The following is a 56,184-nucleotide window of genomic DNA, read 5'->3' on the forward strand; positions in this document are numbered from 1 at the left end:
GCAGGTTGATGATGTCTTCCCCCGCGCCCCCACCCCCTGCCGATGGTCGCGGACCGCGCGCGGCGCTGGTGTTTGCGCTCACCGCCGAGCGCCTGTCGATCTGGTACGAACACGGCCAGTGGCCGACCGAAGCCCAGGGCGCCAGTCTGGCGGCGGACTGGCTGTCGCGCACCAAGCGCAGCCTGCCTTTGGCCCAGCGCCGCCACCTGTCTGATCTCAGCGACCAGCTCGCCCGCCAGATCGCCGGCTCACTGTCGCGCGAGGCCGGACTTTACACAACGCACGAAATGATGGAAGCGCTCGATCCGAAGCATGAATCGGAGCTGACCCAGTCGCTGATGGCCGAATGCGAGCGCTTGCTCGATGCCGAGTCTGCTGCTGACGCCAGCCCCGACGCCGACGTCGCTCAGCCCGCGCGGTAGCGCTCCAGCCAGTGCGCATAGGGTGCGGGCAGCACCCAGGTCGGGCGCTCGACGTTCAGCGCGCGTGCGGCCTGCAGCGGCCAGTGCGGGTTGGCGAGGTGGGCGCGGCCGATCATGACGAGATCGAGCTGGCCGTTGGCGACCGTGCTGTCGGCGAGCTGGGGCGTGTCGATCCCCCATGCCGCGGCCACCGGCAGGCCCGCTTCCTGGCGCACGCGGGCGGCGATCGGCGCGAGAAAGGCCGGTGCCCAGGGCACCTTGGCCTGCAGCGTGGAGAAGCCGACGCTGACGCTCAGCAGGTCCAGCCCGCCGCGCTTGAAATTGCGCGTGAGTTCGATCGATTCGGCCAGTGTCTCTTCGTCTCGACCGTCGTATTCGATGACGCCGAAACGGGCGGTGAGCGGAAGGTGTTCCGGCCACACTTCGCGCACGGCAGCGAGCGTCTCGAGCAGGAAGCGGCTGCGATTGTCAAAACTGCCGCCGTAGGCGTCGTCGCGCTGGTTGGCGTGCACCGAGAAGAAGCTCTGGCCCAGATAGCCGTGAGCGAAGTGCAGCTCCAGCCACTCGAAACCGGCGTCGCGCGCACGCTTGGCGGCGGCGACAAAGTCGGCGCGAACGCGGGCGATGTCCTCGAGCGTCATGGCCTTGGGGACTTGCGGCAGGTTGGCGCCGAACGCGAGCGCCGAAGGCGCGATCGTGGCCCAGCCGCGCGCATCACTTTCGGCGATGTGGTCGTCGCCTTCCCATGGACGGTTGGCGCTGGCCTTGCGTCCGGCGTGGGCGAGCTGGATGCCGGGCACGGCACCCGCGGCCTTGATGGCTGCGGCGATGGGGGCGAGGGCCTCGGCCTGAGTGTCGTTCCACAGCCCGGTGCAGCCCGGGGTGATACGGCCTTCGGGCGAGACCGCGGTGGCTTCGACGATGAGCAGGCCGGCGCCGCCGCGCGCCAGCGCAGGGTAGTGCACCTGGTGCCAGTCATTGACCATGCCGTCGATGGCCATGTATTGGCACATGGGCGGGACGGCGATGCGGTTGCGAAGGCTGAGGTCCTTGAGTTTGAAGGGCTGGAAAAGCGCAGACATGTTTGGATTCCCTGTTCGTGTTGGTGCCGGGTCGTGTCGGTGAGTCGGATGGCCGGATGCGGGGGCGTGCGTGCAGGCAGGCTTACAGGCAGGCTTCAAGGATGCGACGGCTGGTGGCGAGATCGATGTCGCGATGCTCGCCGAGTCGGGTCCTGCCGTGGGCTTCGAGCTGGGCGACGATGCGGTCTACCGCCTCGGCGCCGATGCCATAGCCGGAGAAGCTGGTCTTGACGCCGAGGGACTCGAAGAAGGCGCGTGTTTGGGCGATGGCCGCATCGATGCGTTCGTCCTCGCTGCCGCTGTGCAGCTTCCACACGCGCGCTGCAAATTGCAACAACTTGGCGCGCTTGGCGTCACGGCGCAGGTGGAGCAGCTGGGGCAGCACGATGGCCAGGGTCTGTGCGTGGTCCAGCCCGTACAGCACGGTGATCTCATGGCCGATCATGTGGGTGGCCCAGTCCTGCGGCACGCCGGCGCCGATCAGGCCGTTGAGTGCCTGGGTCGCGCTCCACATCAGGTTGGCACGCACGTCGTAGTCTTCGGGCGTGGCCAGTGCCTGGGGCCCGACTTCGATCAGGGTCTGCAGCAGGCTTTCGGCGTAGCGATCCTGCACCGGGGCGTTGACCGGGTAGGTGAGGTATTGCTCGATCACGTGCACGAAGGCATCGACCGCGCCGTTGGCGATCTGGCGTGGGGGCAGGGTGAAGGTCTTGACCGGGTCGAGCACCGAGAACTGCGGGAACACCAGCGGGCTGGCGAAGCTGAGCTTGGCCTGCAGCGACTTGCGGGTGACCACCGCCAGACAGTTCATCTCCGAGCCGGTGGCGGGCAGCGTCAGCACGCAGCCCATCGGCAGCGCCTGGCTGACATGCTTGCCGCTGGTCTCGAGGATGTCCCAGGGCTCACCCGCGTAATTGACCGCGGCGGCGACGAACTTGGTGCCGTCAATCACCGAGCCCCCGCCCACGGCGAGCAGGAAGTCGAGCTTTTCGCGGCGCACTTGTTCGACCGCGCCCATCAGGGTCTCGTAGGATGGATTGGGTTCGATGCCGCCGAAGCGTTGCAGGGTGCGCGCACCCAGCGCGGCCTCGACTTCGGCCAGTGTGCCATTGCGCTCGGCGCTGCCGCCGCCGTAAAGGATCAGGACACGCGCATTGGCCGGAACGAGTTTGTCAATGCGGGCGATGCTGTCCTTGCCGAAGACGATGCGGGTGGGGTTGTAGTAGTCGAAATTCAACATGTCGTTTCCTGTGTTGATGTTGTTGTGTCGGATGTGGGGGGCGAGGCTTGAGACCGGATGTTCATCTCAAGCTATTGGACTGGTCGGCTAGTTAGTGGGCAAAAATGAATCGTGGGCAAAAATGATCAAGGCGCGAGCAGGCCTTGCGTGAGCACCCAGGCGTGCTCGAGCGGGCTTTCGTCCCGGTGCAACTTGGCCAGCAAGCTCGCGCCCAGCCACAGCTGGTAGAGCGTGCGCGCCATGGACAGCGGATCAAGCACAGGCAGGGGCCCAGGCGCGGACAGCGAGCCGTCGCGAACAGCGCTTGCGATGCAGTCGGCGAGGCGGGCGATGATGCGCTCGGTGCCGTCGCGCAGCGTCAGCCGCATGGCTTCGGACAGGTCCGCGACTTCGGCGCCGAGCTTGACCACCAGACACTTCTGCTCGTCGCAGCTTGCTTGCGACTGGGTGCTGCGCCAGTGCTCGAAGTAGCCCAGCACGCGCTCCCGTGCGTTCGGCTCGGCGCGGTCGAACTGGGAGCCCAGTTGCAGCAGATAGTTGTCGAAGTAGTCCTCGAGCAAGATCTGGCCGAAGGCTTCCTTGGACTTGAAGTAGTGATAGAAGGAGCCCTTGGGCACCTCGGACGCTTGCAGCAGTTCGGACAAGCCCACGCAGGAAAAACCCTTGGCCGCGATAATGCGCTTGCCGGTGTCGAGAATGTGCTGGCGGGTGTCGGTGTGGCGAGAATTCATGGCGCTATTGTAAGCGTCAAATAGACCGGTCGTCTAGTGCGGCGTCTTGATGACTGTTGAGCGCTGCTCCTGGCCTGCGCCGGAGTGGCGGGACGAGCGCTGCGTTACGCGCTACAGTTCGCCCCTGCATCGGAAAACAAGAAGCGGCTCATGAAGAAGAATCTGTGGTTACTGGCGATCGCCCAGGGCCTGTTCCTGTCGAACAACGTGGTCTTCATCGCCATCAATGGCCTGGTCGGGCTGACGCTGGCGCCTGCGGCGTGGATGGCGACCTTGCCGGTGATGGGCTATGTCGTGGGCGGGGCGCTATCCACCGGGCTGGTGGCGCGCACCCAGAAACGCTGGGGGCGCAAGACCTCCTTTCAACTCGGGCTGGTGGTGGCGCTGCTCACCGCGCTGCTGTGCGCCTTTGCGCTGACGACGCGCAGCTTCTGGCTGCTGGTGACGGGCACTTTGATAGCGGGTTACTACAGCGCCAACGGCCAGCTCTACCGTTTTGCCGCCGCTGAACTGGCGCCGCCATCCTTTCGCGAGAAAGCGGTGTCGCTGGTGTTGGCGGGCGGTCTGATCGGGGCGGTGGTCGGTCCCAATCTGGCGAACTACACGCGCGAGAGCATGAGCACGCCCTTTCTCGCGTCCTATCTGGCGCTGTCGGTGCTGGCCCTGGTGTCGATGGCGGTGATGGCGGGCATCCAGTTTGCGCCCGAGCCGGTGAAGGCGGGGGGTGCCAGCGCTGGCCGGCCACTGCGCGAGATCATGCGCCAGCCGGTGTTCATCGTGTCGACCGTGGGTGCGGCGATGGGCTATGGCGTGATGAACCTGCTCATGGCCGCAACCCCGCTGGCGATGGATGTGTGCGGCATGCCGTTTTCGGATGCCGCGCTGGTGCTCGAATGGCATGTGATCGGCATGTTCGCGCCGGGCTTCTTCACCGGTCACCTGATCAAGCGCTTTGGCGTGCTGCAGATCATGGCGGTGGGCGTGGTCCTCAACCTGGTGTGCATCGCGGTGGCGTTGTCCGGGCAGGATCTGCACCAGTTCCTGATCGCGCTTTTCCTGCTGGGTGTGGGCTGGAACTTCCTGTTCACCGGCAGCACCACGCTGGCGATGGAGGCCTATCGGCCTGAGGAGAAGGACAAGGCACAGGCCGCGATCAACTTTTTCGTGTTCGCGACCATGGCGGTGACCTCCTTTGCATCCGGCGCGCTGGTGACCACGCAGGGGTGGGCGCTGCTCAATATGGGCTCGCTGCTGCCGGTGGCGCTCACCGGCGCCGCGCTCGCCTGGCTGTGGGTGCGCCGGCGGCGTGAGGCTGCTGCTGCCCCCGCCGGGGTCTGAAGGCTGCAGAGCCAGCCCGGCCCTACATATTGCCGATGGTGCTGCGCAGGCGCTGAAGGGCGAGCCCGAAGAAGGCGGCGCCGATGAGCGCAACCATGAGGAACTCCGGCCACACCACCTCGATACCGGCGCCGCGGAAGAGCACGCCCTGACCCAGGCTGACGAAGTGCGTGGTTGGCGCCAGCGACATCAGCCAGCGCACCACCTCGGGCATGCTTTCGCGTGGGGTCAGCGCACCCGACAGGATCTGCAGCGGTAACAGCACGAGGATGGTCATCAAGCCGAACTGCGGCATGTTGCGTGCCAGCGTGCCCATGTAGATGCCGATCGAGGCAGCGGCAAACAGGTAGAGCAGGGTGGCCATCGCGAACAGCAGGATGGATCCCGGCACCACCACACCGAGTGCGCCCTTGACCACGAACTGCAATGAGAATGTGGACGCCAGCAGCACCACCACGCCCATCGACCAAACTTTGGAGAGCATGATTTCCAGTGGTGTCACCGGCATCACCAGCAGGTGCTCGATGGTGCCGTGCTCGCGTTCGCGGATCAGCGCCGCGCCAGTGAGCAGAATGCCGAGCATGGTGATGTTGTTGATGATGGCGGTGACCGCGGCAAACCAGCTCTGGTTGAGGTTGGGGTTGAACATCGCGCGCGTGACCAGATTGACCGGCTGCGCGGGCGCGGCGCGATAGCGCTGCATGAAGGCGCGGATCTCGTCGTTGACGATGTTCTGGATATAGCCGGTGCCGGTCTGCGCCTGGCTCTGGCGCGTGGCGTCGACGTTGAGCTGAACGGCCGGCGAGCGCCCGGCGAGCACGTCGCGCTGGAAGTTGGGCGGGATGTTGAGCACGAAGGTGTGCAGGCCGGCGTCCATGCTCTTGTCGATGTCGGCCAGCTCGACATGCTGGGGCGTGATGAACTGCGGTGGGCGCAAGGCATCGATGATGCGAGCCGAGAGCTGGGAACGGTCCTCGTCGGCCACGGCGATCGAGGCCCGGTGCAGGCTCTCTGGCTTGGCGCGGGCGTCGGCATAGACCGAGATCGTGAACATGAACACGATCAGGAACAGCATCGTCCAGTCGCCGAGCAGGCTGTGGAATTCCTTCATGCCCAGGTGCCAGGTGTTGTGCAGCAAGCCCTTGTTGGAACTCATTTGCGCTCTCCCATCAGCGTGCCTGCTTCTTGAGCAGCAGCACCGACGCCAGCGTCAGCACCGGAATTGCGATCAGCAGCGGAATGAAGGCGGCGCTCAGGTCGCCAAAGTCCAGCGCCTTGGAGAAAGTGCCGCGGCTGATGGTCAGAAAGTGGGTGGTCGGGTAGATCTGGCCGATGAATGCACCCACGCCTTCGAGCGAGGACACCGGGTCGAGCATGCCGGAGAACTGGATGGCCGGCAGCAAGGTGCCGATCGAGGTGCCGGCCATGGCCGCCACCTGGCTGTCGGTGAGGGTTGACATCAGCAGCCCGAGGCCGGTGGTGGCGGTGACGTAGATCAGCGCACCGACGAAGAACGCCAGCAGGCTGCCCTTGAAGGGCACGCCGAAGAGGGTGATCGCGATCACGAACATGAGCACGAAGTTGAGCATCGACAGCCCGATGTAGGGCAGCTGCTTGCCAAGCAGAAATTCCAGCTTGGTCACCGGCGTGGTGTAGACGTTGAGGATGGAGCCCAACTCCTTTTCGCGCACCACGCCCAGCGCGGTGAGCATGGAAGGGATGAACACCAGCAGCATCGGGATCACCGCCGGCACCATGGCGATGAGGCTGCGCATGTCCGGGTTGTAGCGGTAGCGCACGGCAATGTCGGCCGCAGGCACGGGCCTGGCGCCGGTGCTTGCGGTGATGGCTTCGCTCAGTGTCTGTGCATGCACACCCAGCACGTAGCTGCGGGCGACTTCGGCGCGCATCGGCATCGCACCGTCCAGCCACACGCCGATCTCGGGTCTCGCGCCGCGGGCGAGGTCGCGGCCAAAACCGGGCGGGATCTCCAGCGCCATCGCCAGTTCGCCCGCGCGCATGCGGTGGTCGATGTCGGCATGACTCTCAAGGGGTGCCTGCTCGAGGAAGTAGCGTGAGCCGGAAATATTGAGGGTGTAGCTGTCGCTCACCGTGCTGCGATCGAGGTCGAGCACCGCGTAGTTGAGGTCTTCCACGTCGGTGCTGATGCCGTAGCCCATCACCAGCATGAGCATGACGGTGCCCAGCAACGCGAGGGTGAGGCGGAAGGGGTCGCGTCGCAGCTCGGTGGCCTCGCGCATGCTGAAGCTGAGCAGGCGGGCGAAGCTGAAATGGGCGACGCGTGAACCCGAGGACGACGTCGCTGCATCGGCGCTGAGCAGCGCTGGGTCAGCATCAGGTATGGTGCTGCCTGAGTCCTGCGCGGGCTCATCGACGATCCCCAGCGTCACGCCGCTGGCTTCGGCCAGATAGTCGACAAACACATCTTCCAGCGTGCCGCTGCCGCGCGCTGCCACCATGGCCTCGGGCGTGTCGCTGGCCAGGATCTTGCCCGCGTGCATCAGCGAGATGCGGTCGCAGCGCTGGGCTTCGTTCATGAAGTGGGTGGTGATGAAGATCGTCACGCCGTCCTTGCGCGACAGGTCGATGATCAGCTCCCAGAAGTGGTCGCGCGCCACCGGGTCCACGCCCGAGGTGGGTTCGTCGAGGATCAGCACGTCGGGGCGGTGGAGGACGGCGACGGCCAGTTGCAGGCGCTGGCGTATGCCCAGCGGCAGCGCGTCGGGCAGCGCCTCCATCACCGGCACCAGATCGAAACGCTGGGCGAGTTCGGCAATGCGGGCGTCGCCCTCGTCGTGCGACAGGTTGAACAGGCGCGCGTGAAGCTGCAGGTTGCGCCGCACCGACAGTTCGCCATACAGGGAGAAAGCCTGGGACATGTAGCCCACGCGGCGGCGGGTGTCGATGTTGCGGGCGTCGAGCACTTCGCCCAGCAGGCGGGCCTCGCCACGGCTGGGTGGCAGCAGGCCGGTGAGCATCTTCATGGTGGTCGACTTGCCGCAGCCGTTGGAGCCGAGGAAGCCGAAAATCTCCCCGCGCCGAACCTGCAGATTGACGTCGTCCACGGCGATGAAATCGCCAAAGCGCATCTGCAGGTCGTGGGCTTCGATCACCACCTCGCCCGCAGTGAGCGGAGGGATGTGCAGCGGCGCGTGCTCGCCCCGGCGCTCGGGCGGCAGCAGGGCGAGAAAGGCTTCTTCCAGTGTCCTGGTGCCGGTGCGCTCGTGCAATTGCGCAGGCGTGCCAGTGGCCAGCACCTGGCCCGCGTCCACCGCGACCAGCCAGTCGTACTGCTCGGCTTCTTCCATGTAAGCCGTGGCAACGAGCACGCTCATGTCCTTGCGTCGGCTGCGGATGCGCTTGATGAGTTCCCAGAACTGGCGCCGTGACAGCGGATCGACGCCGGTGGTGGGCTCGTCGAGGATGAGCAGATCGGGGTCGTGAATGAGCGCGCAGCACAGGCCGAGCTTTTGCTTCATGCCGCCAGACAGCTTGTTGGCCGGACGGTCGGCGAAGTCGGTGAGGTCGGTGGAGGCGAGCAGATCAGCGATGCGGTGCGCACGCTCGGCGCGCGACTGGCCGAACAGGCGGCCGAAGAAGTCGATGTTCTCGAACACCGACAGCGTGGGGTAAAGATTCTTGCCCAAGCCTTGTGGCATGTAGGCGATGCGCGGGCACACTGCGCTGCGGTGACGCGCGCTCGCCATGTCGCCGCCGAGTACTTCAAGTCGGCCGCCTTGCAGCTTGCGTGCGCCGGCAATCAGACCCAGCCAGGTGGATTTGCCTACGCCGTCAGGCCCGATGAAGCCAACCATGCAGCCGGCCGGAACATCGAGGCTGACACGGTCGGCTGCGAGCGTGTCGCCATAGCGGTGCTCGAGCTCGACGAGGCGGGCGACAGGCTGGGCGGCAGAGCGGACGACGGGTGCCGCGCCCTGACCGGGGGTCACGGCAGCCTCACCTGCAAGGCCTCGGGCCAGGGCGTGCTCTGATCGAGACGCACATGGGCGATGCCCGGCAGGCCGGTCTTGACGTGCTCGGGGTATTTGGCGAGCAGCTCCGGATCGACGCGGGCCTTGACGCGGAACACCATCTTCTGGCGCTCACTCTGGGTTTCCACCGACTTCGGGGTGAATTGGGCGACGCTGGCCACGTAAGACACCTGCGCCGGGATCACGTAGTGCTGAGCGGCATCGAGCACAATGCGCGCCTCGGTGCCCATCCCCACCCGGCCCGCGGCCATCTCGGGCAGGAAGAAGGTCATGTACACGTCGCCGATGTCCACCAGGCTGAGGATCTTGCCGCCACCGGCCACCACTTCACCTGGCTGTACGACGCGGTACTGCACCCGGCCATTGCGTGGCGCACGCAAGGCACCGTCCTCGAGTTCGGTCTGCAGGCGGACCACCACTGCATTTGCCGCTTCGATGGCAGCGACGGATTGGTCGATCTCGGCTTCGGCCGCACGTACGGCGGCCTGGGCAGCGGTGATCTGGGCGCTGGCAACGTTGACGCTGGCCTCGCCGTTGCGCACGCGCGCGGCATTGTCGTCGGCGATCTGCTCGGAGATCGCGCGATCGGCACGCAGCGCCTGCGAGCGGGCACTGGTCTTGCGCGCGAGGTCGAGCTCCGAGCGGCGCTGCACCAGCACGGCTTCGGCCATCACGACATCGGCCTTGCGCTGCGCCAGCCGGGCACGCGCAGTCTCGCGGCCGCTGATGGTGTTGGCGACCTGGGCGCGGGCCTGGGCTAGCTGGGCTTCGGTGGACTTCATGTCCATCTGGGCGACGATGTCGCCCGCGTTCACGAAGTCGCCTTCGTTCGCCATGATGTCCTGCACGCGCCCGGGTGCCTTGGCGGCGACGTCGATCTCGGTGGCTTCGATGCGGCCATTGCCGGTGACGAAGTTGTTATTCTGTGCGGCGGGCTGCAGCCACTGCCAGGCTGCGCCTGCGCCAAGGGCAAGCACAGCGGCGACAATCCATACCATCTTGTTGGTGTTCTTGGTCTTCATGACAATTCCCGATGCAGTTGCCACGGCGTGCTGTCCGTTGGCGGGGCTGCCGCAAGCGTGCGGCGGCAGGCGTGTCCGGTGTGTTGAGCGGCGGTGCAGGAAATTGATGCTGCACTGCACTTGTATTCCAACATGTGTTAGATATCATTGTCAAGGCGATGTGCTGGGCGCGTCGCGCAAGGCCGTGAGTGTGCTCTCGGCCCGCACGGATAACACCATGGAATGAGAGATGGATGATGACAGACAATAGTGCGTCACGTCGTCGCGGCCGCGGCCGGCCCAAGGCACAGGCTATTGAGCAGGACAGGAATTGCCAGAAGCGTCTTCTGGATGTCGCGGTCCAGGCCTTTGCGGTGCGCAGCTACGATGGGGTCAGTCTGCGCGCGCTGGCGGCTGCGGCAGATTGCGATGTTTCAATGGTTGCGCATCACTTTGGTTCCAAGCAGGATCTGTGGCTCGCCACCGTGGAGCACATGCGTGCGCGGGCGCTGATGTACTGCGAAGAAGTTGCTGTGCTGCAGCAGTCGCCGCTGCCGATCGAGACCCGGTGCCTGCAGGCGATGGAACATCTTTGCGAGACAATGGCGGGCGAGGATGAGATGGTGAGGTTCATGATGCGCGAGCGGGCTGAGGGCTCGGAGCGCTTCGCGCATCTCCACGCCCGCGTCATCAGACTCCTGTTTGCCGCCTATCGCCCGATCTGGCAGGAGGCGATCGACGGTGGCGTGCTCAAGCTGAGCCCGCCCGCGCTCGTGCATACCCTGCTCTCCGGGGCGATCGCGTTCGCGCTGACATCGCCGCCGCTTGCGATGCAGGTGGAGGGCAAAGCGGACGAGGGCAGGGGCGAGAGCGCCGGAAGCGCAGGAGACGGTGTGCTGGCACGGGGGGAGGTGAAGCAGCTTGTACGTGGACTGTTTGCGCAACTGGGCGGCATTGGCTCACGCCCATTGGAACAAGGGGATTCATGAGCGGTTCAAGCGTGGGAAGCGCCGAATTGGCGAGCCTTGAAGGCGAAAACCGGCTGCAGCTCGGCGGTGACTGGACGCTCGCACATTACCGGGCGCTCGCCGCACGGGTGGCGGTGCTGGCACCGCGGCTCGATCCCGGCACGCGCGTCGAGGTCGATGGGCTGGGCGCGCTCGATACCGCTGGTGTCGCCTTGCTGTACGAGCTGCTCGGTCGCGAGCGCCTGGCCGAGCTGGCGGCACAAGGCAGTGCGCTGGGCGCAGAGCGCCGTGCGCTGCTGCAGGCGGTCAGCGCCGCCCTCGACACCGAAACGCCGGTGCCCGCCAAGCCGGGTCATGCACTGGGTGATGTGCTCGAGCACGTCGGCCAGACCACGCTGACTTTCGGTCGTCACATGCGCGGCATCGCCGGCTTCATCGGCATCACGCTGCAAACCGCGCTTGTCGTGATGCTGCAGCCCCGGCGCTGGCGCATGACTGCGCTCGTCGCCAATCTCGAGCGCACCGGGCTTGACGCCGTGCCCATCGTCGCCTTGCTGACCTTTCTCATCGGTGCGGTGGTGGCCTTTCTTGGCGCCACCGTGCTGGCGGAGTTCGGCGCCAGCATCTTCACCGTGGATCTGGTCGTCTATTCCTTTTTGCGCGAATTCGGCGTGCTGCTCACCGCCATCATCGTCGCCGGCCGCACCGCCAGTTCATTCACTGCGCAGATCGGCTCGATGCGGGCGAACGAGGAGGTCGACGCCATCCGCGTGCTCGGCCTCGATCCGGTTGAACTGCTCGTGCTGCCGCGCGTTGCGGCGCTGCTGCTGGCGCTGCCGATGCTGACTTTCGTGGCGATGATCTCCGGCATTGTCGGCGGCATGCTGGTGTGTGCGATCACGCTGGACATCTCGCCGACGATGTTCATTTCGGTGATGGAGAACAATGTCGGGCTCAGACACTTTGTCATCGGCATGGCCAAGGCGCCGATCTTCGCCTTCCTGATCGCGGTGATCGGGTGCATGGAAGGTTTTCGGGTCAGCGGCAGTGCACAGTCGGTGGGCGAGCACACGACCTCAGCGGTGGTGCAGTCGATCTTCGTCGTCATCGTGGTCGATGCGGTGGCGGCGCTGTTCTGTATGGAGATGGGCTGGTGACGGGGGGGCTGGTGACCCGGGGGCTGCTGAGCGCGGAAAAGGTGGAGGCGCACGCCGAGAACATCATCGAGGTGCGCGCGGTGCGCAACCAGTTTGGCAGCCAGGTGGTGCACGAGGCGCTGGACCTGGACGTGCGTCGGGGCGAGATCCTGAGCGTGGTCGGTGGCTCGGGAACAGGCAAGTCGGTGCTGCTGCGCACCATCGTCGGCCTGAATCGTCCCGCGCGCGGTGCCGTGAGCGTGTTTGGTGAGGACCTGCTCAGCCTGCCGGCGGCGCAGCGCAGTCGGGTCGAACGTCGTTTTGGCGTGCTGTTCCAGAAAGGCGCCTTGTTCTCCTCGCTGACCGTGATCGAGAACGTGGCCTTGCCGCTCATCGAGCACGCCGGCCTCGGTGCTGGCGATGCGGCGCGCCTGGCGCGGCTGAAGATCGCCTTGGCAGGTTTGCCCGCCAATGCGGGCGACAAATACCCGTCGGATCTGTCGGGCGGCATGGTCAAGCGTGCTGCGTTGGCACGTGCGCTGGCGCTCGACCCCGACATCCTGTTTCTGGACGAACCCACCGCCGGTCTCGATCCGATTGGCGCGGCCGCCTTCGATCAGCTCATCCTCACGCTGCGCGACGCGCTGGGACTGACGGTGTTCATCGTCACCCATGACCTTGACACCATTTACACCATTACCGACCGGGTGGCGGTGATCGGACAAAAGCGTGTCCTGATCAATGACACACTCGACGCCGTCGCCGCGGCTGACGACGAATGGATACGCGACTATTTCCACGGCCCGCGTGGCCGCGCCGCTGCCGCCGCGACGCTGGCGGTGCATGCGGCTGCGAGCTCCAAGCCCATCCCGAATCAAAATACCGAACCCAACCCGGAGCAAACCTGACATGGAAACACGTGCCCATCACGTGCTGATCGGCTTTTTCACCCTGCTGGTGGTGGGGGCGGCGCTGCTGTTTGCGCTGTGGCTTGGCAAGGTCGACAGCGACACCCAGTTCGACGCCTACGACATCGTGTTTCAGGAGGCGGTGAGCGGTCTGTCCAAGGGCAGCACAGTGGAGTTCAACGGCATCAAGATTGGTGACGTCACCAGCCTGCGGCTCGACCCGCAGAATCCGCAGCGCGTGATCGCCCGCGTGCGCGTGGACAGCACCGCGCCGATGCGCAGCGACACCGAGGCGCGCCTGGTGCCATCGGGCATCACCGGCTTGTCTATCATCCGCCTCAGCAGCGGCAACGACGCCAACAGCAGCGCGCTGACCCATGACGAGGATGAGGTTGCGGTCATCATTGCCACGCCATCGCCGCTGAGCAAGCTGCTGGCCGAGGGCGAGGATGTGGTGGTGAACGTCAATGAGATGCTGATCCAGGCGCGCGCGCTGTTCTCCGCCGACAACGTCGCCAGCATCAGCCGTACGCTGCAAAGTCTGGAGCACACCACCGGCGCGATCGCCGCCGAGCGCGAGGACATTGCGCTCGCCCTGCGTCAGGTTGCGCGCGCCAGCGAGCAGGCCAACCTGGCGCTGAGCGAAGCCGCCAAACTGGTCGGCACCACCAACCGCCTCATCGAGGGCCAGGGCACGCAGACGCTGCACAGTGCGCAGCGCTCGATGGCGGCTTTCGAGCGCGCCATGCTCACGGTCGACACCCTGATCACCGACAACCGCAGTGGGCTCGACAGCAGCGTGCGCAGCCTGGAAGAAGTCGGCCCCGCGCTGGCCGAGTTCCGCGACCTGCTGGCCTCGCTACGCCTCATCACCCGTCAGCTTGAGGAACGGCCGACCGAATATCTGCTCGGCCTCGAGCCGGTCAAGGAGTTCACCCCATGAAGTCTCAGCAGCCCGACACCTGCCGTCTGCTCCACGGCGCTACCCGCAGCGCCACCCGTCTTGTCACCCTGGGCGCGCTGCTGCTGCTCAGCGCGTGCACGGTGCTGCCACGCGCTGAGCCGGTCGACACCTATCTGTTGCCGCCGGCCAGTCTGAGCCGTGCGCCGGGGCAGACGACGCTGCCGTTGTCGCTGCGGGTATCGCGCCCGCTCGGCGGGGTGCAGTTGACCGGGCAGCGCATCGTCGTTTTGCCGGAAGGCAATCGGGTCAGCGTCTACAAGGGTGCGAACTGGAGCGATCCCGCGCCGGTTCTGGTGCGCGATCGCATTCTGGAGGCCTTTCGGGTGGATGCGCGCATTGCGGCGCTGAGCAGCGATGAGCAGCGTCTGCATGCCGACTTTGAGCTCGTCAGCGAGCTGCAGGCGTTTCAGAGCGAATATCGTGACGCTGCGCCCGAAGTGGTGGTTCGGCTCGATGCGCGCCTGATCCAGCGCAAGGATCGTCGCATCCTCGCCTCACGCGTGTTCGAGTCGCGTGTGCGCCCGACAGGCGCCGAGTTGACGCAGGTGGTGGCCGGTTTTGGCCAGGCGTCTACCGCGGTGGCCAGTGAAATGGTGGGCTGGGCGGTGGAGGTGCTGGCGCCGTGCACGGCAGCGACTTGCCCGCACTGAGACGGGCCGATGCCTGTGCAGAGGCTGTCATGGCGGCAGGTCGTTCAGTTCATGGCGGGTGCTGAGCCCGTTCGCATGCGCGTCTTGTTCGTCGCATGGGAGTGGGCTGCGCTTCGGGTCATCCTCAGTGAAAGTCCCTGCTCTGTGTCGCCAGCGCTCCCAGCAGCCCGGAGTGGTCCACCACCCGGCTCGCGATCAGGTGCACGACAGGTCCCTGGCGGCTGATCTGGCCGAACACGCCCATCAGCTGGGCGCCGAGCAGGATGCGGCGCTGTTGCTCGAAGAGCTCGGGGCGGACGATGACGTTGGTGAGGCCGGTTTCGTCTTCGAGGGTGATGAACAAGGTGCCCTTGGCCGTGCTGGGGCGCTGGCGACAGGTGACGATGCCGGCGCCGCGCGCGAGCATGCGGTCGGGCGCGGCGGCGATGTCGGTGGCGGTGATGAAGCGCAGCCTGGCGAGCGCGTCGCGCACGAAGGAGAGCGGATGGCGGCCGAGGGTGAAGCCGAGACGGGCGTAGTCGGCAAGGAGGTCTTCGCTTGCGGCTGGAGCGGCGATTGGGAGCGCATCCTCATGTGCCGCGGTGCCGGCCAGCAAGCCATGCAGGGGCTTGGCGCCGGCGGCCTGCCACAGGGCCTGGCGGCGGTGGCCGGCAAGGGTGGCGAGCGCACCGGCGGCGGCGAGCACGCGCAGCGTGCCGGCGTCCAGCTGGGCGCGGGCGGCGAGATCGGCGGTGTTCTTGAAGGCGTGCTGGCTGCGGGCGGCGATGATGCGCACAGCGGCATCCTGGCCGAGACCGCGCACCATGCGCAGGCCCAGGCGCACCGCCGGCTGGGTGGCGCGCTGCAAGTGGGGCTGCGAAGGAGCGTGTGAAGGGATGGGCGGGGCAGGTGCCGTGTCGGACTGCGCAGCGCCAGCTTCCAGCGTGCACTCCCAGTCGCTCACGGTGAGATCTGCCGCGCGCACCTCGACGCCGTGGCGGCGCGCATCCTGGATGAGTTGCGAGGGCGCGTAAAAGCCCATCGGCTGGCTGTTGAGCAGTGCGGCCAGAAAGGCGGCGGGCTCGAAGCACTTCAGCCACGCCGAGGCATACACCAGCAGCGCGAAGCTGGCGGCGTGTGACTCGGGAAAGCCGTAGCTGCCGAAACCTTCGATCTGCTGGCACAGGCGCTGGGCGAAGTCGGTGTCGTAGCCGTTGTCAGCGAGGCCTTGCAATAGTTGTGCACGGTAGCGATCGAGTTCGCCCTTGCGTCGCCACGCGGCCATTGCGCGGCGCAGCTGGTCGGCTTCACCGCCGCTGAAGCCGGCTGCGACCACGGCGAGCTGCATGACCTGCTCCTGAAAGATGGGCACGCCCAGCGTGCGTGCCAGCACGCCGCGAATTTCTGTGCGCAGACCCTGCATCGGGTCTTCACCGCGGGCGGCGCGATTGCGCGCCTGCAGGTAGGGATGGACCATGCCGCCCTGGATGGGGCCGGGGCGCACGATGGCGACTTCCACCACCAGATCGTAGAAACGGCGCGGCTTGAGGCGCGGCAGCATGCTCATCTGCGCGCGCGACTCGACCTGGAACACGCCCACCGAATCGGCGCGCGACAGCATGGCGTACACCTCGGGTTGCTCGCGGGGCACGCTCGCCAGCGTCAGCGCACGACCGCGCCACGCCGACACCATGGCCAGGCCGCGGCGCAGTGCCGACAGCATGCCCAGCGCGAGCACGTCGATCTTCATCAGGCCCACCGCGTCGAGATCGTCCTTGTCCCACTGGATGACGGTGCGCTCGGGCATGGCGGCGTTTTCCACCGGCACCAGCTCGTCGAGCCGGCCGCGGGCGATGACGAAGCCGCCGACGTGCTGTGACAGGTGGCGCGGAAAACCGATCAGCTCTTCAGTGAGCGCGACCAGGCGCCGGGTGACCGGGCTGGCGGGGTTGAGCCCGGCTTCGAGCAGGCGTTCGGGCAGGATGCGGCGGCCGTCGAACCAGTGCTGTGCGCGCGTCAAGCGTCCGATCTGCGCCTCGTCCAGACCCAGCGCACGGCCGACATCGCGCAGCGCGCTGCGGGCGCGGTAGCGGATGACGGTGGCGGCGAGCGCGGCGCGTTCACGACCGTATCTGGCGTAGATGTACTGGATGATTTCTTCGCGCCGATCGTGTTCGAAGTCGACGTCGATGTCGGGTGGCTCGTTGCGCTCGCGCGAGATGAAGCGTTCGACCAGCATGATGCCCAGCTGCGGGTCGACCTCGGTGATGCCAAGGGCCCAGCACACTACCGAATTCGCCGCCGAGCCGCGGCCCTGGCACAGGATGCCGGCCGCGCGTGCGAAGCGGACGATGTCGTGCACGGTGAGGAAGTAGGGCTCGTAGCGAAGCTCGGCGACGAGGGCGAGCTCGTGTTCGATCTGCTTGCGCACGCTGGGCGGGGCGGGGTCGTCCGCCGGGGCGGGGTAGGTGGCGCTGGGCGCGGGCTGGGCGACGCAGGCGGCGAGAGGGACGGCGCTGGATGCGCCGGCCGCGCTCGTGTCGGGCTGGCGGTAGCGCCACTTCAGCCCGCCTTCCACCAGCCGGCGCAGCCAGCTTGCCGGTGTTTCGTCGGTGGGGACGAGCTCGGCGGGGTATTCATAGCGCAGCTCGTCCAGGCTGAAGTGGCAACGCTCGGCCACGACCAGGGTTTCGGCGAGTAGGGCGGGGGGGTAGCGGCGCGCCAGCGTGGCGGGTTCGTGCAGTCGGCGCTCGGCGTTGGGCGCCAGGGCCAGCCCGGCCTCGGCCACGCTGCAGTGCAGGCGCAGCGCAGTCATCAGATCGGCGATCGGACGGCGGGCGGCACTGTGCATCAGTGCGCCGCTGGCGGCAAGCGCCGGGATGCCGGCGGCGCGGGCGATGCGGCGTAGACCTGTGATGCGCGCGCGGTCGTGGCCGTCCAGTCTGACTGTCACCGCCATCCAGGCGCGGGCAGGGAAAAGCTGCCCCAGCCAGAGGGCATCGGCTTCGAGCGAGAGGGCGCTGTGCTCGGCGCCAGTTTGCTGTGCAAAGTCAGGCGGTGGGATCAGCAGCGCGCAACAATCGGGGCAGGCGTCATCGAGCATCGCCCGCTCCAGCCGGTATCGACCCTTGTCGGCGGCGCGTCGGGCGCGGGTGATGAGCCGCGACAGCTGCGCATAGCCCTGGCGGTTGCTGGCCAGCAGCACGATGCAGGGGCCGTCGGCCAGCTGCAGTTCGCTGCCGATGATCAGCTTGGGTCGGCTTTTCTCAGGCAAGGCCTGCAGCGCGCGATGGGCGCGCACGATGCCGGCCAAGGAACACTCGTCGGTGAGGGCGATCGCCGCGTAGCCGAAGGCTGCCGCTTGCTCGACGAGTTCCTCGGGGTGGGAGGCGCCGCGCTGGAAGCTGAAATTGCTCAGGCAGTGGAGTTCGGCATATGGGGTGCTCATACAGATAACTGTAAAAAAATACAGCTGCAAGAGCAATTGAATTGTCGCTATCACGTCCTGGGGCGCGACATTCGGGCGTTGTCACATTTCAACGCTGCCGCAGTCGCCTAAATGGATGGCGCCGGGTACACTTTCACCCTTTGCCTCGCTCACTGCGGGGCGATCCTTGCTCAACACATCCGGTCGCAACGGCCATAGAGGAGTTCTGCATGCCCTTCATCAAGTCACACAAGCTTTTGTTCGGCGCGATGGCGCTGGCTTTCGCGATGGCTGCCCCGGTCCACGCGCAGCAGAAGTCGGTCGCCGTCACCGCGATCGTCGAGCATCCCGCTCTCGATGCGGTGCGTGACGGCGTCAAGGAAGGTCTTGCTGCGGAAGGCTTTGAAGAAGGCAGGAATCTGCAATGGCAGTACCAGAGCGCGCAAGGCAATACCGGCACGGCAGCGCAGATCGCGCGCAAGTTCATCGGCGACCAGGTCGATGTCATCGTCGCCATTGCCACGCCCTCGGCGCAGGCAGTGGCGGCAGCGACGCGCGATATCCCGCTGGTGTATTCGGCGGTGACCGATCCGGTGGCGGCCAAGCTGGTGCCGTCGATGGCGGCGTCGGGCAGCAACATCACCGGCGCCTCGGATGCGCTCGAACTCGACAAGCAGATCGATCTGATCAAGCGTGTCGCTCCCAATGCCAAGCGCGTGGGCATGGTCTACAACCCGGGCGAGGCCAACTCGGTGGTGGTGGTCGAGCAGCTGCGCACCTTGCTGCCCAAGTACGGCATGAGTCTGGTCGAAGCGGCCGCGCCGCGCTCGGTCGACGTGGGTTCGGCCGGGCGTAGCCTGATCGGCAAGGCGGATGTGTTCTACACCAACACCGACAACAACGTGGTGTCGGCCTATGAGGCGCTGGTCAAGGTCGGCATGGACGCCAAGATTCCGCTGGTGGCGGCCGATACCGACAGCGTGGCGCGGGGTGCGGTGGCCGCCTATGGCATGGACTACCGTGCGTTGGGCGTGCAGACCGGCAAGATGGTGGCGCGCATCCTCAACGGCGAGAAGCCGGGCACGATGGCTTCGCAGACCAGTGACAAGCTCGAACTGCATGTGAACCTGACTGCGGCCAAGAACCAGGGCGTCACCTTGTCCGATGAGCTGGTGAAGTCCGCCGCCAAGGTCGTCGAGTAATCAATACGCTTCATCCTGGCGCGGCGGCCGCTGTGCGGTCGCGCTGGGTGGGGCGCGCACGCAGTTTTGCCGCGCGGTCGCACCCCTTCGTCTTCACTTCACGGTAAGCCACCCATGTCGCTCTACACCCTGCTCGGGGCGCTCGAGATCGGGCTGATCTTCAGCCTCGTCGCCCTCGGCGTGTATATCTCCTTTCGCCTGTTGCGCTTTCCCGACCTCACCGTCGATGGCAGCTTTCCGCTCGGTGGCGCGGTCGCCGCCACGCTGATCGCAGCGGGCACCGATCCTTTCGTGGCCACCTTCGCGGCGATGATCGCCGGCGCCGGCGCCGGCCTGATCACCGGCTGGCTCAATGTGCGCCTGAAGATCATGGATCTGCTCGCCAGCATCCTGATGATGATCGCGCTGTATTCGATCAACTTGCGCGTCATGGGCAAGCCCAACGTGCCGCTGATCATGGAGCCGACGGTGTTCAACATCCTCCAGCCCGAGGCCTTGGCGGATTACGTCTTCCGCCCGCTCTTGCTGGTGTTCGTGGTGCTGGCGGTGAAGCTGTTGCTCGATGGCTTCTTCGCCACCCAGACCGGGCTGGCGATTCGCGCCACCGGTTCGAACGCACGCATGGCACGCGCGCAGGGCGTCAATACCGGCATGGCGGTGCTGGCCGGCATGGCGGTGTCGAATGCGCTGGTGGGCCTGGCGGGCGCATTGTTTGCGCAGACCCAGGGCGGCGCGGACATCTCGATGGGCGTGGGCACGATCGTGATCGGTCTGGCGGCGGTGATCGTGGGCGAAAGCCTGCTGCCTTCGCGCAAGCTCTACCTGGCAACGCTCGCGGTGATCGTGGGTGCCATCGTGTACCGCTTCTTCATCGCGGTCGCGCTCAATTCGGACTTCATCGGTCTGCAGGCGCAGGACCTGAACCTGGTCACCGCGCTGCTGGTGACGGTGGCCCTGGTGGTGCCCCGACTGCGTCAGCACTGGTCGGGCAAGAAGGGGGGGTGAGGTGAATACACGCGCGCTGTCACTCGTACATCAACTCGCCCACTCAATCTTTTTGCTGCAGGCCGACTGCGTCCCGCAGCGCCGGCAGGAGGCCTGAGATGCTCAAGGCACAGGATCTGCACCTCACTTTCAATCCCGGCACGCCCATCGAGACCCTTGCCCTGCGCGGCATGTCGCTCGAGATTCCGTCCGGACAGTTCGTTACCGTGATCGGCTCCAATGGTGCCGGCAAGTCGACCTTCCTCAATGCCGTATCGGGTGAGCAGACGGTGGACAGCGGCTGCATCGAGATCGACGGCATCGACATGACGCGCCTGCCGGTGTGGGCGCGCGCGCGTCAAGTGGCGCGCGTGTTCCAGGACCCGCTGGCGGGCACCTGCGAAGACCTGACGATCGAGGAGAACATGGCGCTGGCGAAGATGCGCGGTGAGCGTCGTGGTCTGTCGTTCGCGGTCAAGCCGGCGTTGCGTGAGGAGTTCCGTGCCCAGCTGTCGACCCTGGGCCTGGGGCTGGAGAACCGCCTCTCCGATCGCATCGGTTTGTTGTCCGGTGGTCAGCGTCAGGCGGTCAGCCTGCTGATGGCGGCGCTGCAGCCTTCGCGTCTGCTGCTGCTCGATGAGCACACCGCGGCGCTCGACCCGCGCACCGCCGCCTTCGTGCTCGCGCTCACGGTGCGTATCGTGAACGAACACAAGCTCACCACGATGATGGTCACCCACAGCATGCGCCAGGCGCTGGATGTGGGCGAGCGCACGGTGATGCTGCATCAGGGGCAGGTGGTGCTCGATGTGGCGGGCAAGGAGCGCGAGGGGCTCGATGTTCATCACCTGCTCGACATGTTCGAGAAGGTGCGCGGCGAGAAGATTGACGACGACAAGTTGCTGCTGAGCTGAGCGGCAAGCCTCATGCAGCCATTCTGGCTGCAGGGCGGAACTGGACTGAGGACGACCTTATGAAACCCATGCTCGCATCGGCGCTGACCCTGGCCGTGACCTTCACCGTATCGGCCGGCGCCCTGGCGCAAACGGCGTCGCCGCTGTCGGCGCAGGATTCCAATCCCGAGACAATGGGCTGGATGCAGGGCTTTCCACCGGCCGCCGACAAGACCATCCGCTTCACCGACCCCGACTTCTTCACCTTTCCCAAGCTGCGCTGGACGGTGTGCCACTTTCGCCAGCTCATGCCCAACGTGGGCGTGAGCAAGGGCAGCGCGGGCGCACGCCCATTGCCGCTTGCGCTCGACCCTGGGCTGGACAGCGTCCGTTTCACCCCGCTCGGTGCGGATACGACGATGACCTGGAACGAGGCCTTTGCCGCCAACTACACCGACGGCATCCTCGTGCTTCACCATGGCCGAGTGGTGTATGAGCGCTACGACGGCTGCCTGAAGCCGGACGGCTTGCATGCGGTGATGTCGGTGACCAAATCCATCGCCGGCCTGCTTGGCGAGATGCTGGTGGCCGAAGGCAAGCTGGATGATGCCGCACTCGTTGGCAGCATCATCCCCGAGTTGAAGGACAGCGCCTTTGGCGATGCGACGGTGCGGCAGGTCATGGACATGACCACCGCGCTGGCCTACTCGGAAGATGCCGACCTGCGCACCTACTCCATGGCCGGCAGCCCCTTGCCCAAGCCCAAGGACTACACCGGCCCGCGCAGCTACTTCGAGTATCTGCAGACGGTGAAGAAAGCTGGCACCCATGGCGAGGCCTTTGCTTACAAGACCATCAATGCCGACGCCCTGGGCTGGCTGATCGCGCGCAGCAGCGGTCAATCGGTGGCTGAACTCTTCTCCGAGCGCATCTGGAGCCGCATCGGCGCCGAGCGCGAAGCCTTCTTCACCGCTGACTCCATCGGCACGCCGTTTGCCGGCGGTGGTTTCAACGTCAGCTTGCGTGACCTGGCGCGCCTGGGCCAGCTGATGCTGGACGAGGGCCGCGTCGGCAGCGAACAGATCGTGCCGGCCGCTGCCATCGCCCGCATCCGCAACGGTGGTGAGGCCGCACTCTTTGCCAACGCCGGTTACACGCGCTTGCCGGGCTGGAGCTATGGCGGGCAGTGGTGGGTCAGCAACGACGAGCACGGCGCCTATGCGGCGCGCGGTGTGTATGGGCAGACGATCTGGGTCGATCCCAAGGCGGACATGGTGATCGTGCGCCTGGCGTCCTACCCGGTGGCGGCCAATGCCGCCAACGATCCGACTTCGCTGCCCGCCTATCGCGCGGTGGCCGAGTACTTGATGGCCAACGACGGCGCTCCACTGGCGCGCTGATCTCGATCACTGAAAGCCTTCAAGGCCCAGCCCAGCCCTGGCTGGGATGGCCTGGCGTCCGTTTGCGATCCTAGCCAGGGCTTTGTGCGGGCTGCAGCAATTGGCTACAGCAATCGAGCAGCCGGTGCAGCGCGTTTTCCTGGGTGAATTCCTGATGGTTGGCGGCATAAGCAGTCGCGCGTGCGCTGAAGTCCGCGTTTGTCAGCAGCTTGCTCAGCAGTTTTTCCAGCATCGCGGGCGGCTGCTCCAGGGTATAGCTCAGGCCGCAGCCGGCATTCTCCACCCGTTTGCTGGTCATGGTTTGCTCCATCTGCATCGGCAGCAGCAGCAAGGGTTTACCGGCGCTGAGCATGACGTCTACGGTGCCGCCGGCGTGGCAGACGGCAAGATCGCATTGCGCGCGCGCCGCGCTCATCAGCACCGGACTGCTGCTGAATGCCAGGTTGGCGCCCTGATAGCGCTGAACCTGCTGTCGGGCGACTCCCTGGGCAAAGATCAGGACGCTGGCATCGGTGCGCGACAATGCGCTCAACACCTGATCGAACTTGGCGTAATGGGCTTTCAGGTAGGCAAATATCCGGGTCTTGCGTGTGCCTGGCCATTGTGGCTCCTGGCCATGCGAGGTGTTGTTGATGGCGCCGACATAGTTCTCCTTGGGACGCGGGCCGTAGACATCCAGCTCTGGCACCCCGGTGATCAAGGTCGCTTCCGCCGCGTACAGATCCGCTACCTGACGCATCAAGGGCGCATCGAGCTGGCGCAACACCTTGTTGGCGTTTTCCAGCAGCCGGCTTTCCGTTTCTTCCAGGCGCGTGGCGGCTGGAGCTGCGTCCCACCAGCGATAGATCGGCAGTGGCCGGGTCTGCGGCGGTACGGCGAAGCTGTTGCCGGTGATCAGCCGTGGCAGGCCCAGGCCGCGCGCCGCCAGTAGTGCGGTCGGCGCATGATCGAAGATCAGCAGTTCCGGTTTGAGCAGGGCGAACAGCTGACGCCAGGCGCGGGTGATGGACAGCAGTCCGGCCGGACTGAGAAAGCCGAACAGAAACAGGCTCTCGGTAAAGTTGAGTGCGGCCGGCAAACCGCTCACCGGGGGCAACCAGAGGGGCGCTTGCAGATATTCCAGGCCGTAGGGAGTGAGCAACTCATCCGCGCGCGAGATGTCGCGCAGGATCATCACGGGCCGGTGGCCTTGCGCCCTCAGCGCTTGTGCGATGGGGAGAAAGCGGCCGATGTGGCCGTAGTCGGAACCAAGTTCCCAGATCAGAGCGATAGTAGCCATGTGATCAATAAAAAAATGGGAGCCAGAGGCCCCCATTGAACCTGCAAAAAAATCCGTAATCAGCGCTTGAAGGTCTTGCGGCTAAAGCCCAGCGCCGCGAAGCCAAGGCCGAGCAGCGCCAGCGTGCCGGGCAGCGGGACGGAATTGGAGCGCATGCTGGTGATGCTCACGGGCGGGTTTTGTTTGCCGTTTTCAGCGAAATCACCCGGATCCCCGAGCCCGGCGTAAGCCGAACCCGTGCAGCCGCCATAGCCGCCATAGCCGCTTGCGACCAAGGTCTGCGCAGTACCGCCATAAGTGCCATAGCCATTTTCACAGTTGCTGCTGTTGCTGAAAGCGAAATTGCCAAATGCCGTTGTGACCAGATCGAAGTCGATGCTCAGGCTCTCGCCGTCGGCGAGGGTTCCGAGGCTGAGCGTGACATCGGTGCCATTCCAGTAATAGTAGTTGCCGTTTTGGGTGGCACCATCAAGCTGAGTGCCGCTGATTTGCAGAGTGCCATCGGAATGAATCTTGGCCATGCTGGAAAACAGCGTGTCTGTCCCGTTCATCTTGATGCTCAGATCGTAGCTGCCCCAGCCAGTGCCGCTGACACCATTGGATTCGGCAGACATGCCGCCGTTGTAGATGAAGAAATTCAGACTGTAGTCGGTATCGTAGCCATTGTTGTTGCTCAGGTTAACCGTTCTGTGGAATTGGCCGAAACTGTTGAAAACCCCTTCGCCACTGGCACTGGCACGGTAGGTGCCATATTGGTTGCCCCAGGCATTGGCGTACGAGCTGCTGCCATCCGTGTCATCTGCGTAGCTGCTGTCCGTGACATAGGCCGAGTCGGAGGCTGGGCCAAAAATATTGGTAACGGTAGTTGCGCTGGCTTGGCCGTTGACTGTCAAGTTGTTCGTGATCAGCGTTGCGTGAGCCGGAAACGTCGTCAGAGCGCCCAGTCCCAGGACATGGATGGCGAGGATTTTGATGATGGGGGTGGATTTACGAGTCATTTTTTGGGTTTCCTTCGTGTTGATGGTGCTGGTGTGAGGCACTTTCAATGCCGTGAAACATGCGGCAATTTCTTTGCACGGCCATTTCGCATTGGGCGCCATAGGTGGCGATTTCAGCGTCAGCAAGCATCAGTCAATTCATCGAAAAGAGCGTGTGGAGGGTACTCAAGCAAGAAACACGCCAGATTTCATGTGAGCCATCACTGCCTTGACCTGGAACGGATCCTTCAGCGCCAGCACCTCACGGATTGGTCCTTCTGTAAAATATACCGACACTCTTAACGGGTGCTTGCGACGGCGGTGCAGGCAGGAGAGCGCCAGGCCATGGTTCGGAAAAGGGTGGCGCGTTGCCGATTTTTACGGCGCGTGTCGAAGCGCGCTCGGTTCGAATGCCGTTTTGCGTTCTACAGCATCCACTCGATCGGCAGCCATGACAGCACGCGCACCAGCGCGCGTGTCCACAGCGATGTCTGCGGCTCTACTTGATGGACTTGAGGCGGTGTGTTTCCCGGCTTTTTGTCCTGCCATTCGATGCGCCCCTCCGGGTCCAGATGCAGGGTGTAGGTCTCGGTTGCGAGCGTTTCCTGAAATGCATGCCGGATCTCGTGCGCCAGGCGCGGGCTGTCGATGACGAAGCCGGATTCGGTATTCAGTGCGGCTGAGCGCGGATCGAGGTTGAAGGAGCCGATGAATACGCGTTGACCATCCACGGCAAAGGTCTTGGCATGCAGGCTGGCGCCGGAGCTGCCCGCCAGCCCGTGGTCGGCGCGCGCAGAGCGTGCCGCGTGGGCGTCGGGTTTGAACTCGAACAGCTTTACCCCACCAGCGAGGAGAGCGTAGCGGCGCTTGGCGTATCCAGCGTGAACCGCAGGCACGTCGGTCGCCGCCAGCGAATTGGTCAGCACGCGCACGTCCACCCCGCGTGTGCTCAACTCGGTGAGTGCGCGCGTGCCGCTGGTGGTGGGCACGAAGTAGGGTGAGACGAGCAGCAAGTCCTCTTGCGGTGTGCCCAGCACCTCGACCAGGCGTTGTGGCAACAAGGCCTGCGCGCCCGCCTTGCCCAGGCCCTTGGCGGGATCGTCGCTGACCAGTCTTACTTCGGTCCACTCCAGTTCCAGCTCACCGGCAATCAGTTGCCGAACGAAGTCGGATCGGCCCAGGGCTTCACGATAGGGCGCGGCCGCGTCGGCCAGGCGCGCCAGTGCCGCCTTCGCTGACAGCCTCTCCAGCGCATGTGGGTCTGCCGGGGGTAGCAGCGCGGCCACCGGGTAGGCCGAGGCGCTCGCCCAGTAGCGGTCGAAATCGGCGGACACGCGTGGTACGACCGCGCCCACTGCCAGCACGTCGAGATCGACGAAACTGGTTTCCTGGCCAGCATCGAAGTACTCGTCACCGATGTTGCGCCCACCGACGATGGTGACCTGGTTGTCGGCGGTGAACGACTTGTTGTGCATGCGGCGGTTGAGGCGGCTGAAGTCAGTCAGATAGCCCAGCCAGCGCCAATTGCGTTGCATGAAGGGGTTGAACAGGCGCACCTCCACATTGGGGTGGCTGTCCAGTGCGGCCAGGGTGGCGTCCATGCCGGTGGTGTTGTTGTCGTCGAGCAGCAGGCGCACGCGTACGCCGCGCCCGGCGGCCTGGCCCAGGGCCTGCATGAGCAGGGTGCCGGTGAGGTCGCCGTGCCAGATGTAGTACTGCACATCCAGACTGCGCTCGGCCGCCTCGGCCAGCAACATGCGAGTGGCGAAGGCCTCGTAGCCCTCGGCCAGCGCCAGCACCCCGGACTGCCCTGGCTGCGTCTGCAGGTGTGCCGGCGGCAGGCTGGCGCGTCCCAGCTGCGTCGTGGCGGTGTCGTTGAAGGCGCGGCTGTTGCTGCGCCCCTCCAGCGTCGGCAAGGCGCTGCAGCCACCCAGGAGGGCGAACAATGCCAGCATCAGGGCGCGACGCGGCAGTGAAGACGAGGCGGATGCGCCACAGTGCGGGCGTGGGGGCATGAGTGGACCGCGGGCAGGATGAAGTTGAGGGATGACGCAGGGCTGAGGCGAAACGAGCTGCAAAGCATACCGCCTGTGCGGGCATCCACGCTGCCAGGCGCACGTGCGCCGGGGCGCTGCATCGACGTCGGCGCTGAGTCGCGGGTGAGGGCGTAGGCCGCAAGCTCGCGGCGATCGCTTAGAATCCGGCCTTTGCTCCGGCGCCCTGACCCCATCCTGCCATGTCCCAGTCTTCTGCTTCCAGCCCCGTCCGCACGCCTGTCCGCACCCGCTTTGCGCCCAGCCCGACCGGTTATCTTCACATTGGCGGGGCGCGTACGGCGCTGTTCTCGTGGGCTTTCGCCCGTCGCCACGGTGGCCAGTTCATCTTGCGCGTCGAGGACACCGACGTCGCCCGCTCCACGCCCGAGGCGGTCCAGGCCATCCTCGATGGCATGAACTGGCTGGGTCTGGAGCACGATGAGGGCCCGTTCTACCAGATGCAACGCATGGAGCGCTACAAGGAGGTCATCCAGCACATGCTGGCGGCCGGTAGCGCCTACCACTGCTACATGTCGACTGAGGAACTTGACCGCATTCGTGAACAACAGCGTGCGCGTGGCGAAAAACCGCGCTATGACGGGCGCTGGCGTCCGGCGCCGGGCAAGACCCTGCCGCAGCCGCCCGCAGGCGTGCAGCCGGTGGTGCGTTTCTGTAATCCGACTTCAGGCGTGGTGGCCTGGGACGATCTGGTCAAGGGCCACATCGAGATCGCCAACGCCGAGCTCGATGACTTCGTCATCGCTCGTGCGGACGGCACCCCCACCTATAACTTCTGCGTGGTGGTGGACGACTGGGACATGGGCATCACCCATGTCATTCGCGGCGACGATCATGTGAACAACACCCCGCGCCAGATCAACGTGTTGCGGGCGCTCGGTGCCGAAGTGCCGCTCTATGCCCATCTGTCGATGATCCTCGGCGACGACGGCAGCAAGCTGTCCAAGCGCCATGGCGCGGTGAGCGTGATGCAGTACGACGACGACGGCTACCTGCCGGAGGCGGTCATCAACTACCTTGCTCGCCTGGGCTGGAGCCATGGCGACGACGAGATCTTTGACCGTGCGCAGTTCGTCGAGTGGTTCGATCTTGACCACATCACGCCCTCGGCGGCGCAGTTCAACACCGAAAAGCTGAACTGGCTCAACGCCCACTACATCAAGAAAGCGGACGATGCCTTTCTCGCGGCCGAAGTTGCGAACCGTCTGGCGCGGCGCGCGGTGAATCCTGAAACCGGTGTCAGCCTGGAAGCGGTAATGGCGCTGTACAAGGACCGTGTCGCCAATCTCAACGAACTGGCCGATATGGCGGCGCTGTTCGTGGCCGACATTCATCCCGCGCCAGAGCTCATCGGGCAGCATCTGAGCCCGACGGTAAAGGCAGCGCTTGCCAGCCTGCGGCTGCGCTTGCTCGATGTGGTGTGGGAGAAGGCGGCGCTGAGCCAGGCGATCAAGGACACCATGGCCGAACATGGCCTGAAGATGCCGCAGTTGGCGATTCCCTTGCGCGTGCTGGTGCTGGGTGTGGCGCAGACGCCTGCCATCGATGCCGTGCTCGAAGTGCTGGGGCGCGAGCGCGTGCTGATGCGCCTGGAGCGCTATCTCTGAACGGAGCGCGCTGTTGTGCACGTGTGAACGGAGAAGGCCCCGCGTGCGGGGCCTTCTCCGTGGCGCTGAAGCGGCAGGACCGAATCAGCCGCCGGCGATCACGCCGCCTTGCGCTTTTCCTGCACGGGCGCGGCTGCCGAGAGCTTGGCCAGCGCGCTAGCCGGTGTCATCTTGGCGACCTCGCCGAACAGCGAGCTCATCGAGCTGCTGAGCTCGTTGAGATGGCGTGTGCTGATTTCGGCGACCTCAGCCTGCGCACGCAAGCAGACCTCGTTTACGTTGCGCAGATATTCGGACGTCTGCTCGAAGCCCTGGTTTTGCGTGTTGCCCTTGCCCGTGACGCGCTCACGCAGCTCTTCAGCATTGACCGGCAGTGTCTGGCTGGCGGCGAAGGCGCAGAACGAGCGCGCGGCATCGATATTGAGCGCGGTCAATTGCTCCGAGGCGCTCAGCATGATCTCGGCCAGCGACTGGAATGTTCTGAGGCCGGAGTTGGTGGTGTCGGCAAGTTGTTGCATGGACGGGTAGTTTGTCATGGTGGTCTCCTCAAGGTCGTAACGCACTGAAATTCAAGCCATTAACAATGCTAATGCGTTCCTGGCCCAGGAGAAATACCCGGTTTTAAGTGTTTCGGCATACCGGTTTACCGGTAGTTCGCGTTACCTCATGTAACGGCAGACCTGCTCTCAAGCACCGTCATCCACGACCGGGCTGATGCCGCTGTGAATGGCATAACGGGTGAGCTCGACCACGTTATGCAGGCCCAGTTTACGCATGATGTTGCGGCGATGCACTTCGACTGTGGACGCGGCGATGTGCAGCCGTTCGGCAATACGTGCCGAGGTGTGGCCCTCGGCGATGAGCTGCAGCACCTGACGCTCGCGTGCTGTCAGCGTATGTGAACTGGCGCGCAGATCGGTGTCAAAGCGCAGGGCGCTGGCGACCGCGCCGGAGACATCCGGGCACAGGTAGGTGCGACCTTGCTGCACGTGGTGGATGGCGCGCAGCAACTCCTCGCTGGCCTCGGCCTTGGTCACATAACCCAAGGCGCCGGCATTGAGCAGATCAATCACGAACTGGCGGTCGGAGTAGGCCGACAGGCCGATGACGCGGATCTCCGGGCGCAGCGCGAGCAGGCGCCGCGTGGCCTCGATGCCGTTCATGCCGGGCATGCCGATGTCGATGCAGACGATGTCCACGGCTTGTTCGCCGATGATGCGCAGCAAGGCTTCGCCGTCGGCCGCCTCGGCGACGATGTTCAGATGGGGTTCTTTTTCCAGCAGGGCGCGCAGTGCATGGCGGAACATCTGATGGTCGTCGGCGAGCACGATGTTCAGTTTCATGGCGAACTCCTCAACACTTGCAGGTCGGCGCAGGCAGGTCGACCTCGATCACGGTGCCGTTTCCCGGGGCAGAGCGCATCTGGAAATGACCGCCTGCGAGCTCGGCCCGCTCGCGCATGGTGATCAACCCCAGCCCGGGCGTGACGCCATCAACCTTGCCGAGTTGCGCCGGGTCGAAGCCACAGCCATCGTCGCACACCTGCAGTCTGATCTGCCCGGCCACACAGTGCAGGCTGACGCGCACCAGCGTCGCCGACGCATGCTTGGTGCAGTTGGTAAGGGCCTCCTGGGTGATGCGGAAGAGCAGGGTCTGCAGTTCGGGCGGCAGCGCTGCGGTGCGCTCGTCCAGATCCAGCTCCACCGCGGTGTGACTGTGGCGGGCGACTTGACTGGCATATTCGCGAATGGCGGGGGCGAGTCCGGCGTAGTCCAGCGTGGCGGGGCGCAAGGTGGCGCAGATCTCACGAATGCCCATGTCGGTGTCAGCGAGCAAGGCCTTGGCATCGTCGAGCAAGAGGCCGAGTTCATCGTCCATCGATGCCGGCAGGGCACGGCTTATGTTGGCGAAAATCAGCTTCAAGGCGGCCAGGTTGGGGCTGGAGCGGTCGTGCAATGCGGCGGCCAATTGCCGGCGTTCATGCTCACCGACCTCCATGAGCCGGCGCGACAGCTCGGCCACGCGCGCCATGTGCTGCATGCGCTCGGCCTCAATCGCCTTGCGCTCGGTGATGTCCTGCACGGTGCCGTAGAGCATGAACACGCGGCCATCGGCATCGGCGACCGGCACGATCACGGTGAGCTGATGGCGCCTCGCACCCGAGGGCAGGACGACTTCGTGCTCGAGTGTCAGCCGTTCGCCGCTGTCGATTGCATGCCAGAAGGTCTCGCGCGTGCGTTCAAGCGACTCCGAGCTGAGATAGGCCGAGATTTCGTTGACGTCCGGCGCACCCCATTCGAGCGGACGTTCGAACATGCGAAACAGCTCCGGCGACCAGGTCGTACGCGCGCTGTCCCGCTCCAGGGTCCAGTCACCAATACGCGCCAGCGCCTGGGTGGTGGCCAGACGGCGCTGCACATCTGCCAGTGCCGACTTGATGGCGCACGGCTGCGCGCTGAGATCACACAAGGCGGGCGGAGGCAGGTACTCGGGCATGTTCACCTCGTTCGGTGCAGAAGCCAGCAGCGGGCTTGAGTGTTTCGCTCCGGGATGCGTCATGTGTGCAAGTGCGGCTGAAGCCGCTGCCGATCGGGGTCTGGATGCGTGTGCTTACCCTGATTCTAGGCGCAATAGCCGGTGGCTGCCGAATACCGCAGCCGCTGCCGGGTTCAATCCTGCACTGCCGGGTTCAATCCTGAATACGCCCCGCAACGGGGGCGCGCAGCAGGAAGCGCGCGGGGTCAAGGGCCTCGCAGATGGCGCGTTCAAGCGGCAGGGGATCGCCTTCGAGCTGACTGGCGAGCAATTCGGCAGCGATCTGCGACCAGGCCAGGCCACGTGCGCCGTAGCCTGACAACACGTAGGCAGCGGCCTGGCGTGGGAGATCGGCAAGCGTGCCGGTGTGGCCCAGGGCCGCTTGCGCCGGCAGGGCGCCGACCATGGGCAGGCGATCGGGCGAGGCCGGGCGAAAACCGACCCGACCCGCAAGGGTGGCAGCCGAGAGGCCGGTGGCCATGCCGGGCAGCATGGCATCGAGCTTGGCGAGATTCTCCGCGTGGTCGGCCGTGCGCAGCGTCTCGTCGTCGTCATCGACCGCGAAAGTGGCACCGGCGCAGCGCTGGCCATCGACCTCGGGGCTGACGTAACCGTCACGGCAGACCACGACCTGTGGTGCGCTGTGCTTTGCGGCAGGCAGCAAGGAGACCTGACCGCGCGCGCTGACCACGGGCAGCAGGTCGTAAGCGATGAAGTCGCGCACGGCGATGCCCGCCGCGAGCACCATGATCGGCGCGCGCGCAATGAGCTCGCCGCGCGCGTCCATGGCCAGCCAGTGACTGCCATCGTGCTCCAGGCGGCTCACCTTGCGGCCAAAGCAGGCGTTGATGTGAGAAGCGTGGCGGGCGAGATTGGCGGCGCACAGGCTGGGCGGCTGCACCCAGCCGCTGTCGCCGAAGAACCAGCCGCCGATGGGCAGCTTCCAGGCGGCAATTGCCGAGGCTTCGACTGCGTCAACGTGGCGCAGGTGGGTGGGGGGCAGGGCAAGCGCCTCGACCGCTGCCCGCATCTTTCTGGCTTGGTCCTGGTCGCGTGCCAGGTGAAGCACGCCGCAGGCATCGGCGCGGACCGCGTGACCTGCAGCGCGCAGGCGGGCAATGTGGCGCCAGGCGTAGAGCGTGCCGGCGCGCGTCAGCTGGCTCATGCGGCTGTCGTCGATGTCGGGCAGCGGACGCAACACGCCGGCAAGATTGCCGGAGGCGCCGCTGGCGGGAGCCTCTTCGGCATCGATGAGGTCAATCCGCCAGCCGCGTGCGGCAAGGCGTTCGCTGAGGGCGCAGCCAGCCAGCCCGGCACCCACGATCAGCGCGTGGCGCGGCCGCGGAGGGGCGGCGCGGGTCCTTGCCGTTTCCGCACCGGGTTCGGGCGGCGGAACTGCGCGACCGTCGCGGCGCGCCAGAAGTCGGCCGCGCAGCATCTGCCGCTTGTCGCCAAAGCCTGGCGCCATGCGGGTTTCGAAACCAGCGTAGCGCAGATGATCGCGCACCGTGCTGGCCACCGACCAGGTTGCCAGCGTGGCGCCCGGCGCGCCGAGGCGGGCGAGCAGGTGGCAGACCTTGGGCGACCATAGCGCGGGGTTCTTCGCGGGGGAAAAGCCATCGAGGTAGAACGCGTCAACCTGGGCGACGATCTGCGCCAGACCTTCGCGCGCATCGCCGAAGTGCAGGGTCAGGCTCACGCGTTCATGGTCTAGATGCAGGCGATGCAGGCCAGGCGTGAGTGCCGGCCATTGCGCGCGTAGCTCTGCGCTCAGTTCGGCAAACTGCGGCCAGCGTCGATGCAGCTGGGTGAGGTCGGCGACGCTGAAAGGATGGAGCTCGCAGGAGATGAAGTGCAGACGCGCGCTGCGCTGCGGGTCGGCGCGCCAGGCCGCCCAGGTGGCGAGGAAGTTGAGCCCCAGGCCGAAGCCGATCTCCAGCACCACGAAGCGTTCGCGCTGCTGCCAGTGCTGCGGCAGGTCGTTACCAGCCAGAAAGACGTGCTCTGCCTCTTCGGCGCCACCCGCTGCCGAGTGATAGATGTCGTCGTAGAGCTCGGAGCGCGGCGTGCCGTCCGCGGTGACCATCAAGCGCGCGGGGATGATGGACACGGCTCAGTGCGCCACGGCCTTGCCCGGGAACAGGCGCTTGACCAGGCTGACGAGGAGCAACACCAGCGCCCCTACCACCAGGCCCACCACGCCGTCGAGCGCGCTGGGCAAGAGCGCGCCGGCAAAGCCGGTGAAGCCGGACGTCAGTGACTCGATCAGGTGATGGACCCAAGGCAATCCATGGCTGAGGATGCCGCCGCCCACCAGAAACATCGCCGCGGTGCCGATCACCGACAGCGATCGCATCAGCCATGGCACGGCCCAGAGAATGGCGCCGCCGACGCCATGCGCGATCGCATTGGCCCGACGGCACAGCCACAGGCCGAGGTCGTCGAGCTTGACGATGCCCGCCACCAATCCATACACGCCGATCGTCATCATGACCGCAATGCTCACCAGCACCGCGACCTGGGTGCTCAGCGCCAGGCCGCCGACCACGCCCAGCGCGATGACGATGATCTCGGCCGAGAGCACGAAGTCGGTGCGCACCGCGCCCTTGATCTTGTTCTTTTCGATGGCGACGAGATCGATCGTGGGGTCGGCCAGGGCCTCCATCACCTTGCTGCGGTGTGCGCCGTTCTTCTCGCCCGGCAGGTACTTGTGCGCCAGCTTCTCGAAGCCCTCGAAACACAGATAGGCTCCACCCAGCATCAGCAAGGGGCCGATCAACCATGGCGCGAGGGCGCTGATCGCCAGGGCCGCCGGCACCAGGATGAGCTTGTTGAGCATCGAGCCCTTGGCCACCGCCCACACCACCGGGAGCTCGCGTTCGGCGCGCACGCCGCTGACTTGCTCGGCGTTGAGGGCGAGGTCGTCACCGAGCACGCCCGCCGTCTTCCGCGTTGCGATCTTGGTCATGGTGGCGACATCGTCAAGCGTGCTGGCGATGTCGTCGAGCAGCAGGAACAGGCTGGTACCGGCCATGAGGGCTTTACTCCGCGCGCATCTGGGGGAAGAGGATGACGTCGCGGATCGAGGGCGAGTCGGTCAGCAGCATGACCAGACGGTCGATGCCGATGCCGCAGCCGCCGGTGGGCGGCAGGCCGTATTCGAGGGCGCGGATGTAGTCGGCGTCGAAGTACATGGCTTCTTCGTCGCCGGCCTCCTTGGCCTCGACCTGGGCGCGGAAGCGGGCGACCTGGTCTTCGGCGTCGTTGAGCTCGGAGAAGCCATTGGCGATCTCGCGGCCGACGATGAACAGCTCGAAGCGCTCGGTGATCTCGGGGTTGGAGTCGGAGGCGCGCGCGAGCGGCGAGACTTCGACCGGGTAGTCGATGATGAAGGTCGGCTCCCATAGTTCAGCTTCGGCACAGGCTTCGAAGAGCTGCAATTGCAGGCTGCCCAGTCCGCCCGGCTTCACCTTTTCGCCAAAGTCGACGATCTTGCCCTTGATCCAGTCGGCGTCCGCCAGCTGGGTCTCGTTGAAGCCGGGGTGGTACTTGCGGATCGCCTGCACGATGGTGAGGCGGTGGAAAGGCCGCGACAGATCGAGCTCGCGGCCCTGATAGACAAAGCTTTCGGTGCCCAGGGCCTCGCGCGCGGCGTGGCGGATCAGGCCCTCGGTGAAGTCCATCAGCGTGCGGTAGTTCGCGTACGCCTCGTAGAACTCCATCATGGTGAATTCGGGGTTGTGGCGCGGGCTGAGGCCTTCGTTGCGGAAGTTGCGATTGACCTCGAACACCTTCTCGAAGCCGCCCACGACCAGGCGCTTGAGGTAGAGCTCGGGCGCGATGCGCAGGAACAGCTCCATGTCGAGCGCATTGTGGTGGGTGGTGAAGGGCTTGGCCGTGGCGCCGCCGGGGATGGGGTGCATCATCGGTGTTTCCACTTCCAGGAAGCCGTGACCGATCATGTAGTTGCGGATCGACTGCACCATGCGGCTGCGGGCGACGAAGGTGAAGCGCGTCTGCTCGCTCATGATCAGGTCGACATAGCGCTGACGGTACTTCTGCTCGACGTCGGTGAGGCCGTGGAACTTGTCCGGCAGCGGGCGCAGGCTCTTGGTGAGCAGGCGGATCTCGCTGGCCTTGACCGTCAGTTCGCCGGTCTTGGTCTTGAACAGGGTGCCGACGCAGCCCACGATGTCGCCAATGTCCCAGGTCTTGAATTCGCCATAGACATCTTCACCCACCGCGTCGCGCATCACATAGAGCTGGATGCGGCCGGAGAGGTCCTGGATGGTGATGAAGCTGGCCTTGCCCATCACGCGCTTGAGCATGATGCGACCTGCGACCTTGACCTCGACCGGCATGGCTTCGAGGGCCTCGCCGTCCTTCTCGCCGTAGAGCTCGTCGAGCTTGCCCGCGGTGTTCTCGCGCGCGAAGTCGTTCGGGAAGGCGCGGCCGCTGGCGCGCCAGGCAGCCAGCTTTTCGCGGCGCTCGGCGATGAGGTGGTTCTCGTCCTGCTGCGGGGAATTTGTCTGCTCGGACATGATGTCAGTTCGATCCGGATGGTAATTCGTGGGCGCCGGCGCGATGGCGACGGCAAAGGGTGGGATTGTCGCAGGCGGAAGGGGGGCAGGGCAATTGCGTGCGCAGACCAATCGGTGCGGGCGAAGTGGCCGCAGTAAGGATGGCGGCGGTGTGTGCCTGACGTGCAGGGGAGGCAGCGGGGCAGCGTGCAGCGCTCAAGTGTTCGCCGTGGAGGCCGATAACCGGGCAGCGACTCTCCGCCGTATCTGGAACAAGCGCAATGAGCACACTGACGCGGCTGTACGAAACCATCGAAAAAACGTTCTGGAACTCACTGTCCAGGAAACTATCCAGTTTCTTGCTCCTGTGTGTGTTCAACCTGGCCTATCTCGGCGTGCAGGTGTGGCAGACGTCTGCCATCAAGCTTGCTCTCGCCGGGGGCGCACCTGAGCCCGAGCTGGTTGCAGGCATCATCGCGACCCTGCAAGACGGGCAGCGCGCGATGATCATCGTCAGCGTGCTGCTGTTGTTATTGACCGCCGCCCAGGTGGCCTATCTGCGGCACCTGATCGTGCGTCCGATTCGCGGCATCATCAACACCTTCAACGAGATTGGTCGTGGAGAAGCTGATTTTTCGCGCGACCTTCCACTTGTCACCCATGATGAATTCCGCGAGCTCGCAGGCAGTTACAATCGCTTTGCCGACAAGATGCGCCACATCATCGGCGAGGTGCGCACCTCCAGTGTCGGCATTGCCCGTGAAGCGGTGCAGGTGAGGGTGACGGTCGAGGCCACCGCCGAACATGCACGCGAGCAAGGGCGCATGACCACGACGGTGTTCGACGCCAGCAGCGCGTCGACCGCCGCCATCGACGATGTGTCGCGCAGTACCACGCAGATCACCACCTCAACCGACGATAACCTGCGCATTGCGCGTGCTTCGCTGGGCGAGATGCAGGACATCGCCGGCAGGATCAACGCGGTCAGCGACAAGCTGTTGCAGTTCAACCACACCGTCGACGATCTATCGCAGCGCTCGGAAAACGTGAAACAGGTTGCCGTGCTGATTCGCGAAATCGCCGATCAGACCAATCTCCTTGCCCTCAATGCCGCGATCGAGGCCGCGCGCGCGGGCGAGGCGGGGCGTGGCTTTGCCGTCGTTGCTGATGAGGTGCGCAAGCTCGCCGAGCGTGTCAATACCGCCACTGCGGAAATCGTCGGCAATATCAATGGCATGCTGGAGCTGGTGGCGGAGACGCGCAGCGAAAATGAAGTGATCAACGCTGACGTCATCCATGCGCGTGCGGTCGTCGACCGCTCGGCGCATCAGTTCGGGCACATGGTGGGCGAGTTCGAGGCGACCGGCGCGCAGCTGGCGCAGATTGCCACCGCGATGAGTTCGCTGTCGCACACCAATGCCAGCGTGCATGAGAAGGTGAGCGCCATCAATGCCTTGTCGCGCCAGGTGGCCGCTGAGATGGACGACAGCGAACAGCGAACCGCTCAACTCACCAAGGCGACCGAGGGCGTGCAGGAGCTGGTGTCGCGCTTCAAGACCGGGCGCGGTGCCTTCGATCTGGCGGTCGAGCAGGCGCGATGTTTCCGCGACCGGGTGCAGGAGCAGCTCGAGCACATGGCGCACAGCGGAGTTGACGTCTTCGATCGGCGCTATCAGCCCATCCCCAACACCAACCCGCCCAAGTTCCGGACCTCATGGGGCGATGAGTTCGCGCAGCGCTGCCAGGGCATTCTCGACGACACCCTGGCGACGACACGGGGTGCGGCCTTTGCCGTGGCGGTCAACGCCGACAGCTATCTGTCGGTGCACAACACCCGGTTTTCGCGCCCGCTTACCGGCGACTATGAGCAGGATCTGCTGGGCAACCGCACGTGCCGCAAGTTCGAGCGTCCGCCCGAGTTGCGCGCGGCGCGCAACACCGAGCCGCTGCTGCTGCAAACCTATTTGCGCGATACCGGCGAGATCCTGTGCGACATCGCCATGCCGTTGAACCTGGGCGGTCGCCACTGGGGCAATATTCGCATCGGTGTCCCGGTGGACGGACTGCTTGGCGATTGAGCTGCAGCGCCTGACGCTGAGCCTGTGGCCGTCGTTCACCTGTTCGTGGATGCACCACGGTACGCCCGCTTGGTGGGCACGCAACAGCTGAACCATGCCCATACCCTCCCCCGATCCCAAACGCTGGCTGGTGCTCATCGCCGTCATGCTGGCATTCCTGCCCGTCGTTCTGGACATGACCATCCTGCACGTCGCCGTGCCCAGGCTGACCCAGGCCCTGGGTGCGAGCAATACCCAGGTGCTGTGGATCATCGACATCTATCCGCTGCTGATGGCGGGCCTGCTCGTGCCCATGGGGACACTGGCCGATCGGGTTGGAAATCGGCGCATCCTGCTCACCGGCCTGGCGGTGTTCGGCACGGCATCCGGGCTGGCGGCCTTTGCGCCCAGCTCTGCGATGCTGATTGCTGCCCGCGTGCTGCTGGCGGTGGGCGGGGCGATGATCATGCCCTGTGTGCTGGGCATCATTCGCCGTACTTTCGAGGATGAGGCCGAGCGCGCGCTGGCGCTGGGTCTGTGGGGCATGGTGGGTGCCGCGGGCGCGGCGGTGGGGCCGCTGATCGGCGGTGCGCTGCTGGAGCATTTCTGGTGGGGGTCGGTGTTTCTGCTCAATGTGCCGGTGATGCTGGTGGTGGGCCCCGCCTGCTACCTGCTGCTGTCACGGGTCGAGCTCAGCACGCCCGGCGCCTGGCCCATCGGGCAGGCCATCTTGCTGATTCTGGGCATGATTTCAGTTGTATACGGCGCCAAGGCAGGCTTCGGTGCAACGCAAGCCCTGCCCATCGTCCTTGCCATTGTCGCCCTGGGTGTCGCCTTGCTGGTCCTGTTCGTGCGCAAGCAGTTGCGCTCGGCGACGCCGATGCTGGATCTGAGCCTGTTCTCGCATCCCGCCATCGTGGCGGGGATGATCATGGCCATGGTGACCATCGGCGCGCTGGCCGGGGTCGAGTTGACGCTGGCGCAGGAGCTGCAATACGTGCTGGACAAGACGCCGCTGCAGGCGGGCATCTTCATGATCCCGCTCATGGCCGCGGCGGCTGTCGGCGGCCCGATCGCGGGCAGGCTGTCCGGCCTTTTCGGGCTGCGCCTGGTGGCCAGCCTGGCGCTGTTCATCGCCGCAGGGGCGCTGGCCGGTCTTGCGCTCAGCGATTTTCACGATCCGGGCTTGTTCGTCCCTGCGCTGCTGGCGCTGCTCGGGTTGACGCTCAGCATCGGGCTGACAGCGTCCTCGATTGCGATCATGGGCTCGGTCGAGGCCAGCAAGGGCGGCGCTGCGGGCTCACTGGAGGCCACCAGCTACGAATTGGGCACCGGGATTGGCATCACCTTGTTCGGCGTCTTCATGTCCAGCGCCTTTGGCCGGGCGCTGCAGCCGCCACCCGAGCTGTCGCCTGATCTGGCCCGGCAGGCGGCGCGATCCATCGGCGACACCTACCTGGTCGCGGCACGCTTGCCCGCTGAGCAGGGGGCAGCGCTGATTGCGGCAGGCAAGGCCGCGTTCACCACGACGCACACGGTGCTGCTGTCGACCTCGGCAGCGATGATCGGTGTGCTGGCCATCGTCGTGTTCTTGCTTCTGGCCAGCTATCGGGACAGCAGCGCTACTGACGCAGCATGACCCTTGAGTCAATTTTCAGCCCTGAACGGCTCACACGCCCAGCCATTCGAGCAGCTTGCGCAGCCGCTCCTCGCCCTTGTCGGTGAAGCCGCTGATGCCCAGATTGCGCAGGAATTCACGCCCGGCTGGGTCTTGCGGCAGCTCGAGCAACACCTTGCGCGCCTTGGCTAACTGTGCGGCGGACAGCGTGGGGGCCGCCACCACCGGCATGTAGGGCTGGCCCACGGATTGATGCAGTACGCGCTGATCCTTGTCGCGCCACTGGCGGAAGGCTCCGGAGTACGAGGCCATGCCGCCAACGTCGGCGATGCCATTTTCCAGGCCGAAGGGAATGGCGCCTTGCTCGCGCACGTAGAAGACGCTCTCTTGCGCCAGGTCGATGCCCTTGTCGCGCAGCTCGGCGCGGCAAAAGCGCGCCATGTAGGCCACTTCCTCAGGCATCACGAAAGTCTTGCCACGCAACTGCTCAAGCGACTGGACGGGAGAGTCCGCCCTCACCGCCAGCATGCATTGACCGTCAGGTTCGGCGTTGGCGACGTACTGATAATGATGATCGCGCAGGCCACGCGCGGGATAATCCGAGGGGCGAGCGACGACAAAGTCGTAGCGTCCATCCTTCATGCCTTGTTCGAGCGCGGCAAATTCACGTACGAACACCACCTCCACGCTGTCGCCCAGCGCCTGTTCAAGACGCTGTGCAAGAGGGGCGTATTTCCTGCGCGCGGTGGCGGCGTCGATGCCGCCTGAGGTGCCCTCGCTGACGGCAAGGCTCAACACGCGCGGGCTCTGTGCGGCGGCGGGCAGGGCCTGTGCGCCGAGGCTTGCGAGTGCAGCAAGGATCAGGAGGTGTGGGTGGGGAAGCCGTGTGGTCATGATCACTTGCCTGGATTGAGAGCCAATGAAAGAGAATCCAAGGTGGACGGTTCCGGTTCAAGCCGGAATCCGCCCCAGTCGTGTCCTGCGTCACATGGGCGTGAGTCCGCCTGCAGGGCGGACGCCCGATGCGATCGTGTGCTTCAGACGCCTTGCTTGAGGCTGGCGGCGATGAAGTCGTCCAGATCGCCGTCCAGCACGCCCTGGGTGTTGCCCACCTCGTAGTTGGTGCGCAGGTCCTTGATGCGCGACTGGTCCAGCACATAGCTGCGGATCTGATGGCCCCAGCCGATGTCGGCCTTGCTGTCTTCGAGCTTTTGCTGCTCGCTCTGACGCTTGCGCAGTTCGGCCTCGTACAGGCGGGCCTTCATCATCGACATTGCCTCAGCGCGGTTCTTGTGCTGCGAGCGGTCGTTCTGGCACTGCACCACGATGCCGGTCGGCTCGTGCGTGATGCGCACCGCTGAGTCGGTCTTGTTGATGTGCTGACCGCCGGCGCCCGAGGCACGGTAGGTGTCGACGCGCAGGTCAGCCGGGTTGATCTCGATCTCGATCGAGTCGTCGACCTCCGGATACACGAATACCGAGGTGAAGCTGGTGTGACGACGGGCGTTGGAGTCGAAGGGCGACTTGCGCACCAGACGATGGATGCCGGTTTCGCTGCGCAGGAAGCCGTAAGCGTAGTCACCACTCATCTTGATGGTGCAGTTCTTGATGCCGGCGATGTCGCCTTCGGTCTGTTCCAGCAGTTCGACGCTGAAGCCCTTTTTTTCGCCATAGCGCAGGTACATGCGCTCGAGCATGCCCGCCCAGTCCTGGGCCTCGGTGCCACCGGCGCCGGCCTGGATTTCGATGAAGCAGTTGTTCGGATCCATGGGGTTGCTGAACATGCGACGGAACTCAAGCTTCTCGACTTCGGCCTGCAACTCATTGAGCTCGGCTTCGACCGCCTCGAAGGTGTCGTCGTCGTCCTCGGCTTCGGCCAGCTCGTAAAGCTCCTTCAGGTCGCGCGACTGGGTACCGATGTTCTGCAGGGTGACGACGATGCCCTCGAGCTGGTGCTTTTCCTTGCCCAACTCCTGCGCACGCTCGGCGTTGTTCCACACCGCCGGGTCTTCCAGCGCACGATTGACCTCTTCGAGCTTCGATGCCTTCACATCGTAGTCAAAGATACCTCCGTAGTTCGCGGCCGCGCGCGGCGAGGTCAGCGAGTTTTTCGGCAATGTCGTTCTGGCGTTCGGCTTCCATGACTGAGGCTCCGGCTGATTCTGGAAAACCGTAAATTATACCGTTAGCCGCTGCGTACGCCGCGTTACATCGTCAGCCGCTTCGGTCCGCTGTGGACGCGTGTGCTCAGACGGGCGCCCGTGCAAGCTTGGGTGCCGTGGTGGTCGTCAGCCAGGCTGTCGTGTCCTCGGCGTTGCGCGGCTTGCAGAAGAGATAGCCTTGCCCCTCCTGGCAGCCGAGCACGCCGAGAGTGACGTTCTGTTCGGTGTGCTCGATGCCTTCGGCGACCGTACGCAGGCCGATGCAGTGTGCCATGTTCAGGATCGCCTCGACGATGGCGATGTCCTGGCGGTTGGCGGGCAGCTCGGAGACGAAGCTGCGGTCGATCTTCAGCGCCGAGATCGGTAGCCTGCGCAGCAGCGTGAGCGAGGAATAGCCGACGCCGAAGTCGTCGATCGCGATCGATACGCCCATGTCGCGCAAGGCCTGGAGCAGACCATTGACCGCCGGCCCGTCCGCGGTCAGCGCGCTCTCGGTGAGCTCGACCTCGAGGCAGGCGGCGGGCACGTCGTGCTGCGCCAGGATCTGGGCGATCTCGTCGACCAGCTCGGAGCGCAGCTGCATCGGCGACACGTTCACCGCCACACGTGGCACTGACAGGCCCAGCGCACGCCACGCGGCGATTTGCGCGACCGCCATTTCCATCACTTTCAGCCCCAGTGCGCAGATCAGTCCGCTGTCCTCGGCGAGCGCGATGAAGCGTGCAGGCAACAGCAGGCCGAGCCGCGGATGGTTCCAGCGCACCAGCGCCTCCATGCCGGAGAGGGTGTGGTCGGTGAGCCCCAACTGCGGCTGGTAGTGCAGCACGAGCTGGTCCTCCTCGAGCGCCACGCGCAGCTCGGACTCGAGCGTCATGCGTTCCATGGCGCGCACGTTCATGTGCTCGGAGAAGACCTGGTACTGGTTTCCGCCCGACTCCTTGGCGTGGTACATGGCGAGGTCGGCGTGGCGCAGCAGCGAGTCTTCGTTGTGGCCTTGCTGCGGAAAGACGGCAACGCCGATGCTGCCACCCACGTGCAGGGTGCGTCCGCGCAGGGTGAGCGGCTGCAGCACGGCGGTGATGATCTTGGCGGCGATCACCTCCGCATCCTCAGCCCGGCGCAGGGCGGGCAGCACGACGGCGAATTCGTCGCCGCCGAGCCGGGCTACGGTGTCGGAGTCGCGCACCGTTGCGTTCAGGCGCTGCGCCATCTCCTGCAGCATGGCGTCGCCGACGTCGTGACCGAGGGTGTCGTTGATCCACTTGAAGCGATCGAGGTCGAGGAAGAGCACGCCCAGCTGCGTACCGGTGCGTTGGGCCGCGCGTATGCCCTGGTGCAGACGATCCATGAGTGCAGCGCGATTGGGCAGACTGGTGAGGGCGTCGCGCGTGGCCATGCGCATGACACGGGCTTCGGCGTCCTGACGACGGCTGACTTCGCGCTCGAGTTGGTGCACGCGCTCGCGCAGCTCGAGCTCGACGATCACGCTGCGGGCGAGCACGCGTAGGGCCTGGCGCTGGCCGTCGTCGAGCTGGCGTGGGTGGTGGTCGATGACGCACAGCGCGCCGATGACTTCACCGCCGGGCATCACCAGCGGCATGCCTGCGTAGAAGCGCACACCGGGTGCGCCGCGCACCAGCGGGCTGTCGGCAAAGCGTGGATCCTGAGTCGCATCCTCGATCTCGAGCAAGTCGTAGGTCAGCAGGGCGTGGGCGCAGAAGCTCACCGAGCGCGAGGTCTCGCTGGCCTCGAGGCCGACACGCGCCTTGAACCACTGCCGATCTGCGTCGACCAGGCTGATGAGGCCGATCGGCGCCTGTGTGATCGCCGCGGCGATGCGGGCGATGGCGTCGAAGGATTCCTCGGCGGGGGTGTCGAGCACTTGCAGGCGGGTGAGTCGGTTCAGGCGCTCAAGCTCGTTTGGCGGCAGCGGTGGCATCCAGCTCGCCAGCTGCGCGAGCAGGCCCGAAAGCTCGCCGCATTTGTCGAAGAAGGCATCGGCGCCGCCGTCGCGGCACAGTGCCTTATAGGGGTCGGCGGGCTGGTTGCTCAGGATCACCACGCGCGGTGCGAGCCCTGCGGTGGCACGCAGTTTGCGCAACAGGCTCATTCCACTGCCCGGGCTCAGGGCGAGGTCGAGCAGGACAGTGTCGGGACGGGTGCGGGTGATGAGCTGGTAGGCTTCGTCCTCGCCGGCCGCGGTGCCGATCACGGCGAGGGAAGGATGGCCTGCCAGCAGGGCGAGCAGGTTGTCCCGCACGAGGGCGGAGTCTTCGACGATGACGATGCGCATGGCGACCATTCCGGAGAGCGTTGAACTGTCATCCATGATCGCGGCTGGGGCTTGTTTCACCCATCGGCGCTGAGCGCATCGTGGTGTGGCGGAAGCGCTGATTCAGGTGTAGGGCGTCACCCTACACGGCCCCTGCCCGCGGCATGCGCGTCAGTCGCTGTCCACCAGGTCGTTGGCCACGCAGTAGCGTGCGATCTCGGCGGTGCCGGCCAGCCCGGTCTTGTCGATGATGCGGCTGCGGTAGGTGCCCACCGTCTTCACCGACAGGTGCATGGTCTTGGCAATCTCGCTTGCGCTGAGCCCGGCGGCGATCAGCAGCATGACGCGGTATTCCTGTGCGGAAAGCGTTTCGTGCAGTCTGCGTGCGGGCGCTTCGGCGCTGAGCAGGTCGGCGAGGCGTACGGCGAGGTCGGCGCTGATGTAGCGCTGGTCATTGAGCACGCGCTCGATGGCGACCACCAGTTCCTTGATCGCATGCTCCTTGGTCAGATACCCGGCGGCACCGAGCTGCAGCGCGCGCGCGGCATAGGCGGCTTCGTCGTGCATGCTCAGCATGAGCACGCGCGTCGTCGGTGCGGCACGGCGCAGCTGCACCAGGCCCTCGACGCCACTCGTATCCGGCAGCGACAGGTCGAGCACGGCAAGGTCCCACGGGCTGGCCCGCACTTGCTCGAGCGCCTCGGCCAGGCTGGCGGCCTCGGCGATCGTGGCCTGCGGCCAGTGCCGTTCGATGAGCTGGCGCACGCCGAAGCGCATCACCGGATGATCGTCCACGATCAGGATGCGCATGTCGCGTCCTCCTTGTTGCCCGCCAAGGGCAGGTTAACTTCCACACGCACGCCGCCGTCGCGACCGCTGCCGACCTGCAGGCTGCCACCGGCGAGCGAGGCACGCTCGCGCATGCTCACCAGCCCGAGTGAGGTGGTGATCGGAGGTGTGCCTGCTTGCGCCATGCCGCAGCCGTCGTCCTCGATCGCAAGGCGGTAGATGCCGCTTTGTGCTTCGCGCGCCACCTCGCCCGCGATCCACACTCGCTGCGCACCCGCATGGCGGGCGATGTTGGTCAGTGCCTCCTGGGTGATGCGGTAGAGCTGGGTGGTCTGCTCCGGGTTGAGACAGTCGGTGTCGTCGACCTTCACCGTGCAGTTGACGCCTGCGTGCTCGCCGAACTGCCGTCCGGCCAGCGTCAGCGCGGGGCTGAGTCCCAGATCGTCGAGCAGCGGCGGACGCAGGGCGGCGGCGATGCGGCGCACGGTGGCGATGCCCTCGGCCACCAGCGCATCGATCTGGCGGAGCGTCTCGGTGCCGCGCTCAACTCCGTCGAGCGTGCGATGCGCGCTCATCTTCAAGGAGGTGAGCACCTGCCCCAGCTGGTCATGCACCTCGCGCGCCAGCCGACGGCGCTCGGTCTCGATGCTGCGGTCGAGCTCATGCGCGAAGGACTTGATCTCGGCGCGGGCGCGCTCGAGCGCAGCGGTGCGTGCGGCGACGGTGTCCTCGAGGTGGGTGTTGGCGTCGACCAGTGCGGCCTCGGCACGTCGGCGGCGCGCCTGCTCGCGCTGCAGCAGGAGGTAGGCGATGACGATCAGCACCACGCCGCTGGCCGTCAGCACCACCGCCCACATTACCGCGTTGCGCTTCAGCTCGAGCAGGTGCTTGTCGCGGTGTACGATTTCCTCACGCAAACCGGCGTCGACCTCATCGAAGCGCGTGCGGATCTCGTCCATCACGGTGCGACCTTGGTCCAGCAGTGCCCGAAAGCGTGCGGTGTAGGCCCCTTCCGTGCGGCGCGCGTCGATATTGCGCTGGGCCAGCTCCATGCGGCCGAGCACCAGTGCCCACAAGGCGTCGAGGTCGGTGGCATGCGAGGGTGTGGCGACCGCGCGCAGCGCGCTGAAGGCGGGCTCAAGGGCGTCGCGGCCCGCCAGAAACGGACCCAGATAATGTTCGTCGCCGGTCAGGACATAGCCGCGCTGCCCGGTTTCGATATCCTTCAGCGCCGACAATACGGTGCCTGCATGCAGCAGGCCGATGCTGGCGCGTGACCGCATCAGGGTCTCGTGTTCCACCGTCTGCAGGCTGCGATAGCCGGAATAGGCGAGCAGGATGAACAGCAGCAAACCGCCGGCGAGCAGCAGGCCGGCGGTGAGCGCCGGACGGCGCATGGCGGGGCGGGAGGTGGTCAGGTCGGCATGCTGCATGTGGCGGCTGAGAGAACGGAGCTGATCAAGGTTGGGGTGCATTCGGGGCGCATCCGGGGAGATGACGCTCATCCATGGTGGGCGCCCGAGCCGAATGCGCTGATGACGATTGTATGCGCTTGGCGGCGCGTCGTCCGCGTCGGGCGCCCGTCGTTTCACCGTGAGCGCTGGCGGCCACGGCGGATACGGACCGAGCGTGTTCGGAACAGCTCTTGCAAGCGTTACACTTTTGCACTGAAACCCCTCGCCGGGCAGCGCACACACGCAGTGTCAGCGCTTTTTTCGCGGGCGCACCGCAAAGGATTTCGACGATATGAACCAATGGCAACACCGCCAGAACGAAGACCAGCTGTTCCCGCGCACCCCGCTGCTGGCGGGTACCCAGGTCGAGGCCAAGCGTCAGGAATTGCTCGATTACTTTCATGCCACCTGCGACCGCTATGAGTCGCTGTTCGAAGTGCTGAGCTGCGATGAGGCCTATTACGAGAAGCCAATCAGCCTGCGCCACCCGCTGATCTTCTATTACGGTCACACCGCGACCTTCTTCATCAACAAGTTCCTGCTCGCAGGCCTGATCGAGCAGCGCATCGATCCGCGCCTGGAGTCGATGTTTGCGGTGGGTGTGGATGAGATGAGCTGGGATGATCTCGATGACACCCGTTACGACTGGCCGAGCGTGGCCGAGGTGGCCGATTACCGCAAAAAGATGCGGGCGGTGGTCGACAAGGTGATTCGTACCACAGCCTTCAGCCTGCCGATCGGCTGGAAGGACCCGATGTGGGCGGTGCTGATGGGGATAGAGCACGAGCGCATCCATCTCGAGACCTCGTCGGTGCTGATGCGCCAGCACGCGCTCAAATACGTACAGCCCCATCCCGCCTGGCGGCCGTGCACCGAGCACGCCGAGCCGGCGCCAAACACCCTGGTCGACATCCCCGCCGGCACGGTGATGCTGGGGCGCAGCTTTGATGAACCGATCTATGGCTGGGACAACGAATACGGCGAACACCGCGCTGAGGTGGCCGCCTTTCGCGCCGCGCGCACGCTGGTGACGAACCGCGAATATCTTGATTTCGTCGACGCGGGCGGCTACGCCGACGATGGTGTGTGGGACGAGGAGGGCCTGAACTGGCGGCGCTACGCGCGCGCTGAACATCCCAGCTTCTGGGTTGCGTCAAGCGAGGGCTGGCGACTGCGCCTGCTCAGCGAGGAAGTGCCCATGCCCTGGGACTGGCCGGTGGAGGTCAATTGCCTCGAGGCCCGTGCATTTTGCGTGTGGAAGGCGCGCGCAAGCGGGCTGTCGGTACGCCTGCCGAGCGAAGACGAGTGGAAGCGGCTGTACGATCACGTCGGTCTGAGCGATGTGCCCCCTGACGCACCCGCCAACGCCAACCTGCACCTCGACCACTGGGCCTCGAGCTGCCCGGTGACGCGTTTCGCCCACGGCGAGCTGTTCGATGTGGTCGGCAATGTCTGGCAGTGGTGCGAGACGCCGACCTATCCGTTCGACGGCTTCGACGTGCATCCGATCTACGACGACTTCACCGCGCCGACCTTCGACGATCGCCACAACATCATCAAGGGCGGCAGCTGGATCTCGACCGGCAATGAATCGCGCCACGCCTCGCGCTACGCCTTTCGCCGCCATTTCTTTCAGCATGCGGGCTTTCGCTACATCGTCAGTGAGGCACCGGTGATCAATCCGGCCTCGTCCTATGAGAGTGACGCGCTGCTGTCGCAGTACGCCGAGTTCCATTACGGCGATGAACACTTCGGTGTGCCCAACTTTCCGCGGGCGCTCGCCGACATCGCCATCGACGCCCAGCGTCGGTTGGGCAATGGCCAGTTCAGGCGTGCACTCGATCTGGGCTGCGCCACCGGACGGGCGAGCTTCGAGCTGGCGCGCGCGTTTGAGCGCGTGGTGGGCATCGACTTCTCGGCGCGCTTCATCCAGGCTGGCGTCAAACTCGCCGAAACCGGCGTGCTGCGTTACACCTTGCCTGACGAGGGTGAGCTGGTGAGCTACCACGAGCGCCGCCTCGATGCGCTGGGCCTGGCCGGAACGGCTGAGCGCGTCGAGTTCTGGCAGGGCGATGCGTGCAATCTGAAGGACGTGTTCGTCGGCTTCGATCTGATCCTCGCCGCCAACCTGATCGACCGCCTCTACAGCCCGCGCCGCTTCCTGGCTGACGTCACCCATCGCCTCAATCCGGGCGGCCTGCTGCTGCTGGCCTCACCCTACACCTGGCTGGAAGAGCACACCAAGCGCGAGGAGTGGATCGGTGGCTTCAAGAAGGACGGCGAGTCCTACACCACGCTCGACGGCCTGAAAGATCTGCTCAGCGCCGACTATGAGCTGGTGCAGGGGCCGCAGGCCGTGCCTTTCGTGATTCGCGAGACACGGCGCAAGCATCAGCACACGCTGTCTGAACTGACGATCTGGCGGCGACGCTCATGAAGTCTGGAGGCGCTGCGCGGACGGGCGAAGCCGACTTCAGTCCGCCAGCGCCAGCGCCTCCAGGCGCTTGAAGTCTTCATCCAGGGGCAGGGCAAGACGAGCACGCTTCAAGGCCAGTTGCGACTGTTTTCGCGCGGCCGCCCTGAAGGCCGGATGCCCCAGGCGGTGCATCGACTGCAGGGTCTTCTGTAGCCGAATGCCCACGGCAAGGTCGCCAGCGCCTGATTGCGAAATGGGCGAGAAGGCATCCTCGAACAAATCTTCCACGGCCATCGGTGGCACGAACACATGCGGATAGTCGATTTCGCTGTCTTGTTCGCGTGGCTCGGCGAGGATGGCGAGCACCCGATTCAGGGTCGACAGGGTTGTGATCGCGGTGCCGGCGTCGTTGATGCCGGGAGAGAGCGCCTTGATCGCGATCTCCGCCAGCACCACCACGCCAAAGCGCGGGTCCTGGTCGAAGGAGCGCGTGGCGCCGATATCGAAAGCGCCACGCACGCGGCGCAGGGCCGCTTCGTCCGGCGCGAAGTTGAGCCATGCCAGGGGTACGGTGTTGTCTACAAAATTGCCCGGCATCACCTCCACGTGCACCTCGCCGTCATTTTCTGCCGCCAATTGCTCCAGCGCCGCGAGGTCGATGTGCTGCACGTAGCCGATCCGCTTGCCGATCACGCTGGCTGCGCGCGGGGGAGGGCCGATGCGCATGCGTGCGCCGTAACAGGGCTGCTCCCACAGCGCGCGCAGGCTGCTTGAAGCGACCGCTTCCACCCGTGCGATGGCGTCGCCCACTCGGCCGAAGCGCGCCAGCAGATCGATCCAGCGCAGCAGGGTGAGGACGATGAGCACGATCACCGCGATCGTGCTCAGCATCAGCACGATTCGCCCGCCCTCGCCGTACACCCCCGCATTGAGCGCAATGATGCCCACCAGGCTGAAGAGGAAGCTGCCGACGAAGGTCGCGACCGCGTTCTGCGCGCTGTTGTCGCGAATCAACAGTTCAGTGACCCGCGGCGTGGTCGCGTTCGACGCCCCGGCGTAGGCCGACACCATCGTTGTCAGTGAAAACGTTGCCACCGCCAGCATGCTCGAGGCCATGATGTGCAACACATTGCCAACCGATTCGGCACCGATGCGCAGCGACCATTCACCCGGGATCCAGGGCTCGAGCACGATGCCCGCGACCGCGCTGAAGATGCCGGCCACAGCAAACAAAGTGGATCGCACCCACAGGCGGCGAGTGAGATCGATGATGAGCCAGCGTAGTCGCGTCATTGATTGTTCCGGTGAGGGTTGCCCACGCTTGCGGGCAAGACCAGGCCCGTCGATCGCCGTCCGCTCAGCGCACGGGGCAAGCATGGGCAAGCAGCACGGCGTGCCCTTGAGCGCCGGGCAAGGGTCCGTATTGTATGCGCTCCGGCCCAGTGCCTCGTGCCGCGCACGCTGCGTGGATGCACGCCCGGCTCATCACCACCGCTTTGTTAATGGCATTAGCACAGGCGGTGCTGGCATTAACCAAACAAGTCCATGGGTTAACAGTGGGAGCCTATGATGCAAGTATGGTTATAGGGCGGCGAGGCGACGCGCCCTGATTCAAGGCGCAAGGGCCGGAATCGGAGCTCGTCGCGCCAGGTGAAATTTCGCGATCCTTTGCGACTCTTCGAATGCGGAGACTGAGAAATGAAGACTCAACACAGTGCGGCTGCGGTCATGTCAAACGAAGCCACGGGTGGCAGCAGGAGCGATTGGCGCAATTTCCTGTTGCTCGCCTTTGTCGGCTTGCCGGTGGTGATGGTGGGCGCAATCGCCGCTTACGGATTCGTCGTCTGGTTCTTGCAACTGGCTTTTTTCGGCCCGCCGTCCTGAGCCTTGCGCAGACGACCGACTTAGTCATCTTCACTGCCGCGTCCGCAGCGCCGGACACCACGCTGGAGCAACATCATGAGAAAGCTATTCAGATTCATCGCTGACCTCTTCCTCCGACCCTCGGTCAGGATAGGGCTTGGAGTGCTTGTCACCGGTGGCTTCATCGCCGGCGTGCTGTCCTGGCAGGGCTTCAATACCGCGATGGAAGCGACCAATAAGGAAGAGTTCTGCATCAGCTGTCACACCATGCACGACAACCTGCTGCCGGAACTGCAAAAGACCGTGCACTGGAACAACCGCAGCGGCGTGCGTGCGCGCTGCCCGGACTGCCACGTGCCGCACAACTTCACCGACAAGGTTGCGCGCAAGATGCAGGCCAGCCGTGAGGTTTGGGGACATCTGGTGGGCACCATCGGTACGCGCGAGAAGTTCAAGGAACACCGCCTCGTGCTGGCGCAGCGCGAGTGGGCGCGTTTCTCGGCCAACGGTTCGAAGGAATGCCGCGCTTGCCATGACTACAAGGACATGGACTTCGACAAGATGCGTCCGTCCTCGCAGGTGGCCATGCGCAGCGCTGCTGCGCGTGATCAAAGCTGTGTGGACTGCCACAAGGGTGTTGCCCACCAGCTGCCCGAGATGAAGGGTGCGCGTAACCCCGCGTTTGACACCCTGGTGTCGAATGCATCGGGGCAGAGCGTCAGTGCGGGCAATGAGTATTACCTGGTTGTGCCGCAGGATCTGTTTGCCGACGAAGCGCTCACCCAGCGTATCGGTTCGGTCGAGGTGGCAACCCAGGTCAAGGTGCTCGAGACCAAGGGTGATGCGCAGCGCATCGAGCTGGCCTTGTGGCGCAAGAACAAGGGCTACGGTCGAGTGTGGTACAGCAACTTCGGCCTCAACATCACGAGCGCGATCCTGGACAAGGAGATGGCGCGGGACGCCGGCTTGGTCAATGTGCTCGCCAGCCAGGAAGACCCGATGACCGGCCTCGAATGGCAGCAGGTCAAGGCCTCGGCGTGGATGCGCAAGGGCAGCCTGATCGACAGTGTCGAGCCGATCTGGACCATCGCCCGTGCCAGCTACAACACCAGTTGCAGTGTCTGCCACCGTCAGCCCGACGAGGCTCACTTCGACACCAACACCTGGCCAGGCCTGTTTGCCGGCATGGTGGGCTTCACAAGCATCGATCAGGACACGGCACGGGTAGTGCTCAAGTACCTGCAATCGCATTCTTCCGATTTCAGCACGTCGCAGCATGGCGCCGGGTCTCCCGAAGGCGCGTTGCAGACAGCTCGTCCTTGATCAGGAGTGAATAACATGAACTATTCTCGGCGTGGTTTTCTGAAGGCGATGGGCGTGATGTCGGGCACTGCACTGCTCGCCCCTGGCTTGCTCACCGCCCGCCCCGCATTTGCTGCGGATGAAGCCCCCGGCGTTTCCGAGGACATCACGACCTGGCGCATCAGCGGCTCGCACTTTGGCGCGATCCGCGCCAAAGTGGTCGGCGACCGGGTGGTGGATGTCCGCCCCTTCGAATACGACAAATACCCCACGGAGATGATCCAGGGCATCGTCGGCCTGATCTACAGCTCCTCACGTGTGCGTTACCCGATGGTGCGCCTGGACTGGTATCGCAAGCGGCACCTGAGCGATACCACCCAGCGCGGCGACAACCGTTTCGTGCGGGTGAGCTGGGACGAGGCGCTCGACATGTTCTACGAAGAGCTCGAGCGCATCCAGAAGGATCACGGGCCGTGGGCGCTGCACACCGGCGGCGTGGGCTGGCGCTCGGTGGGCCAGATGCACAGCTGTGGCAACCACATGGTGCGCGGCGTGGGCATGCACGGGCGCAGCGTGGGCACGGCCGGCGACTATTCGACCGGCGCCGGACAGGTCATCCTGCCCTACATCCTGGGCTCGACCGAGGTGTACTCGCAGGGCACGTCGTGGGAGGTGATCCTGCGCGAGAGCAAGCTCATCGTGTTCTGGGCCAACGACCCGATCAAGAACCTGCAGGTGGGCTGGAACACCGAGACCCACGAGGCCTACGCGTATTACGAGCAGCTCAAGGAAAAGGTCGCCGACAAATCGATACAGGTGATCTGTCTCGATCCGGTCAGGAGCAAGACGCAGAACTATCTCGCGGCTGAACACCAGTACGTCAATCCGATGACCGATGTGCCCCTGATGCTTGCCATCGCGCACACCCTGGTCAAGGAAGACCTGTACGACAAGACCTTCCTCGACACCTACACTCTGGGCTTCGACCGCTTCCTGCCTTATCTTGAGGGCAAGACCGAGGATCAGGTCGAGAAGACACCGGAGTGGGCGGCTGCCATCTGCGGCGTCCCGGCCGAGCGCATTCGCGAACTTGCGCGCCTGATGGCCAAGCATCGCACCCAGCTCATCTTTGGCTGGGCGGTGCAGCGTCAGCAGCACGGCGAGCAACCCTACTGGATGGGCGCGGTGCTGGCGGCAATGCTCGGCCAGATCGGCCTGCCCGGTGGCGGCATCAGCTATTCCCACCACTACAGTTCGGTGGGGGTGTCGTCATCGGGTGCGGCGATGCCGGGCGCTTATCCGCTCAACGTCGATGCCGGACGCAAGCCCAAGCATGACAACACCGACTTCAAGGGCTACAGCTCGGTCGTGCCCATCGCGCGCGTCATCGATGCCTTGCTCGAGCCGGGCAAGGAAATCGACTTCAACGGCGCCAAGGTCAAGCTGCCGCCCTACAAGATGGCCATCTTCAGCGGCTGCAACCAGTGGCACCGTCAGCAGCAGCGCAACCGCATGAAGGAAGCCTGGCAAAAGCTCGAGACCGTGGTGGCGATCGACTACAACTGGACCGCTACCTGCCGCTTCGCCGACATCGTGCTGCCTGCGTGCACGCCTTTTGAGCGCAACGACATCGACGCCTATGGCTCATACAGCAACCGCGGCGTGATCGCGATGCAAAAGCTCATCGACCCCCTCTACCACTCGCGCTCGGACTTCGACATCTTTCGCGGCCTTACCCGGCGCTTCGACCGTGATGCCGAATACACCCGCGGCATGGATGAGATGCAGTGGGTGGAAAAGCTGTACGAGGATTGCCGCGCTGAAAACGGCCTCAAGGACATCGCCATGCCGCCGTTTGCCGAATTCTGGAAGAAGGGCTATGTGCTCTTCCCTGAAGGCAAGAGCTGGGTGCGGCATGCGGACTTCCGTGACGATGCCGAACTCAATGCGCTGGGTACCCCCTCGGGCTTCATCGAGATCTTCAGCCGCAAGATCGAGCGCTACGGCTACGCCGACTGCAAGGGACATCCAGTGTGGATGGAAAAGACCGAGCGCTCGCACGGTGGCCCCGGCTCCGACCGTCATCCGCTGTGGCTGCAGTCGGTACACCCCGACAAGCGCCTGCACTCGCAACTGTGCGAATCCGAGCCGCTGCGCTCCACCTACGCCATCCAGGGCCGCGAGCCGGTGTTCATCGGCCCGCAGGACGCGGCCGCGCGCGGCATCAAGCATGGTGATCTGGTGCGGGTGTTCAACGACCGCGGGCAGCTGCTGGCTGGCGCCCACGTCTCGGACAACTTCCCGACGGGCGTCGTGCGCATTCAGGAAGGCGCCTGGTACGGCCCGACCGGACCCGAGATCGGTGCGCTCGACACCTATGGCGACCCCAACACGGTCACGCTCGATATCGGCTCCTCCAGCCTTGCCCAGGCCACCAGCGCCAACACCTGTCTGGTGGAGATCGAGAAGTTCATTGGTGTGGCCCCGGCCGTGACCGCCTTTGGCGGACCGACCGAGGTCGACCCCGATGGCCGCAAGGTGATGGCGCCATGAGTACTGTCGAACAGATTGCTCTGGGTGCGGTGCAATGGCGCCTGGCAAACCGGCAACGGGCGCAGCTCTACGGCTGGTTTGCCACCCTGTATGCCGCAGAAGTCTCGGAGGTGGCCCTGGAGGGCTACCTTGGCGACGGCTACCAGCCGCTCTACACGGGGCTCGCCGATCTGGGGCTGGGGGCGGAGGTGGCGAGATTGCAGGCCGCGATCGAGACGCTGCGCAGCCTGCCGCTGGCCCGGCTTGAGCTGGCGGCGGATTTCGCCCAACTGTTTCTGCTCGACGCCAGGACTGGCGCCTTGCCTTATGCCTCCGTCTATGAGGACGAGGGCAAGGGCAAGGGCAGTGTCCTGTATGGCGCGGCAGAGGAGCGCATGCGCAGCTTCCTGGCCGAATCCGGTCTGGCCATCCAGGCTGATTTTCGTGAGCCGGCAGACCACCTCGCGGTGTATCTGGCGCTGATGGCGAAGCTCGCCGAGCAGGATGCGGAGCAGGGCATTGACAGCACGGACTTCGCCAGCGCCGCGTTCGAGCAGCTGAGCTTCCTGCAGTCTGGCCTGCTGGGCTGGCTGGAAGCGTTTGTGCAGCGCTGCCAGCAGGCCAGGCCGCGCTTCGATTTCTATCCTGCGCTGGCGGCCTTGCTGTACGGCTTCGTGGGTGAGGATGTGCTGTTTCTGGACGACGTGGCAGCGGCTCGGAAGGCCGCCGGGTCCTGAGTGTGGGAGACGGTCTGCAGCGCCACGCGCTCAGGCCGTCTCGAAGTGCTCCAGCATGAGTTGTACGCTGCACACGCCCTTGTATTCATTGACGCTGAGGCGGTAGGCGGCGTGGATCTGAGCGCCGGCGCCGTCGGCGTGATTGAACTGGATGGCCTCGTATCGCGCTCCGCCGCGTGACAGCTCCAGCTTGAGATGCTTGTCCTTGAGCACGCGCTGGCGCTCGACGCGGAACACATCATCGAAGACGGGTGCGGGAAAGCCCTGGCCCCAGATCTCGTTGTCCAGCATGCGCACCGCGTCCAGGGTGAAGTAGCCGGGCTCGAGCTGGCCGTCGGTTTCGATGCGGCGTTCGAGTTGCGCAGGCTCGAGCAGCTCGCTCACCACCTCCTCGAAGGCCTCGTCGAAGCGGCGCAGATCGGATTCCCGAATGGTCAGGCCGGCGGCCATGGCGTGACCGCCAAAGCGCACGATCAGATCAGGATGACGCTTGGTGACCAGATCAAGTGCGTCACGCAGGTGCAGGCCAGCAATCGAGCGCCCCGAACCTTTCAGCTCACCCTCGGCCGAGCGCGCAAAGGCGATCGTGGGCCGGTGCAGTCTTTCCTTGATGCGGCCGGCGACGATGCCGATCACGCCCTGATGCCAGTCGGGCTCGAAGAGCGCGATGGTGGCGCGATTGCCAGCGCTCACCTCGCCATCCAGGCGGGCGAGCCGGTTCAGGGCGTCTTCCTGCATGTCGGCTTCGATGCTGCGGCGTTCGCGGTTGAGCTTGTCGAGTTCCTGGGCGATGTGCAGCGCTCGGCCGGCGTCGTCGGTGATCAGGCACTCGATGCCCAGGCTCATGTCGGCCAGGCGGCCGGCGGCGTTCAGGCGCGGGCCAATCATGAAGCCCAGATCAGTGGTGCTGGCGCGTGCCGGGTCGCGGCCCGCGATGCCGAACAGCGCACGCACGCCCGGCTGCAGGCGGCCTGCGCGCATGCGCGCGAGCCCCTGGGCGACGAGGATGCGATTGTTGCGGTCGAGCTTGACCACGTCGGCCACCGTGCCCAGCGCGACCAGATCGAGCAGATCGGCCAGATTGGGCTCCTTGGTGGCGCTGAAAGCACCTCGTTCGCGCAACTCGGCACGCAGCGCGAGCATGGTGTAGAACATCACGCCCACTCCGGCCAGCGCCTTGCTGGGAAAGTCGCAGCACGGCTGATTGGGGTTCACGATGACGTCGGCGTCGGGCAGCTCGGCGCCCGGCAGGTGGTGATCGGTGATGAGCGTGGCCATGCCATGGGCGCGGGCCGCGGCCACGCCCTCGACGCTGGCGATGCCGTTGTCGACGGTGATGAGCACGTCGGGCTCGAGGCGGGCGGCGATGTCCACCATGGCGGGAGTCAGCCCATAGCCCAGGGTGACGCGGTCGGGCACCAGATAGTGCACATCGGCGCCAAAGGCGCGCAGCGCACGCACGCCCACCGCGCACGCGGTGGCGCCGTCGCAGTCGTAGTCGGCGACGATGACCAGGCGCGCGCCGGCCTCGATGGCGTCGGCGAGCAGCTGTGCGGCGGCCTGCGTGCCGGCGAGCGCTGCGGGCGGCAGCAGGTGTTTGAGGCTGGTGTCGAGCTCGTCGGCGCGGCTGATGCCGCGCCCCGCATAGAGGCGGGCGAGCAGCGGGTGCAGG

The 56,184-nt window shown here is 65.3% G+C and carries 42 protein-coding genes; 19 read left to right on the plus strand and 23 right to left on the minus strand.

The window, feature by feature from the left end; genetic code table 11:
* The first annotated feature begins 8 nt into the window (after positions 1-8).
* On the plus strand, positions 9-422 hold the full coding sequence (locus tag M622_RS36680) for a hypothetical protein (protein WP_021250720.1): 414 nt from the start codon (positions 9-11) through the stop codon (positions 420-422).
* Here the strand turns inward: M622_RS36680 and M622_RS36685 are convergent.
* The 3 genes from M622_RS36685 to M622_RS36695 all read right to left on the minus strand — a co-directional run bounded on the left by M622_RS36685 (position 407) and on the right by M622_RS36695 (position 3,475).
* Positions 407-1,504, minus strand: coding sequence for an NADH:flavin oxidoreductase/NADH oxidase (locus tag M622_RS36685; RefSeq protein WP_021250721.1), 1,098 nt, complete (start codon positions 1,502-1,504; stop codon positions 407-409). The genes M622_RS36680 and M622_RS36685 overlap by 16 nt on opposite strands.
* Before the next feature lie 82 nt (positions 1,505-1,586).
* The gene (locus M622_RS36690; protein ID WP_021250722.1) at positions 1,587-2,744 is read right to left on the minus strand and encodes an iron-containing alcohol dehydrogenase; all 1,158 of its coding nucleotides are present in this window, start codon (positions 2,742-2,744) and stop codon (positions 1,587-1,589) included.
* A 125-nt stretch (positions 2,745-2,869) separates the two neighbouring features.
* Positions 2,870-3,475: a TetR/AcrR family transcriptional regulator gene (locus M622_RS36695; RefSeq protein ID WP_021250723.1), complete on the minus strand. Its 606-nt coding sequence runs from the start codon at positions 3,473-3,475 to the stop codon at positions 2,870-2,872.
* A 150-nt stretch (positions 3,476-3,625) separates the two neighbouring features.
* Between M622_RS36695 and M622_RS36700 the strand changes: the two genes are divergently transcribed.
* Entirely contained in the window at positions 3,626-4,813 is a 1,188-nt protein-coding gene (locus M622_RS36700; RefSeq protein ID WP_031347474.1) for an MFS transporter, read from the plus strand.
* Positions 4,814-4,835: 22 nt separating this feature from the next.
* Here the strand turns inward: M622_RS36700 and M622_RS36705 are convergent, their stop codons facing one another.
* From M622_RS36705 to M622_RS36715, 3 genes are read right to left on the minus strand one after another with little or no spacing between them, the layout of a single operon-like run.
* Positions 4,836-5,969: an ABC transporter permease gene (locus M622_RS36705; protein WP_021250725.1), complete on the minus strand. Its 1,134-nt coding sequence runs from the start codon at positions 5,967-5,969 to the stop codon at positions 4,836-4,838.
* Positions 5,970-5,982: 13 nt separating this feature from the next.
* On the minus strand, positions 5,983-8,784 hold the full coding sequence (gene rbbA, locus M622_RS36710) for a ribosome-associated ATPase/putative transporter RbbA (protein ID WP_021250726.1): 2,802 nt from the start codon (positions 8,782-8,784) through the stop codon (positions 5,983-5,985).
* The gene (locus M622_RS36715; RefSeq protein WP_021250727.1) at positions 8,781-9,848 is read right to left on the minus strand and encodes an HlyD family secretion protein; all 1,068 of its coding nucleotides are present in this window, start codon (positions 9,846-9,848) and stop codon (positions 8,781-8,783) included. The genes rbbA and M622_RS36715 overlap by 4 nt, the downstream gene beginning before the upstream one ends.
* 233 nt (positions 9,849-10,081) lie before the next feature.
* On the opposite strand from M622_RS36715, the gene M622_RS36720 reads away from it, so the two are divergent.
* The 5 genes from M622_RS36720 to M622_RS36740 are packed head-to-tail and all read left to right on the plus strand — an operon-like array spanning position 10,082 to position 14,453.
* Complete coding sequence (locus M622_RS36720; RefSeq protein WP_021250728.1) at positions 10,082-10,816, plus strand: TetR/AcrR family transcriptional regulator; 735 nt, start codon at positions 10,082-10,084, stop codon at positions 10,814-10,816.
* Positions 10,813-11,952 carry an MlaE family ABC transporter permease gene (locus tag M622_RS36725; RefSeq protein WP_031347476.1) on the plus strand — a complete coding sequence of 380 codons (1,140 nt, stop codon included), beginning with the start codon at positions 10,813-10,815 and terminating at the stop codon, positions 11,950-11,952. The genes M622_RS36720 and M622_RS36725 overlap by 4 nt, the downstream gene beginning before the upstream one ends.
* Before the next feature lie 11 nt (positions 11,953-11,963).
* Positions 11,964-12,839, plus strand: a complete 876-nt coding sequence (locus M622_RS36730) for an ABC transporter ATP-binding protein (RefSeq protein WP_031347477.1) — start codon at positions 11,964-11,966, stop codon at positions 12,837-12,839.
* A gap of 1 nt (position 12,840) precedes the next feature.
* Complete coding sequence (locus M622_RS36735; protein ID WP_021250731.1) at positions 12,841-13,782, plus strand: MlaD family protein; 942 nt, start codon at positions 12,841-12,843, stop codon at positions 13,780-13,782.
* Positions 13,779-14,453: an ABC-type transport auxiliary lipoprotein family protein gene (locus M622_RS36740; protein ID WP_021250732.1), complete on the plus strand. Its 675-nt coding sequence runs from the start codon at positions 13,779-13,781 to the stop codon at positions 14,451-14,453. The genes M622_RS36735 and M622_RS36740 overlap by 4 nt, the downstream gene beginning before the upstream one ends.
* A 124-nt stretch (positions 14,454-14,577) precedes the next feature.
* Here the strand turns inward: M622_RS36740 and M622_RS36745 are convergent, their stop codons facing one another.
* Complete coding sequence (locus tag M622_RS36745) at positions 14,578-17,880, minus strand: error-prone DNA polymerase (RefSeq protein WP_021250733.1); 3,303 nt, start codon at positions 17,878-17,880, stop codon at positions 14,578-14,580.
* A gap of 209 nt (positions 17,881-18,089) precedes the next feature.
* Here M622_RS36745 and M622_RS36750 point away from each other — a divergent pair, with 209 nt between their 5' ends.
* The 4 genes from M622_RS36750 (at position 18,090) to M622_RS36765 (ending at position 22,338) form a co-directional block, all read left to right on the plus strand.
* On the plus strand, positions 18,090-19,061 hold the full coding sequence (locus tag M622_RS36750) for an ABC transporter substrate-binding protein (RefSeq protein ID WP_021250734.1): 972 nt from the start codon (positions 18,090-18,092) through the stop codon (positions 19,059-19,061).
* A 114-nt stretch (positions 19,062-19,175) separates the two neighbouring features.
* Positions 19,176-20,066: an ABC transporter permease gene (locus M622_RS36755; RefSeq protein ID WP_021250735.1), complete on the plus strand. Its 891-nt coding sequence runs from the start codon at positions 19,176-19,178 to the stop codon at positions 20,064-20,066.
* A gap of 98 nt (positions 20,067-20,164) precedes the next feature.
* Positions 20,165-20,959 carry an ABC transporter ATP-binding protein gene (locus M622_RS36760; RefSeq protein WP_021250736.1) on the plus strand — a complete coding sequence of 265 codons (795 nt, stop codon included), beginning with the start codon at positions 20,165-20,167 and terminating at the stop codon, positions 20,957-20,959.
* A gap of 59 nt (positions 20,960-21,018) precedes the next feature.
* Positions 21,019-22,338 (plus strand): serine hydrolase domain-containing protein, encoded by a 1,320-nt coding sequence (locus M622_RS36765; RefSeq protein ID WP_021250737.1) that lies wholly within the window; start codon positions 21,019-21,021, stop codon positions 22,336-22,338.
* Between the two features lie 70 nt (positions 22,339-22,408).
* Here the strand turns inward: M622_RS36765 and M622_RS36770 are convergent, their stop codons facing one another.
* The 3 genes from M622_RS36770 to M622_RS36780 all read right to left on the minus strand — a co-directional run bounded on the left by M622_RS36770 (position 22,409) and on the right by M622_RS36780 (position 26,609).
* A complete protein-coding gene (locus M622_RS36770) occupies positions 22,409-23,617 on the minus strand; it encodes a glycosyltransferase (RefSeq protein ID WP_021250738.1) in 1,209 nt (402 codons plus the stop codon).
* Between the two features lie 59 nt (positions 23,618-23,676).
* Positions 23,677-24,741 (minus strand): PEP-CTERM sorting domain-containing protein, encoded by a 1,065-nt coding sequence (locus tag M622_RS36775; protein WP_157282130.1) that lies wholly within the window; start codon positions 24,739-24,741, stop codon positions 23,677-23,679.
* Positions 24,742-25,019: 278 nt separating this feature from the next.
* On the minus strand, positions 25,020-26,609 hold the full coding sequence (locus M622_RS36780) for a phospholipase D family protein (protein WP_245543103.1): 1,590 nt from the start codon (positions 26,607-26,609) through the stop codon (positions 25,020-25,022).
* A 221-nt stretch (positions 26,610-26,830) separates the two neighbouring features.
* Between M622_RS36780 and gltX the strand changes: the two genes are divergently transcribed.
* Positions 26,831-28,255 carry a glutamate--tRNA ligase gene (gene gltX / locus M622_RS36785; protein ID WP_021250741.1) on the plus strand — a complete coding sequence of 475 codons (1,425 nt, stop codon included), beginning with the start codon at positions 26,831-26,833 and terminating at the stop codon, positions 28,253-28,255.
* Between the two features lie 98 nt (positions 28,256-28,353).
* On the opposite strand, the gene M622_RS36790 is transcribed toward gltX, so the two are convergent.
* From M622_RS36790 to lysS, 6 genes are all read right to left on the minus strand, one after another.
* The gene (locus M622_RS36790; protein WP_031347481.1) at positions 28,354-28,791 is read right to left on the minus strand and encodes a phasin family protein; all 438 of its coding nucleotides are present in this window, start codon (positions 28,789-28,791) and stop codon (positions 28,354-28,356) included.
* Between the two features lie 150 nt (positions 28,792-28,941).
* Positions 28,942-29,598 (minus strand): response regulator, encoded by a 657-nt coding sequence (locus tag M622_RS36795; RefSeq protein WP_021250743.1) that lies wholly within the window; start codon positions 29,596-29,598, stop codon positions 28,942-28,944.
* Positions 29,599-29,608: 10 nt separating this feature from the next.
* Positions 29,609-30,751 carry a PAS domain-containing sensor histidine kinase gene (locus tag M622_RS36800; protein WP_021250744.1) on the minus strand — a complete coding sequence of 381 codons (1,143 nt, stop codon included), beginning with the start codon at positions 30,749-30,751 and terminating at the stop codon, positions 29,609-29,611.
* 193 nt (positions 30,752-30,944) lie between these two features.
* Positions 30,945-32,900, minus strand: coding sequence for a bifunctional tRNA (5-methylaminomethyl-2-thiouridine)(34)-methyltransferase MnmC2/FAD-dependent 5-carboxymethylaminomethyl-2-thiouridine(34) oxidoreductase MnmC1 (gene mnmC / locus M622_RS36805; protein WP_021250745.1), 1,956 nt, complete (start codon positions 32,898-32,900; stop codon positions 30,945-30,947).
* A 3-nt stretch (positions 32,901-32,903) separates the two neighbouring features.
* On the minus strand, positions 32,904-33,824 hold the full coding sequence (locus M622_RS36810; protein ID WP_021250746.1) for a DUF808 domain-containing protein: 921 nt from the start codon (positions 33,822-33,824) through the stop codon (positions 32,904-32,906).
* A 7-nt stretch (positions 33,825-33,831) separates the two neighbouring features.
* Positions 33,832-35,331: a lysine--tRNA ligase gene (gene lysS, locus M622_RS36815; protein WP_021250747.1), complete on the minus strand. Its 1,500-nt coding sequence runs from the start codon at positions 35,329-35,331 to the stop codon at positions 33,832-33,834.
* A 260-nt stretch (positions 35,332-35,591) separates the two neighbouring features.
* Here lysS and M622_RS36820 point away from each other — a divergent pair, with 260 nt between their 5' ends.
* Complete coding sequence (locus tag M622_RS36820; protein WP_021250748.1) at positions 35,592-37,388, plus strand: methyl-accepting chemotaxis protein; 1,797 nt, start codon at positions 35,592-35,594, stop codon at positions 37,386-37,388.
* 94 nt (positions 37,389-37,482) lie between these two features.
* A complete protein-coding gene (locus M622_RS36825) occupies positions 37,483-39,006 on the plus strand; it encodes an MFS transporter (RefSeq protein WP_021250749.1) in 1,524 nt (507 codons plus the stop codon).
* A gap of 30 nt (positions 39,007-39,036) precedes the next feature.
* Here the strand turns inward: M622_RS36825 and M622_RS36830 are convergent, their stop codons facing one another.
* From M622_RS36830 to M622_RS39900, 5 genes are all read right to left on the minus strand, one after another.
* A complete protein-coding gene (locus M622_RS36830; protein WP_021250750.1) occupies positions 39,037-39,879 on the minus strand; it encodes a phosphate/phosphite/phosphonate ABC transporter substrate-binding protein in 843 nt (280 codons plus the stop codon).
* 143 nt (positions 39,880-40,022) lie between these two features.
* Positions 40,023-41,127, minus strand: a protein-coding gene (gene prfB / locus M622_RS0120655) for a peptide chain release factor 2 (protein WP_157282133.1) whose coding sequence is annotated in 2 segments (ribosomal slippage) — positions 40,023-41,045 and positions 41,047-41,127 — 1,104 coding nt in all. Because the reading frame shifts where the segments join, the coding sequence is not laid out codon by codon here.
* Between the two features lie 105 nt (positions 41,128-41,232).
* Positions 41,233-43,476 carry an EAL domain-containing protein gene (locus tag M622_RS36835; RefSeq protein WP_245543104.1) on the minus strand — a complete coding sequence of 748 codons (2,244 nt, stop codon included), beginning with the start codon at positions 43,474-43,476 and terminating at the stop codon, positions 41,233-41,235.
* A gap of 114 nt (positions 43,477-43,590) precedes the next feature.
* On the minus strand, positions 43,591-44,229 hold the full coding sequence (locus M622_RS36840) for a response regulator (protein WP_021250753.1): 639 nt from the start codon (positions 44,227-44,229) through the stop codon (positions 43,591-43,593).
* On the minus strand, positions 44,217-45,683 hold the full coding sequence (locus tag M622_RS39900; RefSeq protein WP_021250754.1) for a CHASE3 domain-containing protein: 1,467 nt from the start codon (positions 45,681-45,683) through the stop codon (positions 44,217-44,219). The genes M622_RS36840 and M622_RS39900 overlap by 13 nt, the downstream gene beginning before the upstream one ends.
* Positions 45,684-45,954: 271 nt before the next feature.
* On the opposite strand from M622_RS39900, the gene ovoA reads away from it, so the two are divergent.
* Complete coding sequence (ovoA, locus tag M622_RS36845; protein ID WP_021250755.1) at positions 45,955-48,099, plus strand: 5-histidylcysteine sulfoxide synthase; 2,145 nt, start codon at positions 45,955-45,957, stop codon at positions 48,097-48,099.
* 36 nt (positions 48,100-48,135) lie between these two features.
* Here ovoA and M622_RS36850 read toward each other — a convergent pair whose 3' ends face one another.
* The gene (locus M622_RS36850; protein WP_021250756.1) at positions 48,136-49,371 is read right to left on the minus strand and encodes a DUF2254 domain-containing protein; all 1,236 of its coding nucleotides are present in this window, start codon (positions 49,369-49,371) and stop codon (positions 48,136-48,138) included.
* Positions 49,372-49,776: 405 nt separating this feature from the next.
* Here M622_RS36850 and M622_RS39905 point away from each other — a divergent pair, with 405 nt between their 5' ends.
* The 4 genes from M622_RS39905 to torD all read left to right on the plus strand — a co-directional run bounded on the left by M622_RS39905 (position 49,777) and on the right by torD (position 54,512).
* Positions 49,777-49,962, plus strand: coding sequence for a periplasmic nitrate reductase, NapE protein (locus M622_RS39905; RefSeq protein ID WP_088178606.1), 186 nt, complete (start codon positions 49,777-49,779; stop codon positions 49,960-49,962).
* A 75-nt stretch (positions 49,963-50,037) separates the two neighbouring features.
* Positions 50,038-51,264: a pentaheme c-type cytochrome TorC gene (gene torC / locus M622_RS36855; protein WP_031347487.1), complete on the plus strand. Its 1,227-nt coding sequence runs from the start codon at positions 50,038-50,040 to the stop codon at positions 51,262-51,264.
* 15 nt (positions 51,265-51,279) lie between these two features.
* Positions 51,280-53,796 carry a trimethylamine-N-oxide reductase TorA gene (gene torA, locus M622_RS36860; RefSeq protein WP_021250759.1) on the plus strand — a complete coding sequence of 839 codons (2,517 nt, stop codon included), beginning with the start codon at positions 51,280-51,282 and terminating at the stop codon, positions 53,794-53,796.
* Positions 53,793-54,512 carry a molecular chaperone TorD gene (torD, locus tag M622_RS36865; RefSeq protein WP_021250760.1) on the plus strand — a complete coding sequence of 240 codons (720 nt, stop codon included), beginning with the start codon at positions 53,793-53,795 and terminating at the stop codon, positions 54,510-54,512. The genes torA and torD overlap by 4 nt, the downstream gene beginning before the upstream one ends.
* A 30-nt stretch (positions 54,513-54,542) precedes the next feature.
* Here torD and recJ read toward each other — a convergent pair whose 3' ends face one another.
* Positions 54,543-56,183 carry a single-stranded-DNA-specific exonuclease RecJ gene (recJ, locus tag M622_RS36870; RefSeq protein ID WP_084520802.1) on the minus strand — a complete coding sequence of 547 codons (1,641 nt, stop codon included), beginning with the start codon at positions 56,181-56,183 and terminating at the stop codon, positions 54,543-54,545.
* Position 56,184 lies beyond the last annotated feature (1 nt).

The sequence above is a fragment of the Thauera terpenica 58Eu genome, from assembly GCF_000443165.1.
In the GTDB taxonomy this organism is placed as follows: Bacteria; Pseudomonadota; Gammaproteobacteria; order Burkholderiales; family Rhodocyclaceae; genus Thauera; species Thauera terpenica.

Coding starts and splice junctions, on each gene's coding strand:
- M622_RS36790 (WP_031347481.1), bottom strand. CDS start 28,791: ATGACAAACTACCCGTCCATGCAACAACTTGCCGACACCACCAACTCC.
- M622_RS36835 (WP_245543104.1), bottom strand. CDS start 43,476: ATGGATGACAGTTCAACGCTCTCCGGAATGGTCGCCATGCGCATCGTC.
- M622_RS36740 (WP_021250732.1), top strand. CDS start 13,779: ATGAAGTCTCAGCAGCCCGACACCTGCCGTCTGCTCCACGGCGCTACC.
- M622_RS36780 (WP_245543103.1), bottom strand. CDS start 26,609: ATGCCCCCACGCCCGCACTGTGGCGCATCCGCCTCGTCTTCACTGCCG.
- torD (WP_021250760.1), top strand. CDS start 53,793: ATGAGTACTGTCGAACAGATTGCTCTGGGTGCGGTGCAATGGCGCCTG.
- M622_RS36685 (WP_021250721.1), bottom strand. CDS start 1,504: ATGTCTGCGCTTTTCCAGCCCTTCAAACTCAAGGACCTCAGCCTTCGC.
- M622_RS36810 (WP_021250746.1), bottom strand. CDS start 33,824: ATGGCCGGTACCAGCCTGTTCCTGCTGCTCGACGACATCGCCAGCACG.
- M622_RS36850 (WP_021250756.1), bottom strand. CDS start 49,371: ATGACGCGACTACGCTGGCTCATCATCGATCTCACTCGCCGCCTGTGG.
- gltX (WP_021250741.1), top strand. CDS start 26,831: ATGTCCCAGTCTTCTGCTTCCAGCCCCGTCCGCACGCCTGTCCGCACC.
- M622_RS36690 (WP_021250722.1), bottom strand. CDS start 2,744: ATGTTGAATTTCGACTACTACAACCCCACCCGCATCGTCTTCGGCAAG.
- M622_RS36750 (WP_021250734.1), top strand. CDS start 18,090: ATGCCCTTCATCAAGTCACACAAGCTTTTGTTCGGCGCGATGGCGCTG.
- M622_RS36725 (WP_031347476.1), top strand. CDS start 10,813: ATGAGCGGTTCAAGCGTGGGAAGCGCCGAATTGGCGAGCCTTGAAGGC.
- M622_RS36700 (WP_031347474.1), top strand. CDS start 3,626: ATGAAGAAGAATCTGTGGTTACTGGCGATCGCCCAGGGCCTGTTCCTG.
- M622_RS36745 (WP_021250733.1), bottom strand. CDS start 17,880: ATGAGCACCCCATATGCCGAACTCCACTGCCTGAGCAATTTCAGCTTC.
- M622_RS36695 (WP_021250723.1), bottom strand. CDS start 3,475: ATGAATTCTCGCCACACCGACACCCGCCAGCACATTCTCGACACCGGC.
- M622_RS36755 (WP_021250735.1), top strand. CDS start 19,176: ATGTCGCTCTACACCCTGCTCGGGGCGCTCGAGATCGGGCTGATCTTC.
- M622_RS36820 (WP_021250748.1), top strand. CDS start 35,592: ATGAGCACACTGACGCGGCTGTACGAAACCATCGAAAAAACGTTCTGG.
- M622_RS36720 (WP_021250728.1), top strand. CDS start 10,082: ATGATGACAGACAATAGTGCGTCACGTCGTCGCGGCCGCGGCCGGCCC.
- M622_RS36765 (WP_021250737.1), top strand. CDS start 21,019: ATGAAACCCATGCTCGCATCGGCGCTGACCCTGGCCGTGACCTTCACC.
- M622_RS36760 (WP_021250736.1), top strand. CDS start 20,165: ATGCTCAAGGCACAGGATCTGCACCTCACTTTCAATCCCGGCACGCCC.
- M622_RS39900 (WP_021250754.1), bottom strand. CDS start 45,683: ATGCACCCCAACCTTGATCAGCTCCGTTCTCTCAGCCGCCACATGCAG.
- M622_RS36680 (WP_021250720.1), top strand. CDS start 9: ATGATGTCTTCCCCCGCGCCCCCACCCCCTGCCGATGGTCGCGGACCG.
- M622_RS36840 (WP_021250753.1), bottom strand. CDS start 44,229: ATGCGCATCCTGATCGTGGACGATCATCCGGTGATGCGCTTCGGCGTG.
- M622_RS36705 (WP_021250725.1), bottom strand. CDS start 5,969: ATGAGTTCCAACAAGGGCTTGCTGCACAACACCTGGCACCTGGGCATG.
- M622_RS36800 (WP_021250744.1), bottom strand. CDS start 30,751: ATGCCCGAGTACCTGCCTCCGCCCGCCTTGTGTGATCTCAGCGCGCAG.
- M622_RS36830 (WP_021250750.1), bottom strand. CDS start 39,879: ATGACCACACGGCTTCCCCACCCACACCTCCTGATCCTTGCTGCACTC.
- M622_RS36770 (WP_021250738.1), bottom strand. CDS start 23,617: ATGGCTACTATCGCTCTGATCTGGGAACTTGGTTCCGACTACGGCCAC.
- torC (WP_031347487.1), top strand. CDS start 50,038: ATGAGAAAGCTATTCAGATTCATCGCTGACCTCTTCCTCCGACCCTCG.
- torA (WP_021250759.1), top strand. CDS start 51,280: ATGAACTATTCTCGGCGTGGTTTTCTGAAGGCGATGGGCGTGATGTCG.
- M622_RS36715 (WP_021250727.1), bottom strand. CDS start 9,848: ATGAAGACCAAGAACACCAACAAGATGGTATGGATTGTCGCCGCTGTG.
- M622_RS39905 (WP_088178606.1), top strand. CDS start 49,777: ATGAAGACTCAACACAGTGCGGCTGCGGTCATGTCAAACGAAGCCACG.
- M622_RS36825 (WP_021250749.1), top strand. CDS start 37,483: ATGCCCATACCCTCCCCCGATCCCAAACGCTGGCTGGTGCTCATCGCC.
- M622_RS36735 (WP_021250731.1), top strand. CDS start 12,841: ATGGAAACACGTGCCCATCACGTGCTGATCGGCTTTTTCACCCTGCTG.
- ovoA (WP_021250755.1), top strand. CDS start 45,955: ATGAACCAATGGCAACACCGCCAGAACGAAGACCAGCTGTTCCCGCGC.
- lysS (WP_021250747.1), bottom strand. CDS start 35,331: ATGTCCGAGCAGACAAATTCCCCGCAGCAGGACGAGAACCACCTCATC.
- M622_RS36795 (WP_021250743.1), bottom strand. CDS start 29,598: ATGAAACTGAACATCGTGCTCGCCGACGACCATCAGATGTTCCGCCAT.